Origin of the sequence: Bacillus cereus (assembly GCF_015071065.1) — a bacterium.
Taxonomy (GTDB): domain Bacteria; phylum Bacillota; class Bacilli; order Bacillales; family Bacillaceae_G; genus Bacillus_A; species Bacillus_A cereus_BA.
The window spans coordinates 1-56,206 of sequence record NZ_VOVA01000021.1; the positions used below are offsets into that span (position 1 = coordinate 1).

Below are 56,206 nucleotides of genomic sequence, written 5' to 3' on the forward strand. Positions count from 1 at the left end.
ATTTTTCGATGTCAACTAAGTTTTTCAATTTCTTTTTTGTCGTTTTCTGCGTTTCTGCATCAGCGACGTTTATTAATTTATCATATACTTACTCTTAACGTCAATACTTTTCAATAAAAAATTCTTTTTCTTACATAACGAATACATTCTTCCCTATTAGCAACTCTCCGAAATAAACAAAAAATGATTTTATACCTTTCTTCCATCGCCTTTTTTACAACGCTATGTATACGCTCATCTTCAAAATCAAATAAAAGTTCCTCTAACTCTCTCTTCAGTATGTATTCCATTTCTTTTTTCTCTTCCTTTGTCAACATAATCCCAAGCAAATTATCACCCCAATAACTCCTTACGTGTACCGATAAACGCCCCACTCATTTTCAATTATCAATACTGTATCATCAAAAAACAAAATTCTATCACTCATTATATCCACCACTTACGATATTAATCCCTTGTTCTCTTTTTTAAATTTAAAGCATATATGTAACTGAAAAGGATTGGACAAAGGGGCGTAATATTATGTTTTTCTTTTTTATTACGAGTAAAAGAACATTTAAACACATTAGCTTAATAGTCGTACTTTCCTTATTTACAGCATGGCTACTCTTTTTAAAAACATATTCACATGAATCTGCTTTTTCAACTGCTACTGGCCCTAAAGTGATTTACAAAGGGGACACTGCAAAAAAACAAGTTGCATTCACGTTTGACATTAGTTGGGGAGACCAAAAAGCTATTCCAATCCTTAACACACTCAAAGAAAGAGAAATTAAGAATGCAACCTTCTTCCTCTCTGCTGCATGGGCTGAAAGACACCCTGATATTGTCGAGCGCATCATGAAAGATGGACACGAGATTGGTAGTATGGGCTATAATTACACGTCCTACACTTCACTAGAAGCAAATGAAATACGAAGAGATCTTTTGCGGGCACAAGATGTTTTTACGAAGCTTGGCGTAAAACAAGTCAAGCTATTACGTCCACCTAGTGGAGACTTTAACAAAACAACCCTTAAAATAGCTGAATCACTCGGATACACTATTGTCCATTGGAGCAACAATTCAAATGACTGGAAAAATCCCGGCGTAAATAACATCGTTTCCACCGTCTCTAGCAATTTAAAAGGTGGGGATATCGTCTTATTACACGCTTCCGATTCTGCCCTCCAAACAAATAAAGCTTTACCACTACTCTTACAAAAATTAAAAAGTGATGGATATGAACAAACATCTGTATCGCAACTTATATCCAACACTAGTACAAAAAGTGAAGATATTAAGTAGTTCCTTTCCACACGGTTCTTCACACATAAAAGCTCTGCTATCTTTCGTTAAGATAGCAGAGCTTTTTTATCCTAGTATTTACAGACGATAAGAATCTGGCTAATTAAAAATCCACTCTCCTCATTAAGCTGACTTACTCTTTTGTCTAATTAAACGATGTAATACGAGTAACTGATATGCATTACATAATAGAAGTGGTATCACCATTAAATATAACCAATCTGTATCATTAATCCGGAGCGCTGGTACCCATTCAAGAATTGTTACAACAACCATAAAGAACAGAGCGGGAACAAATGCTTTTTTATTCGTTTCTTTACTCTTTATGTAAGCGACAATTGCCCCAAACACAAATAACATCCCAGCAACAAGTATGTTATTCCCTAATGAAACTTCCCCATTTGCAATAAGTACTGACCTTAAATAAACGAAATCAAACAATACAAACGCAATAAAGAAAAGTTGCACTGCATTCCATAAAGAAGATGACCGAAACATCCCTAATCCAAAACGATGGATCGTTAAATACGCAAAGAACCCCATTTGACTTATAACACTAAAAATAAATCCTACGCCCATCAACCATAAAGAAATTGCTAAAATCTCTTTTCCGTCGAAATTTTGAAAAAATTTAGCGTACTTGTCCCACTCTAAAACAAAACCAATAAAGACTGTGCTAATCCCACCAAGAAACAACGTCGTAAAAAATAGTCGTACCCACTTGCGGCTATTCACAACACATCCCCCATTATTCTTATATTTCTAATTAAATTGTATCAATGACAATTTCAAAAAGCTAGCCATGTTAATGTATAAATTCCTTAAAGAGATTTATATTAAAAAAAGAGAACTTTGCTGAAAGGAGCTCCAACTTATGAAACGGATGCTACTCGTTTTGATTTCTTCTTTTCTATTTATAGCACTAGTGGCATGTGCACAAGAAAAAGAAGCAAAATCCGAACTTGATTATGATCAAACAAAAAAAATGATTGTTGATATTTTAAAAACCGATCAAGGAAAAAAAGCGATCCAAGATGTATTAACTGATGAAAAAATGAAACAAGCACTCATACTAGATGAAACAGTAGTAAAGAAAACGATTGAAGATGCGATGGTATCTGAAAAAGGGCAACAATTCTGGGAAAAGCTCTTTAAAGACCCTGAGTTCTCATCGAAATTTGCTAAAAGTATGGGAAAAGAACAAACAAACTTAATGAAAACTTTACTAAAAGATCCTGAATACCAATCAGGTGTTATAGAGATTATGAAAAATCCTGAAGTAGAGAAAATTATGTTACAAACAATGAAGAGTAAAGAATATCGTCAATATTTACAGCAAGTACTAACCGAAACTGCCGAAAGTCCACTCTTCCAAGCTAAGATGATTGATATCATTAGTAAAGGTGTACAAAAAGCCGAAAAAGGTGGGTCTGATAAGAAAGGTGCAGGTGGTTCTCAAGATGGGAACAAAGAACAACAATAAAAATTATAGTAATGAGTGGACAATGTATATATTGTCCACTCATTACTACTTTATTTTTGTGTAACAGCTGTTTTATCAATAACTGTCTCAGCTATCGTACGATAAATAAGACCCGTTGTATGTGTATCTTCATATACTGACGGTGCAAAGTCCTCTTTATTCCAATCAGGTTGTTGAAGTGGAATTCTGCCAAGTACATCCGTTTGAAGTTCCGCAGCTAATTTATCTCCTCCACCTCTCCCAAACACATACTCTTTTTCACCAGTTGCTTTACTTTCAAAATACGCCATATTTTCAACAACACCAAGAATACTATGTTCTGTGCGTAAAGCCATGGCTCCAGCGCGCGCTGCTACAAATGCCGCTGTTGGATGCGGCGTTGTTACAATAATCTCTTTACAAGCCGGCAACATCGAATGTACATCTAGAGCAACATCACCCGTACCTGGTGGTAGATCCAATACTAAATAATCTAAATCACCCCATTCTACTTCTGTGAAAAAGTGATTTAACATTTTCCCAAGCATCGGCCCTCTCCAAATAACAGGTGCGTTATCTTCTACAAAGAATCCCATTGAGATTACTTTCACGCCTAGACGCTCCACTGGTATTATCTTATCGCCTCTTACGATTGGACGTTTTTCTATACCCATCATATCCGGTACACTAAAACCGTAAATATCCGCATCAATGATACCAACCTTTTTCCCTAAACGAGCTAAAGCAATTGCAAGGTTAACAGAAACAGTCGATTTCCCTACTCCACCTTTTCCACTTGCCACTGCTAAAAATGTTGTATTTGAGTTCGGCGATAATAAGGATTCACTTTTCTCTTCCTCTTGCGGTGGTGCAAACTGAGCTAATTCCTCTTCTGTAAATTCTGCAAAACGAAGTCCAACTGTTGCTGCTCCAAGTTCTTTTACTAACTTTACAATTCCAGACTGCAACTGCATTTGTTCCGCTGTACCTGTCTTTACAATTGCAATTTTAACACTTACATGTTCCTTCTCAGGCTTGACTGTTACCTCTTTAATTGCATTTGTTTCTTTTAACGTTTTATGTATAAACGGATCTACAATCCCTTCCAATGCTTCCACTACCTGCTCTTTTGTTACCATAATTAGCCCAGCCCCCTGTATGAAAAATAACGTAATGTTAATTAAATTTATCTCTCTTTATTTTTGAAATAAATGCGTTTACATTTCCAGTATAACATATTTTCGGAAAACTTCGTTAACGAGAGAAACTCGAAAAATCCTCCTTATTCTGGAGGATTTCCTTTTTCCGTAAAATAACGTAATATACCACGATATATTGCAGCCGCTACTTTTTGCTGGTATTTCTCCGAATTTAACATATATCTTTCATTCACATTCGATAAAAAGCCAGCCTCAATTAAAGCACCTGGTTTTTTGGCATACTTCAATAAATACACGTGAGGAATTGTTTTAGCAGAACGATTTGTATTTTCTAAGCTTGTTCTCAATTCAGCTTGTATAAATTTCGCAGCCCGTTCATTTTCAATCGAAGAACGGTAGTAGAACGTTTGTGCGCCCTTAGATCCGCTACTAGTTAGGGCATTTAAATGAATACTCGCAAAAAAATCTACATCAGGCTTATTAATGATCTCAACACGCTTTTTTAAATCCTCTGCTTTACGTCTACTATATGACTTTGTATCTTTATTAGCTAAATCATAATCTCCTTCACGCGTTAAAATAACTAAAGCACCTTGTTCTTGTAAATAATCTTGTACCTTTTTTGTAATCTCAAGCGTAATATCTTTTTCTACAATATCCTTTCCACCAACAGCCCCTCCGTCTGGCCCACCATGCCCAGCATCTAGTACAATCACTTTCCCTGATAAGGGTAAATTCCAAGCTCGCCACGATTTTGTAATTTGAAATTCTTGTTTAACTAAAAAAAACAAAACAACCGCAGCGAGCGCAAAAGAGATAATTCGAATTCTCTTCATACCTTTCCTCCTCCAGCTAGTCCCTCTAATTACTTATATGGGATAAGAGGAAAGTTTATGCTTGTCTTAGTGTAGCTTTAATCGATATCTTCTTTCGCCTTTTTCATACCCTTCCTGCCACCACAAGCCGATAAACTGCTGGCAAGATTCGAAAAGCAATTCCTCGTCTTGCAACTTAATTTCACGTATAGCCATACTCGTTAAAAATTGAAATAACGTTTCAGTTAATTGTTGTTCTTCTTCTAAAGCCCTATATTTCACATCAAAGAATGATTCACCATGATAACCAAATTTACTGTATCTCGCTCCTAATAAATAAGATTCTATCCCTAGTTCAATACAATAATCTTCATACTGACGATGAAGTTCTTGCATCTGAAAAGCATCACGAATATTTGAACGCAATGTTTTTAATGATAATTCTCGCAGCATCTTCCGCTCGTATTTTAACTGCTTTTCTTTTTGTTTTTCTTGTAAGCTGACAATGACATTCATAGTACTTATAAACCTCCCTAATACGTATTAGTCTAAACTTCTAAAGAAGAAGCATACGCAGGACGGTAGCACTAAAATATTCCAAGCTACAAAATTACAGAAGAAGAATTAAACATAAAAAAACCCCAACCAAAATGGTTGGGGTTTGAAGTTCGCAAAAATTAACGTTTTGAGAACTGAGGTGCACGACGTGCGCCTTTAAGACCGTATTTTTTACGCTCTTTCATACGTGCGTCACGAGTTAATAGACCTGCACGTTTTAATGTTAGACGGTATTCTGGGTCAGCTTTTAATAAAGCGCGAGAAATACCGTGACGAATAGCACCAGCTTGACCAGTGTATCCACCACCATTTACGTTTACAAGTACATTGTAGTTACCTAAAGTTTCTGTTGCAACTAGAGGTTGTTTCACTACTTCACGTAATGCAGCAAATGGGATATAGTTTTCAAAATCACGACCGTTAATGATAACGCGTCCTTCGCCTGGAACTAGGCGTACGCGCGCTACTGAACTCTTACGACGTCCAGTGCCATAGTATTGAACCTGTGCCAAAGTAAGCCCTCCTTTAATTAATTATCCGCGAAGTTCGTAAACTTCTGGTTTTTGTGCTTGGTGTGGATGCTCTGCTCCAGCATACACGTTTAATTTCTTAGACACTTGACGTCCTAAACGTCCTTTTGGAAGCATGCCTTTAATTGCAAGCTCTAACATTTGTACAGGGTAGTTTGTACGCATTTCTAGAGCTGTTCTTTGCTTAAGTCCACCTGGGTGGTTAGTGTGACGGTAGTAAATTTTATCGTTTAATTTATTACCTGTTAAATGAATTTTCTCAGCGTTAATAATAATTACATGATCACCCGTGTCAACGTGTGGTGTAAATGTAGGTTTGTTTTTACCACGTAAAATGGATGCTACTTCAGTAGATAGGCGACCTAAAGTTTGACCTTCAGCATCAACCACATACCATTTACGCTCAACTTCGTTAGCTTTTGCCATAAAAGTCGTACGCATGTGTTTCCCTCCTCGTTATCTTTTCCATAGAAAAAATCTATTGTTTATCTTAAACACGATTTCCTTCCGGGGCTAATCGTGGTTTTAGAAACAATACCATATGTTATGATATACTTTTGAGTTTCTAATGTCAAGCAAATGTTACACCAGGATTAGTTGTTATAGTTTACCTGCCATAAGTAAAGTCCATGCCCTGGAGCCATCTTTCCAGCAAACTGGCGATTTTGTTTCGCTAAAATCTCTGGAATGCTATCAGGATCAAGCTTTCCTTGCCCTATGCTAAGTAACGTACCAACAATAATTCTGACCATATTATATAAAAATCCATTACCTACAAAGCGAAAAATTAATTCATCATCTTGCTCAATTAATTCGATTTCATAAATTGTTCGCACTTTATCTTTTTTGTCAGTTTTTGCCGAACAAAAAGAAGTAAAGTCATGCGTTCCAATAAAATAAGGAATCGCTTTTCTTATAGAGTTTATTTCGAGCGGATATGGATATTGATATACATAATTTCTACGGAATACATCCGCAGTCTTTGATAATAATACACGATAGCGATATTCTTTTTTCTCGACACCGTAACGTGCATGAAATTCTTCTGTTTTCTTCTCTACCTGCCTGATAACAATATCATCCGGCAACATTGTATTTAAAGCATTACTCCATTGCCACTCTTCAAGAGACAAAGGTGTATCAAAGTGTATCACTTGTCCTTTGGCGTGAACGGTAGAATCCGTTCTGCCTGATGCCTGCACACGAACAAGTTCTCCTTTATGCAACTTCTGCAATGCTTTCTCTATTTCTTGTTGAACAGTACGATGCTGTGGTTGAATTTGGTAACCACAAAAATGAATGCCATCATATGCAACTGTACATTTTATTCTTTCCATTTCTCTATTCTCCATTACGACCGCACCCATGCCAAAATACAAGCTAAACAAAGTAAGCTTACAATTGTTACTGTATCACTTATTTTCCAGCGTAGTTGCCTAAATTTAGTACGTCCTTCGCCACTTTTATATCCACGAGCTTCCATCGCAATCGCTAAGTCCTCTGCACGCTTAAAAGCACTGATAAATAGTGGAACGAGTAGTGAGATAATAGCTTTCATTCTATCTTTTATCGGTCCCCCAGCAAAATCAATACCACGTGACGCCTGCGCTTTCATGATTTTACTCGTTTCATCCATTAAAGTGGGGATAAATCGAAGAGAAATTGACATCATTAATGCGATTTCATGAACAGGAACTTTCATACGCTTCAACGGCTTTAATAACGTCTCTAAACCATCTGTAATCTCAATTGGTGTCGTTGTTAACGTTAATAATGTCGTCATTAAAATAATAACGAAAAATCGTATAGAAATGTAGATTCCTTGCTCTAATCCTTTTTCATGTATCGAAAACCAACCAAGCTGGAATAGTACTTCCCCTTCTTTATTTGTAAAAATATGCAGGAAAAATGTAAAAAGAAAAATCCATAAAATTGGTTTTAAGCCCGAAAGTACATAACGAATCGGCACTTTTGCAAAAAATAAAGCAATGAGTGCATATAAAAATAAAAATCCATATGAAATCGCATTATTTGCTAAGAAAACAACAAATACATATAAAAAGACAATCAACAGCTTCGTACGAGGATCAAGTTGATGAATGAGTGACTGACCTGGAATATATCTCCCAATAATCAACTGCTGCATGATTCATGACCACCTTTTCGTAACACCTGTACAACTTCATGAGTAAGATCCTCTAAAGATAAGGTAGCCTTCGAAATTGAAATACCAAACTTCTCTTCAATTGCACGTTTATACTTTAAAGACATTGGAAGATCCACACCGATTTGTTCTAATTCATCAGCATGTGAAAATACTTCCTCTGCTCTTCCTTGCAAAAAGACCGTTCCTTTATGCATGACCACTATTTGATCTGCATACTTAGCGGCATCTTCCATATTATGGGTAACAAGAATGACTGTAAGCCCCTGTTCCTTATGCAAATTGTAAAACATCTCCATGAGCTCGTGCTGTCCTTTCGGATCAAGCCCTGCTGTAGGTTCATCTAATACAAGCACTTCGGGTTCCATCGCAAGTACGCCCGCTATTGCAACACGCCTCATTTGCCCACCGCTTAATTCAAACGGAGAACGTGCTAATAACTCTATGTCCAATCCAACAAGCTGGATTGCATCTTTCGCCTTTTGTTTTGCCTCTTCTTCAGATACACCAAAATTAGTAGGTCCAAAACAAATGTCCTTTTCAACTGTTTCTTCAAATAGTTGATGTTCTGGAAACTGAAAGACAACCCCTACTTTTTTTCGTAGCGGCTTAAGTTTCTTCTCTTTCTTCCCTGCTGAAATTAAATGTTCACCAATTTGAACCGTACCATTTGTCGGCTGCAATAAACCATTTAAATGTTGAATCATCGTCGACTTACCTGAACCAGTATGACCGATAATGGCATAATAGCCCCCACTTGGAAACGACACGTCTACATCATAAAGTGCACGTCTTTCAAATGGAGTTTTATATTGATAACGATGTTCTACTTTTTGGAATGTAATCTCCAAAGTTCGTTCACCAAGCTTTCCATTGTAAGATGCGTATTTTGCAAGTGAATTTCATTTCTTTTTAATAATTCTGCTATTTTCACCGAAAAAGGTACATCTAATCCAATCTCTTGGAGCATATGAGAGGATTTGAAAATTTGCTCTGGAGTACCTTCCTCTAATATTTCTCCCTTGTTCAAAATAATAATACGGTCTGACTGTGCCGCTTCTTCTAAATCGTGCGTAATCGATAACACCGTAATACCCTTTTGATTAACAAGTTGTCTGACCGTTTCTACTACTTCACGTCTCCCCTGAGGGTCTAACATTGAAGTTGCTTCATCTAGTATTAAAATAGATGGCTGAAGGGCTAAAACACCTGCTATTGCGACTCGCTGCTTTTGTCCACCAGATAACGAATGGGGTTCTTCATTTAAAAAATCTTCCATACGGACAAGTTGCAGAGCTTGTTCTAGTCTTTCTATCATCTGCTCCCTTGGCATTCCAATGTTCTCTAGGCCGAATACAACGTCATCTTGTACTGTCGTTCCAACAAATTGATTATCTGGATTTTGAAATACCATCCCAATTTGCTTTCGAACATCCCATACTGTTTCCTCTGATAAAATCATTGTATCATTTAAAGTAATTGTCCCTGATTTCGGTAAAAATAAGCCATTCAATAATTTTGCAAGTGTAGACTTCCCGGAACCATTCTGTCCAATAACAGATACCCATTCTCCTTCATATAAGGAAAACGAAACATCTTTTAATGCATAAGAGGCTGCCCCAGGATATTGAAATGATATATTTTCTGTCCGAAGTTTCTCTTTTTTCAATACAAGGCACCCTTTCATTCGCCAAGTTAGCCTATTTTTTTATACTTAAAAAAAAAGGGCCATGACCAGTTACTTGAAAAGAACTGTCCTGCCCTTTTAATCATCATTATACTAACTCGATAATTACCATTGGTGCTGCGTCTCCGCGACGTGGACCAATTTTTGCAATACGAGTGTATCCGCCTTGGCGCTCAGCATAGCGTGGAGCTACATCAGCGAATAATTTTTGAAGTGCATCTTGACCAGTCTCAGCGTTAGCAACTTCATTACGGATGAAAGCTGCTGCTTGACGACGAGCATGAAGATCTCCGCGTTTACCTAAAGTGATCATTTTTTCCACTACAGAACGAAGTTCTTTTGCACGAGTTTCTGTCGTTTGGATGCGCTCGTTGATAATTAAATCAGTAGTTAAATCACGTAACATAGCTTTACGTTGCGCACTTGTACGGCCTAATTTTCTGTATGCCATTCGTAGTTCCCTCCTTTGTTGATGGGTTTAAATCCTCAGTCGTCTTTACGTAAACCTAAACCTAATTCCTCAAGTTTATGTTTAACTTCTTCTAAGGATTTACGTCCTAAGTTACGAACTTTCATCATATCTTCTTCTGTTTTGTTCGCAAGCTCTTGTACAGTATTAATTCCTGCACGTTTTAGGCAATTATAAGAACGAACAGAAAGATCCAGTTCTTCAATAGTCATCTCTAGAACTTTTTCTTTTTGATCTTCTTCCTTCTCGACCATAATCTCAGCATTTTGTGCTTCGTCAGTTAAACCAACAAAGATATTTAAATGCTCAGTTAAGATTTTGGCACCTAAAGAGATAGCTTCTTTTGGCCCGATGCTTCCATCCGTCCATACATCAAGCGTAAGCTTATCATAATTAGCCACTTGTCCGACACGTGTCTTTTCCACTTGGTAAGTCACACGTGATACTGGAGTATAAATAGAATCAATAGGAATTACTCCTATTGGTTGATCTTCGCTTTTATTTGCAACAGCTGGCGTATACCCACGGCCACGCTTTGCAGTTAAACGCATGCGGAAATGCGCATTTTTTGCTAACGTTGCAATGTGTAAATCTGGATTTAAGATTTCAACATCACTATCGTGAGTAATATCAGCAGCTGTGACAATACCTTCGCCCTGTACATCGATTTCCAACGTCTTCTCTTCTTCAGAGTAGATTTTAAGAGCTAACTTTTTCAAGTTTAAGATCATCGTAGTAACATCCTCTACTACGCCCTCAACTGTTGAAAATTCGTGTAAAACGCCATCGATTTGGATAGCAGTTACAGCGGCACCAGGGAGTGAGGATAAAAGAATACGACGTAAGGAGTTACCCAAAGTAGTACCATATCCACGCTCAAGCGGTTCAATCACAAATTTGCCATACTTAGCATCTTCGTTAAGTTCAACCGTTTCGATTTTCGGTTTTTCGATTTCAATCATTAACTAAACCCTCCTTCAAAACGTCGAAACCCCGGTTAAACAAAGGAAGAACCTCTGTTTAACCGAAAGTCCCCCTTAGGCAGTTCCCGATTGTGCACAACAAGCGATGTTTCTGTACGAAATTTCTCGATAATGCATCATATCCATTATAGACAAAAGGGAAAATTCTATACAGAAAAATTACACACGACGACGTTTTGGTGGACGACATCCATTATGAGGAACTGGAGTAACATCTCTAATTGCTGTTACTTCTAGACCTGCCGCTTGAAGAGCACGAATTGCAGCTTCACGACCAGCACCAGGACCTTTAACAGTAACCTCTAAAGTTTTTAAACCATGCTCCATTGCAACTTTAGAAGCAGCTTCAGCAGCCATTTGCGCAGCGAATGGAGTAGATTTACGAGATCCACGGAAACCAAGTGCACCAGCACTAGACCAAGAAAGTGCGTTACCGTGAGTATCTGTAAGTGTTACGATTGTGTTGTTGAAAGTAGAACGAATATGAGCTATACCAGCTTCAATATTCTTTTTCACACGTTTTTTACGAGTGTTTGTTTTACGTGCCATTGTTAGTTCAACCTCCTTTACTTATTATTTCTTTTTATTTGCTACTGTACGACGTGGACCTTTACGTGTACGAGCATTATTTTTAGAGTTTTGACCACGAACTGGTAAACCACGACGGTGACGAAGACCACGGTAAGAACCGATCTCCATTAGACGTTTAATGTTAAGAGATACTTCACGACGAAGGTCTCCCTCAACTTTAATACGATCGATGATATCACGGATACGTCCTAATTCATCTTCCGATAAATCACGAACTCGTGTTTCCGAAGAAATACCAGCTTCTGTAAGAATTTTTTCAGCAGTTGGGCGACCAATGCCGAATACGTAAGTTAAAGAAATAACAACGCGCTTGTCACGAGGAATATCTACACCTGCGATACGTGCCATTCTGAATGCACCTCCTTCTGATTAACCTTGTTTTTGTTTATGTTTAGGGTTTTCACAAATAACCATTACTTTTCCACGTCTACGAATAACTTTACATTTTTCGCAGATTGGTTTAACTGACGGTCTTACTTTCATGTCTCGAACCTCCTTAAAGATTACGGAGTGCTATATTATTTAAAACGGTACGTAATACGACCACGATTTAAATCGTACGGAGATAATTCTACCGTAACTTTGTCTCCTGGTAAAATACGAATGAAGTTCATACGGATTTTACCAGAAACGTGAGCCAATACGACATGCCCATTCTCTAATTCTACTTTGAACATAGCATTTGGCAACGTTTCAAGAACGGTACCTTCGACTTCAATTACATCATCTTTAGCCATTCAATAGTTCTCCCTTCTTCAAATCAGTAACATTTTACACTGCTCTGAAATCCCGGAGAGCCAGCTACTTATAAAGTGGTAAGGATTTCGTATCCTGCTTCTGTAAGAGCAATCGTGTGCTCAAAGTGTGCACACCATTTACCATCTACCGTTACCACTGTCCAGTCATCAGATAGTGTTTTTACATATCGTCTTCCTTGATTCACCATCGGCTCAACACAGATGACCATTCCCGGCTTTAATCTAGGGCCTCTATTTGGTGGACCATAGTGCGGGATTTGAGGGTCCTCATGTAAGTCTTGCCCGATTCCGTGACCAACATACTCCCTAACGATCGAGAACCCATTCTCTTCCGCATGTGTTTGAACCGCATGCGAGATATTTGATAATCTTTCGCCTGGTTTTACTTGTTCTAGACCAAGATACAACGATTTTTCTGTGACATCAAGTAGCTTTTGAACAGATTCAGAAATGTTTCCAACTGGATACGTCCATGCAGAATCTCCATGGTACCCATTGTATTTCGCACCAATATCGATACTGATGATATCGCCCTCTTCGAGCTTACGCTTCCCTGGAATCCCGTGTACAAGCTCTTCATTTACAGAAGCACATATGCTCCCCGGAAATCCGTTGTATCCTTTAAAAGATGGCGTAGCACCATATTTTCGAATCGTCTTTTCCGCTATTTGGTCGAGCTCTTTCGTTGTAATTCCTGGAGTAATATGTTGCTTCAACTCTTGATGAGTTAAAGCAACGATCCTGCCAGCTTCTCGCATGATTTCTATCTCGCGAGGAGTTTTGCAGATGATCATTACGCTAAGCCTCCGATGAGAACATCGATATCAGCAAATACTTTATTGATACCTTGCTCACCATTAATGCTTTGTAAGTAGCCAAGCTCCTCGTAGAAATCAAGCAAAGGTTTTGTTTGCTTAATATTTACATCTAAACGATTTGCTACAGTTTCTTCATTGTCATCAGAGCGTTGATATAATTCGCCACCACATTTATCGCACACATCAGCTTTTGCTGGCGGATTGAATTCTAAGTGGTAAGTCGCACCGCACTCTTTACAAATGCGACGACCTGTAAGGCGTTTTAATAACAACCCTGAATCCACATTAATGTTTAAAACATAATCGATTTTTTTGCCAAGATCTTTCATAATCTCTTCAAGAGCTGATGCTTGTGCAACAGTTCGTGGGAAACCATCTAATAAGAATCCTTTAATACAGTCTTCTTGACTTAAACGTTCACGAACAATTCCGATTGTAACTTCATCTGGAACAAGCGCACCTTTATCAATAAAAGATTTTGCTTGTAAACCAAGTTCAGTTTCAGCCTTCATAGCTGCACGGAACATATCTCCCGTTGAGATGTGAGGGATGTTATACTTGGCAACAATCTGTTCGGCTTGTGTACCTTTACCAGCACCAGGAAGCCCCATTAAAATTAAGTTCATCCTTGTTCCCCCTCAGTACATGAGCATGTAGGGAAGATAATTCTTCCCACTTACTCACTGCTTGATAAACCCTTTGTAATGGCGTTTTACTAATTGGCTTTCTAGCTGCTTCATTGTTTCTAAAGCAACGCCGACAACGATTAACATACTCGTTCCGCCAATCTGTGCAGATGGAGGAAGATTTCCCAATTTCGTAAAGATAACTGGTAAGATTGCAATCGCTGCTAGGAAAATTGATCCCACAAAGGTCAAACGATACAAGATTTTTGTTAGATATTGTTCTGTATTCTTACCCGGACGAATACCTGGAACATATCCACCTTGCTTGTTTAGATTCTCTGACATTTGCTCTGGATTAACCTGAACAAATGCATAGAAGTATGTGAAGGCCACAATGAGCGCAACATATATGATCATTCCCACTGGGTGAGAATAGTTAAAGTTTGCAATAATCCACTGCGATACATCATGTTTCGGGAAGAACTGTGCAATAGTTGGGGGCGTAATTAAGAATGAAACAGCAAAAATGACTGGAATAACACCCGCACTATTTACCTTAAGTGGTAAATGAGTGTTTTGTGCTCCAGCATGATTCCCATTCCCTCCTGTTACACGCTTCGCGTATTGAATTGGGATCTTTCTAACAGCCTGTTGAATGAAAATAACACCAACAATAACTGCTAGCACAGCTAGTAAAATCAATGCAACTTTAACGATACTCATGAACAATTGATCTCCGATATTTTGAAACTGTTGTTGATACACTTGAGATATAACACTTGGGATCGCTGCGGCAATACCACCAAAGATAAGAATGGAAATACCATTACCTACACCTTTAGCAGTAATCTGTTCACCTAACCACATTAAAAATGCAGTACCAGCAGTCAGTACCGTAGCAATGTATAAATAAGTGCTCCAACCTGGATTCAAAATTAATTGCCCACCTACCATACCGTTAAAACCGATTGACATACCAAACCCCTGAATAAACGCAAGAACAATTGTAAAGTAACGCGTGAATTGCGTTAGTTTACGACGGCCCATTTCGCCTTGCTTCGACCATTCCGAAAATTTAGGAACAACATCCATCTGCAATAATTGCACGATGATGGATGCTGTAATATACGGCATGATTCCCATCGCGAAGATGGAGAAGTTCTTCAAGGCGCCACCGCCAAATGTATTTAGGATACCTAAGGCATTTAATTGATCTTGTGCTTTCAGTACGTCTCCATTTGTAAATGGCACTGGGATAAACGTGCCAATCCTGAATACGACTAACATCGCTAAAGTGAATAATATTTTACGTCTTATCTCAGCAACGCGCATAAAGTTGGAGATTGTACGAAACATTAGATCACCTCAACTGATCCGCCAGCTGCTTCAATTGCTTCTTTAGCACTTGAAGAGAACTTGTGCGCTTTAACAGTTAATTTTTTCTCTACTGCTCCGCTTGCAAGAATTTTAACACCGTCGTTTAATTTGCTGATAACGCCAGTTTCCAGCAATAATTCAGGTGTTACTTCTGTACCATCTTCAAAACGATTTAACGTTGATAAGTTTACAATAGTAAACTCTTTACGGTTAATGTTTGTGAAGCCGCGTTTTGGTAAACGACGGAATAGTGGAGTTTGACCACCTTCGAAGCCAAGACGAACACCGCCGCCAGAACGTGCGTTTTGTCCTTTATGACCTCTACCAGCAGTTTTACCGTTACCAGAACCGATACCACGACCGACACGGTTACGTACTTTACGAGAACCTTCTGCAGGTTTTAATTCATGAAGTTTCATTCCCAGGCACCTCCTTATATTAATGAGTTATCCTTAAGCTTCTTTTACAGTTATAAGGTGAGAAACTTTGTTGATCATACCAAGAATAGCAGGAGTTTCTTCCTTAACTACAGTTGAATTCAACTTTTTAAGACCTAAAGCTTCTACCGTCGCACGTTGATCTTGTGGACGACCAATTACACTACGAGTGAGGGTAATTTCTAACTTTTTCGCCATTTGTTTTCCCTCCTTAACCTAGTAGCTCTTCTACAGATTTACCGCGTAATTTTGCAACATCTTCAGCGCGCTTAAGTTCGCTTAATCCGTTCACAGTAGCGCGAATCATGTTGATTGGTGTGTTAGTACCAAGAGATTTCGAAAGAATATCTTGTACACCAGCTAATTCTAGTACCGCACGAACAGGTCCACCAGCAATAACACCAGTACCCTCAGCAGCAGGTTTTAAGAATACTTCACCAGCTCCAAAATGACCGTTGATTGTATGTGGAATTGTTGTACCAACTAATGGTACTGCGATTAGGTTTTTCTTAGCGTCTTCGATAGCTTTACGGATTGCGTCTGGTACCTCTTGTGCTTTACCAGTACCGAATCCAACATGACCGTTTTTATCGCCAACTACAACTAGTGCAGCAAAGCGGAAACGACGACCACCCTTAACAACTTTCGCGACACGATTTATCGTAACTACACGTTCTTCAAGTTCTAATTTACTTGGGTCAATGCGTTGCATCAATTTTCCCTCCTTTGACCATTAAAATTGTAATCCAGCCTCACGAGCAGCTTCAGCTAGAGCTTTAACACGGCCATGGTATAAGTAACCACCGCGATCAAATACTACTTCTTTAACGCCTTTCTCTACAGCACGCTTAGCAACTGATTCTCCAACTTTCGTAGCAGCTTCAGTATTGCTAGTACCGTTAAGAGCAAGGTCTTTATCAAGAGTAGATGCACTTACTAATGTTACACCATTTACATCATCAATAACTTGAGCGTAAATATGTTGGTTAGAACGGTACACGTTTAAACGTGGACGTTCTGCAGTACCAGTAAGTTTAGCACGTACACGTGCATGTCTTTTCTTACGAGTCGCATTTTTAGCAGCTTTAGTGATCATTCTTGTCACTCCTTTCTTTCACCTAACGGGTTTACTTAGCAGTTTTACCTTCTTTACGACGAACAACTTCGCCTTCGTAACGAATACCTTTACCTTTATATGGTTCAGGAGCACGTACAGCACGGATGTTAGCAGCAAATTCGCCAACACGTTGCTTGTCGATACCTTTAATTACGATTTTAGTTGGTACAGGTACTTCAACTTCAAGTCCTGCTTCTGGAGTCATTTCTACTGGATGAGAATAACCTACGCTTAAAACAAGTTTATCACCTTGTTTTTGAGCACGGTAACCAACACCGACTAATTCAAGTCCGCGTGCAAAACCTGTAGTTACACCTTCAACCATGTTTCCGATTAAAGCACGAGTTGTACCGTGTAATGCACGGTGTTCCTTCTGTTCAGATGGACGCTCAACTGTTAGTGTATTTTCTTCAATTTTGATAGACATATCAGTTTTGAAAGTACGAGTTAATTCACCTTTAGGGCCTTTTACTGTTACAGTATTGTCTTCTGCAACTGTAATAGTAACACCTGCAGGGATTTCAAGAATCTTTTTACCAATACGAGACATGTGGTCACACCTCCGTTCGTTTTAAATATATATTACCAAACGTATGCTACTACTTCTCCACCAGTTTGTAATTGACGAGCGTCTTTGTCCGTCATTACTCCCTTAGATGTAGAAACAAGAGCGATACCTAATCCGTTAAGTACACGAGGTACTTCATCAGCTTTTGCGTAAACGCGTAAGCCAGGTTTACTGATACGTTTTAATCCAGTGATTACACGTTCATTGTTTGCACCATATTTCAGGAAAATACGAAGGATACCTTGTTTGTTATCCCCGATGTATTCTACATCACGAATGAAACCTTCACGTTTTAAAAGATCAGCGATCTCTTTTTTGATTTTAGAAGCAGGAACCTCTAATTTCTCATGACGTACCATGTTCGCATTACGGATGCGAGTAAGCATGTCTGCAATTGGATCTGTCATCACCATGTGTTTTACCTCCTTCCCATTTGTGGGTTTTACCAACTAGCTTTTTTAACACCAGGAATTTGACCTTTATATGCAAGTTCACGGAAACAAATACGGCAAAGCTTAAATTTGCGGTATACAGAATGCGGACGACCGCAGCGTTCGCAACGTGTATACTCTTGTACTTTAAACTTAGGAGTACGCTTTTGTTTCGCGATCATAGATTTTTTAGCCACGTTTTCGCCTCCTCTACTTAGCGTTGGCTTCCATTATTTTTGGAATGGCATACCGAATTGTGTTAAAAGTTCACGAGCTTCTTCATCAGTTTTCGCTGTAGTAACGATTACGATGTCCATACCGCGGACTTTACTTACTTTATCATAATCAATCTCAGGGAAAATTAGTTGCTCTTTAACACCTAATGTGTAGTTCCCACGACCATCGAATGATTTCTTAGAAACACCACGGAAATCACGTACACGTGGTAAAGAAACTGATACTAATTTGTCGAAGAACTCATACATTTGTTGTCCGCGTAAAGTTACTTTCGCACCGATTGGCATACCTTCACGAAGACGGAAACCAGCGATTGATTTTTTAGCGCGAGTTACAACAGGTTTTTGACCTGCGATTTGCGTTAATTCTTCTACTGCATTGTCTAAAGCTTTTGAGTTAGATACCGCGTCACCAACACCAGTGTTGATTACGATCTTTTCGATTTTCGGTACTTCCATCACAGATTTATAGTTAAACTTGCTCATTAGAGCAGGAGTAATTTCCTTTTGGAACTTCTCTTTAAGGCGATTCAATGAAGTGACCTCCTTTCTTAAGAAAATTATTTATCTAATAATTCACCAGATTTTTTTGCAATACGAACTTTTTTACCATCTTCTACTTTGAAGCCTACGCGAGTAGGTTCGCCTGTTTTCGGATCTAATACCATAACATTAGAAACGTGAATAGGTGCTTCTTTCGTAATAATTCCACCTTGTGGATTTAATTGAGATGGCTTAGAGTGTTTTTTAACGATGTTTACACCCTCAACGATAACACGGTTTTGCTTTGGGAAAGCCACAAGGATAACGCCTTGTTTTCCTTTGTCTTTACCAGTGATTACCTGAACTTTATCACCTTTTTTTACATGCATCTTAATTCTGCACCTCCTTAGCAAGGCAATACCTTAAATTATAGAACTTCTGGAGCTAAAGAAACGATCTTCATGAAGTTGCTATCACGTAATTCACGAGCTACTGGTCCGAAGATACGAGTACCACGTGGGCTCTTATCGTCTTTGATGATAACCGCTGCGTTTTCATCAAATTTAATGTAAGAACCGTCCGGACGACGAGCTCCGCTCTTCGTACGTACCACTACTGCCTTAACAACGTCACCTTTTTTAACAACGCCACCTGGTGTTGCTTGTTTTACCGTAGCAACGATAATATCACCAATATAAGCATATTTACGACCAGAGCCGCCTAATACTTTAATTGTTAAAAGTTCGCGGGCACCAGAGTTGTCAGCAACTTTCAAACGAGATTCTTGTTGGATCATGTTATGAAACCTCCCTTCGGACTAAAAATTCCGATTCGTCTATTTAGATAACAACCGCTTCTTCAACGATTTCAACTAAACGGAAACGCTTAGTAGCAGAAAGCGGGCGAGTTTCCATGATTTTAACGATATCGCCAAGTTTCGCTTGGTTTTGCTCATCATGGGCTTTATACTTTTTAGAATACTTAACACGTTTTCCGTACAAGGAATGAGTTTTGTAAGTTTCAACTAAAACTGTAATCGTTTTGTCCATTTTGTCAGAAACAACACGACCAGTATAAACTTTGCGTTGGTTACGTTCGCTCACTATGCAAACCTCCCCTCAATTTATCGATTAATTCCGATCTCTCTTTCACAAACTACAGTTTTCATACGAGCAATCGCTTTACGTACTTCACGGATGCGAGTTGGATTCTCTAATTGTCCTGTAGCAAGTTGGAAGCGAAGATTAAACAACTCTTCCTTTAAAGCTTTAACTTTTGTTTCGATTTCGGCAGTGGTTAATTCACGAATATCATTAGTTTTCATTAGATTCACCACCATTTACTTCACGTTTTACGAATTTACATTTCACTGGTAATTTGTGAGCTGCAAGACGTAATGCTTCGCGTGCTACCTCTTCAGATACACCCGCAATTTCAAACATAATTTTCCCAGGTTTTACTACTGCTACCCAGCCTTCTGGTGCCCCTTTACCGGAACCCATACGTACTTCTAGAGGTTTTGCAGTGTAAGGTTTAGAAGGGAAAATTTTAATCCATACTTTACCGCCACGTTTCATGTGACGAGTCATTGCACGACGAGCAGCTTCGATTTGACGGTTTGTAATCCATGAAGCAGCTAGTGCTTGTAAACCGAATTCACCAAAAGCAATTTCAGTTCCACCTTTTGCACGACCACGCATTTTACCACGATGCTCTCTACGATATTTTACGCGTTTAGGCATTAACATATTATTTTCCTCCTTCCTCAGAAGCTTTCTTTTTTGTAGGAAGGACTTCTCCACGGTAGATCCATACTTTTACGCCTAATTTACCGTATGTTGTATCAGCTTCAACTGCTGCATAGTCAATATCAGCGCGAAGTGTATGAAGTGGAACAGTTCCTTCACTGTAAGATTCTGCACGAGCGATATCAGCTCCGCCAAGACGACCAGAAACCTGTGTTTTAATACCTTTTGCTCCTGCACGCATAGCACGTTGAATAACTTGCTTTTGTGCACGACGGAATGATACACGGTTTTCTAATTGACGAGCGATGTTTTCGCCTACTAATTTAGCGTTAAGATCAGCTCTCTTAACTTCTAAAATGTTAATGTGTACACGCTTGCCTGTTAATTGGTTAAGAGCTTTACGAAGCGCTTCAACTTCAGTACCACCTTTACCAATTACCATACCAGGTTTTGCAGTGTGAATTGTAACATTTACACGATTTGCTGCACGTTCGATTTCTACTTTAGCAACAGCAGAATCTTTTAAGCGTACAGTAATGTACTCACGGATTTTGATGTCTTCATGTAATAACGTAGCATAATCTTTCTCAGCGAACCAACGAGATTCCCAGTCGCGGATAATACCGACACGAAGACCAATTGGATTAACCTTCTGACCCATCGATTATCCCTCCTTCTTTTCTGATACCACAACTGTGATGTGGCTTGTGCGTTTGTTAATTTGGCTTGCACGACCCATTGCACGTGGACGGAAACGTTTCAACGTTGGACCTTCGTCAACGAAGACTTTTTCAACAACTAGGTTGTTAATATCCATCTCATAATTGTGCTCTGCATTTGCGATTGCAGATTTTAAAACTTTTTCTACAACTGGAGAAGCAGTTTTTGGTGTGTGGTTAAGGATAGCAATCGCTTCACCCACTTGCTTACCTCGGATTAAGTCTACTACTAAACGAACCTTACGAGGAGCAATACGAACTGTTCTCACTACTGCTTTAGCTTGCATTGAAGTGCCTCCTCTCATTATCTTCTAGTTTTCTTATCGTCAGCAAGGTGACCTTTATACGTACGAGTTGGTGCGAATTCACCTAACTTATGGCCAACCATATCCTCAGTGATGTACACAGGTACGTGTTTACGACCATCATATACAGCAATTGTATGTCCGATGAACTGAGGGAAGATAGTTGAACGGCGAGACCAAGTTTTAACAACTTGTTTTTGCTCAGATGCAACTAATTTTTCCATTTTGTTCATTAAGTGATCATCGACAAATGGTCCTTTTTTTAAGCTACGAGCCATTTTGGTGCCTCCCTTCGTGATTGGCGTACGGTTCTTGAAACGAACCGTACTACAATCCCATTATTTTTTACGACGACGAACGATAAATTTATCAGACGCTTTGTTTTTCTTACGAGTCTTGAATCCAAGAGTTGGTTTACCCCATGGAGACATTGGAGACTTACGTCCGATTGGAGAGCGTCCTTCACCACCACCGTGTGGGTGATCAACCGGGTTCATTACAGAACCACGAACTGTTGGGCGCTTACCTAACCAGCGAGAGCGACCTGCTTTACCGATTTTGATAAGTTCGTGTTGTTCGTTACCAACTTGACCGATTGAAGCGCGACAAGCAGATAATACTAAACGTGTTTCACCAGAAGTTAAACGTACAAGTACGTATTTCCCTTCTTTACCAAGTACTTGAGCAGACGTACCAGCAGAACGAACTAATTGTCCGCCACGACCAGGCTTAAGCTCGATATTATGAACAACAGTACCTACTGGAATGTTGATTAATGGTAATGCGTTACCGATTTTAATGTCAGCTTCAGGGCCAGACATAACTTCCATACCTACTTCTAAAGTTTTAGGAGCAAGAATGTAACGTTTTTCACCGTCAACGTAGTTAATTAATGCGATATTCGCAGAGCGGTTTGGATCATATTCGATCGTAGCAACGCGTCCTGGAATTCCATCTTTGTTACGCTTAAAGTCGATGATACGGTATTGACGCTTATGTCCGCCACCTTGATGACGTACAGTAATTTTACCTTGGTTATTACGACCAGCCTTTTTGCTTAAAGGAGCAAGTAAAGACTTTTCCGGTCTGTCAGTCGTGATTTCAGCGAAATCATTCGTAGTCATGTTACGACGACCGTTAGTAGTTGGATTATACTTTTTAATTCCCATCTCAATTTCCCTCCTTCTTTAGTAAGAATTAAACGCCTTGGAAGATTTCGATTTCTTTGCTGTCAGCAGTTAGCTTAACGATTGCTTTACGACGACGGCTAGTAAAACCAGCGTGACGACCAACGCGTTTTGCTTTCGGCTTGTAGTTCATGATATTTACTTTGTCTACATTAACACCAAAGATCGCTTCTATCGCGTCTTTAACTTCTGTTTTATTAGATTTAACGTCCACGTCGAACGTGTATTTTTTTTCAGCCATCATTTCCATAGAACGTTCAGTGATAACTGGGCGCTTAATGATATCACGAGGATCTCTCATTATGCAAGCACCTCCTCTACTTTTTCCACTGCCGCTTTTGTCATGATTAGCTTATCATGATGAAGCACATCTAGCACGTTTACGCCATCAGCAGTGATTACTGTTACTCCTGGGATATTGCGAGCAGATAACTCTACAGATTCGTTTGCATCAGCAGTTACGATAAGAGCTTTCTTCTCAACAGTTAATCCTTTAAGTACTGCTACCATGTCTTTTGTTTTTGGTGCATTTAACACTAGGTCTTCAAGAACTACAATGTTGTTCTCAACTACTTTAGTAGCTAATGCAGATTTGATTGCTAAACGACGAACCTTCTTAGGAAGTTTGTACGCATAGCTTCTTGGTGTAGGTCCGAATACCGTACCACCACCACGCCATTGAGGAGAGCGGATAGAACCTTGACGAGCACGTCCAGTTCCTTTTTGACGCCATGGTTTACGACCACCACCGCGAACTTCAGAGCGAGTTTTTACTTTGTGTGTACCTTGACGTAAAGATGCACGTTGCATCATTACAGCTTCAAATAGTACAGCTTCATTTGGTTCGATACCGAAAATAGCTTCAGCTAATTCGATTTCACCAACCTGTGAACCAGTTTGGTTATATACAGTAACTTTTGGCATTGGAATTCCTCCTTCCTATTGTGAATTATTTGCTAACCTTCACAGCGCCTTGAACAACTACAAGAGATTTCTTAGCACCTGGAACGTTACCTTTTACTAGTAATAAGTTGCGCTCAGTGTCAACTTGAACGATTTCTAAGTTTTGGATAGTAACTTGGTCTCCACCCATACGTCCAGCAAGTTTTTTGCCTTTGAATACACGGTTCGGAGCAACTGGCCCCATTGAACCTGGACGACGGTGATAGCGAGAACCATGAGACATAGGTCCGCGAGATTGTCCGTGGCGTTTAATAACACCTTGGAAACCTTTACCTTTAGAAATTCCTGTTACGTCAACGATTTCACCTGCAGCGAAAACTTCAACTTTTACCTCTTGACCAACCTCTAATCCGTCCACGTCTGCATCGCGGATTTCGCGAATGAAGCGCTTAGGAGTTGTAGATGCTTTAGCAGTGTGGCCTTGTTCAGGTTTGTTAGTTAACTTTTCACGTTTATCTTCAAATCCTAACTGAATTGCGTTGTAGCCATCAGTTTCAGTTGTTTTCTTTTGAAGAACAACGTTTGGATTAGCAGCGATTACCGTTACTGGGATTAACTCACCGTTCTCAGCAAATACTTGAGTCATACCGATCTTTCTTCCTAAGATTCCTTTGGTCATGAGTTACACCTCCTACATTTTTAAGTTATATAAATTATAATTTGATTTCGATATCTACACCAGATGGTAAGTCTAAACGCATTAATGAATCTACTGTTTGTGGAGTAGGACTCACGATGTCGATTAGACGTTTGTGCGTGCGCATTTCGAATTGTTCACGAGAATCTTTGTACTTATGAACAGCACGAAGAATTGTGTAAATAGTCTTCTCAGTTGGTAATGGGATCGGACCAGAAACTGTTGCCCCAGAACGCTTAGCTGTTTCTACAATTTTCTCAGCTGATTGATCAAGAATACGGTGATCATAAGCTTTTAAACGGATACGAATTTTTTCTTTTGCCATTATTTTCCCTCCTTCGTTCGCCTATTTCTAAAATAGACCTTCTCCATGGAAATTTCCCCACACCATGCCATGGCAAAGCGGCCGGGTGTGTCAGCAACCTTCCACTTCATCGCAGTCAAAGACCAACATTGTCTATTATACAATGTTATTCGTCTAGATGCAAGCATCTTTTTGTTTGCATCTGCTTTTCTCTACTTTTGCTATTATACATGGCACTTTAAAGAATATCAAGTTTTCATCTACTCTTATTTAACTTACAGTTTTTGGGTGTCACTTTCGTTTTATATACTATAGAAGAAACTCATTCAAAAATAGAAAATGCATCTCTTTCTTCTATAGTAATAAGCAATAAAAAAACTCAAGGGAGAATCCCTTGAGTTTTTAATAATCTAATTAAAGACTACTCAGCAACGATTGTAGCAACTACACCGTAACCTACTGTACGTCCACCTTCACGAATAGAGAATTTAGTTCCCTCTTCGATAGCGATTGGAGCGATAAGTTCGATAGTCATTTCGATGTTGTCACCAGGCATTACCATTTCAGTACCTTCTGGTAATTGGATGATACCAGTTACGTCAGTTGTACGGAAGTAGAACTGCGGACGGTAGTTAGCGAAGAATGGAGTGTGACGTCCACCTTCTTCTTTAGATAATACGAAAACCTCAGCTTTGAATTTAGCGTGTGCTTTTACAGAGCCAGTTTTAGCAAGAACTTGTCCACGTTGGATGTCTTCACGAGCAACCCCACGAAGTAGAGCACCGATGTTGTCTCCAGCTTGAGCTTGGTCAAGAAGCTTACGGAACATTTCTACACCAGTTACAGTTGTAGTAGCATTCTCTTCAGCAAGACCGATGATTTCTACTACGTCACCAACTTTAACGATTCCACGCTCAACACGACCAGTTGCAACTGTACCACGACCTGTGATAGAGAATACATCCTCGATAGGCATTAAGAATGGTTTGTCAGTTTCACGTTCTGGAGTTGGGATGTAAGCATCAACTTCAGCCATTAATTCGATGATTTTTTCTTCCCACTCAGCTTCTCCTTGAAGAGCTTTAAGAGCAGAACCTTTAATTACAGGAATATCGTCGCCTGGGAATCCGTATTCAGATAATAGGTCGCGAACTTCCATTTCAACTAATTCTAATAATTCTTCGTCGTCTACCATGTCGCATTTGTTTAAGAATACAACGATGTAAGGAACACCTACTTGACGAGAAAGAAGGATGTGCTCACGTGTTTGAGGCATTGGACCATCAGCAGCAGATACTACTAAGATACCGCCGTCCATTTGAGCAGCACCAGTGATCATGTTTTTAACATAGTCAGCATGACCTGGGCAGTCAACGTGTGCATAGTGACGAGTTTCAGTTTCGTACTCAACGTGTGCAGTTGAGATTGTGATTCCGCGCTCTCTTTCTTCTGGAGCAGCGTCGATTTGATCGTATCCGCGTGCTTCAGCACCACCAGCTTTTGCAAGAACTGTAGTGATCGCAGCAGTTAATGTAGTTTTACCATGGTCAACGTGGCCGATTGTACCGATGTTAACATGGGGTTTAGAACGTTCGAATTTAGCTTTAGCCATTCTAAATTCCTCCTTAGTTTATATAGGTTATTTTATATTTAGACTAGAAAGCGAGACATAAGCCTCACTTTCTAAGCTTACATAAGTAGTTATACTTGAACAATCGATAAAAATCAATTATTCACCTTTATTTTTTTTAATAATTTCTTCAGAAATAGACTTCGGTACTTCTTCATAATGATCAAATGTCATTGAGAATGTTCCGCGTCCTTGAGTGTTAGAACGTAATGCCGTTGCATAACCGAACATTTCAGAAAGTGGAACCATAGCGCGAACAACTTGTGCGTTACCGCGAGCTTCCATACCTTCTACACGTCCACGACGAGATGTTACGTCGCCCATAATGTCACCCATGTACTCTTCAGGAATTACAACTTCAACTTTCATCATTGGCTCAAGAATTACTGGGCTACATTTAGAAACCGCAGCTTTAAGCGCCATAGATGCAGCGATTTTGAACGCCATCTCAGATGAATCGACATCATGGTAAGATCCGTCAACTAACGCAGCTTTAATGTCAACTAGTGGATAACCAGCTAGTACACCATTTTTAAGTGAGTCTTCAAGACCCGCTCCAACAGCTGGGATGTATTCACGTGGAACTACACCACCGACAACCTTGTTTTGGAATTCGAATCCTTTACCTTCTTCATTAGGTTCAAACTCAATCCAAACGTGACCGAATTGTCCACGACCACCAGATTGACGAGCGAACTTACCTTCAACTTTCGCAGCAGCGCGGAAAGTCTCACGATACGCTACCTGAGGAGCACCAACGTTTGCTTCCACTTTGAATTCACGGCGCATACGGTCAACGATGATATCAAGGTGAAGTTCACCCATACCAGCGATGATTGTTTGGCCAGTTTCTTGGTCAGTGTGAGCACGGAATGTTGGATCTTCTTCAGAAAGCTTAGATAATGCTGTACCCATTTTATCTTGGTCAGCTTTAGATTTTGGTTCGATAGCTACAGAGATAACTGGCTCTGGGAATTCCATAGACTCAAGGATAACAAGGCTCTTCTCGTCACAAAGAGTATCACCAGTAGTAGTATCTTTTAAACCTACAGCAGCAGCGATATCACCAGCGTAAACTGTTGAAATCTCTTCACGGCTGTTAGCGTGCATTTGTAGGATACGACCTACACGCTCACGCTTACCTTTAGTTGAGTTTTTCACGTATGATCCAGAGTTTAACACACCAGAATACACACGGAAGAACGTTAACTTACCAACATAAGGGTCAGTCATGATTTTGAATGCTAGAGCTGCGAATGGTTCTTCATCGCTAGACTTACGCTCGATAGCTTCCTCCGTATCCGGAAGAGTACCTTTAATAGCAGGTACATCTAATGGAGATGGTAAGTAGTCGATAACTGCGTCTAACAGAATTTGAACACCTTTATTTTTGAATGCAGAACCACAGATTACTGGGAAGAATTCTACAGAAGTTGTAGCCTTACGGATACCAGCTTTAAGCTCTTCTACAGTGATTTCTTCACCTTCTAGGTACTTCATCATCATTTCTTCATCAAGCTCAGCTACCGCTTCAATAAGTTTTCCACGGTATTCTTCAGCTAATTCTTTGTGCTCTTCAGGAATTTCGACACGCTCGATGTCTGTTCCTAAATCGTTAGCGTACATGTAAGCACACTCTTCAACAAGGTCAATGATACCATTGAACTCATCTTCAGCACCGATTGGTAACTGAATTGGATGTGCGTTTGCTTGTAAACGATCGTGGATTGTTCCTACAGAGTATAAGAAATCTGCACCAATCTTATCCATTTTGTTAACGAATACGATACGAGGTACACCATAAGTAGTAGCCTGACGCCAAACAGTTTCTGTTTGTGGTTCTACACCAGATTGTGCATCAAGTACCGCTACTGCGCCATCAAGTACGCGTAAAGAACGTTCTACTTCTACTGTGAAATCTACGTGTCCTGGAGTGTCAATGATATTTACACGGTGACCTTTCCATTGTGCTGTAGTTGCAGCAGAAGTAATTGTGATACCACGTTCTTGCTCTTGCTCCATCCAGTCCATCTGAGATGCACCTTCATGAGTTTCACCGATTTTATGAATACGTCCTGTGTAATACAGAATACGCTCAGTTGCTGTTGTTTTACCAGCATCGATGTGAGCCATGATACCAATATTACGAGTGTTTTCTAAAGAGAACTCTCTAGTCATTTGGTGTCTTGCTCCTTCCATATATGGATTGGATTATTTTATTTTAAGTAGCAAAAAAGCCACTTTATATTGTTACATATGCCAGTGTCCAGTACCCTCATTATGTAAAACGAGCGCCCAACGAAAGGGAGAGGCATTCTCCCTCTCCACACTTCCATAAGCGACAAATAAAGCGGTTTATGCTTACATTTATTTTACGTTGAATCCTACCAACGGTAATGAGCAAATGCTTTGTTAGCTTCTGCCATTTTATGAGTGTCTTCACGTTTCTTAACAGCTGCACCAGCGTTGTTAGATGCATCTAAGATTTCGTAAGCTAGACGCTCTTCCATAGTTTTTTCACCACGAAGACGAGCATAGTTTACTAACCAGCGAAGACCTAAAGTTGTACGGCGTTCTGGACGAACCTCAACTGGAACTTGGTAGTTAGCACCACCAACACGACGAGCGCGTACTTCAAGAACAGGCATGATGTTCTTAAGAGCTTGCTCGAATACTTCCATTGGTTCTTTATCTGAACGTTCACGAACGATATCGAAAGCGTTATAAAGAATTGTTTGAGATTTACCTTTTTTACCGTCAACCATCATTTTGTTGATTAGGCGTGTTACAAGCTTAGAATTGTACATTGGATCTGGTAACACGTCACGTTTCGCAACAGGTCCTTTACGAGGCATATTGAGTTCCTCCTTTCATTATAAGTTTATTATTTTTTAGCAGGTTTTGGTCGCTTAGTACCATATTTAGAACGTCCTTGCATACGTTTGTCAACACCAGCTGTATCAAGCGCACCACGAACGATGTGGTAACGTACCCCTGGTAAATCCTTTACTCGACCACCGCGAATTAATACTACGCTATGCTCTTGTAGGTTATGACCGATACCTGGGATGTAAGCTGTAACTTCAATACCATTTGTTAAACGTACACGAGCGTATTTACGTAACGCTGAGTTCGGTTTCTTCGGAGTCATTGTACCAACACGAGTACACACACCACGTTTTTGAGGTGCAGAGATATCAGTTGATTTTTTCTTTAAAGAATTAAAACCTTTGTTTAACGCAGGTGATTTAGACTTCCATACTTTATCAGTACGACCATTTCTCACTAATTGGTTAATAGTAGGCATTTGATTATCCTCCCTTCGCATGTTTGTATGACCACATATCCAGGTGGTTCATTATTAGTTGAAAACAAAGTTTTTGCAAGGAAGAGCAAATGCTCTCTCCTCACAAAAACAGTTTTAACTTATTATTCCTATTGCTGAAGCTCCCACTTGAATCCCCGAAACTTTTCCAAGCTTACGAACTGATTCAACTTTGGTTATGGGTATGTTATGTTGCAAGGCAGTACGAATGATAACATGGGTTAACCGCACATCAGCATCTTCCGCAATAACAACTTCTTTAACTATACCATTTTTGATTGCTTCCAATGTTCGTTTATGACCAACGACTACATTTTCAGCATTTGACACTTTTTGATAAGACATATAAATATCCTCCAAAGCATCATTCAGGAGCAACCTTGATTATAGTAACATTTTGACTCATACAATGTCAACTAGGATTAGCTGTTTTTATACAAAATTTACGACGGAAAATTTTACTGTTCCACATAAACTTCATCGTTTTCTACATTCATGTTATCTTGTGTTGTTTTTACAAGATCCACTTTGCGATAACGATTCATACCTGTTCCAGCAGGAACAAGCTTACCGATAATAACATTTTCTTTCAATCCTAGAAGCTCATCGCGTTTGCCCTTAATTGCTGCATCTGTTAGAACACGAGTTGTTTCTTGGAACGATGCTGCAGATAAGAACGAATCAGTTTCAAGTGAAGCTTTAGTAATACCAAGTAGAACCGGTCTAGCTGTTGCTGGTTGTTTACCTTTCAGTAACACCTTCGCATTCGCATCAGTAAACTGATGGATATCTAGTAATGTTCCTGGTAATACATCTGTTTCACCCGCGTCACTTACACGAACTTTGCGTAGCATTTGACGTACCATTACTTCTACGTGTTTGTCACCAATTTCTACCCCTTGCATACGGTATACTTTTTGAACTTCACGTAATAAGTATTCTTGAACGGCTGTAATGTCCGTTACTTTTAGTAATTCTTTCGGATCAATAGAACCTTCTGTTAACTCTTTACCGTGGCTAATTGGCTGTCCTAGAGTTACTTTCAGACGAGCACCGTAAGGAATAGCATACGTACGAGCTTCAACTTCACCCTGTACAACTACTTCTTGGCGATCTTTAACATCGTTGATCGCTGCGATAACACCGTCGATTTCACTGATAACTGCCTGACCCTTCGGATTACGAGCTTCGAAGATCTCTTGGATACGAGGTAAACCTTGTGTGATATCATCTCCGGCAACCCCGCCCGTATGGAACGTACGCATCGTTAACTGTGTACCTGGCTCACCGATAGATTGAGCTGCGATAATACCTACCGCCTCTCCTACTTCTACGTCTGTACCAGTTGCTAAGTTACGACCGTAACACTTCTTACATACACCGTGGCGAGTATTACACGTAAACGCTGAACGAATGTTTACAGTTTCAACACCCGACTTTTCAACGATATGAGCAATATCTTCAGTAATTAATTGATTTTCAACAACTAATACTTCACCTGTTTCAGGATGTTTTACAGTTTTTCTTGCAAAACGTCCAACAAGACGATCATATAGTGACTCAATAACTTCATTACCCTCTTTAATCGCACCAATTAGTAAACCACGATCTGTTCCACAATCATCTTGACGAACAATTACATCTTGTGCAACGTCTACAAGACGACGTGTTAAGTAACCAGAATCGGCAGTTTTAAGTGCTGTATCGGCAAGACCTTTACGCGCACCATGCGTAGAGATGAAGTACTCAAGTACTGTTAAACCTTCACGGAAACTTGATTTGATCGGAAGCTCAATGATACGACCAGATGGATTGGCCATCAGACCACGCATACCAGCAAGCTGAGTAAAGTTCGATGCGTTACCACGGGCACCGGAATCACTCATCATGAAGATTGGGTTGCGTTTATTCAAGGATTTCATCAGTTTTCCTTGGATAACATCTTTTGCATTACTCCAAATAGAGATAACGCGATCATAACGTTCTTCTTCCGTGATTAAACCGCGACGGAATTGCTTAATTACATTATCTACTTTTGCTTGTGCTTCATGGAGAATTTCATCTTTTTCACCTAATACAAGAATGTCTGATACCCCAACTGTAATACCAGCTTTTGTAGAGTATTTAAATCCTAAGTTTTTCATACGGTCAAGCATACGAGATGTTTCCGTAATTTGGAAACGTTTGAATACTTCCGCAATAATGTTACCAAGGATTTTCTTGCTAAATGGTGCCACTTCTTCGCGACTAGCAATAATTTCTTTAATGTTCGCACCTTTTTCAACGAAATATTCCGCTGGTGTTTCTTTTTCAAGGTTTGAGTTTGTTGGTTCATTAATATAAGGGAACGACTCTGGTAAGATTTCGTTAAATATTAATTTACCAACTGTTGTTAATAGAAGCTTACTCTTTTGCTCTTCAGTAAACGTTACATTATTTACCGAACTCGCAGCAACTGCAACACGCGTGTGCAGATGTGCATATCCATTTTGGTATGCAAGTATTGCTTCGTTTGCATCTTTGAAGACCATACCTTCACCGATTGCACCCTCGCGCTCAAGTGTTAAGTAATAGTTACCTAATACCATATCCTGAGATGGAGTAACAACTGGTTTTCCGTCTTTTGGATTCAAGATGTTTTGTGCCGCTAACATAAGAATACGAGCTTCTGCTTGTGCTTCTGATGATAACGGAACGTGAACCGCCATTTGATCACCGTCAAAGTCCGCGTTGTATGCTGTACATACAAGTGGGTGAAGACGGATTGCACGACCTTCTACTAATGTAGGTTCAAACGCCTGGATACCAAGACGGTGAAGTGTTGGTGCGCGGTTTAGAAGTACTGGATGCTCTTTGATCACAGATTCTAAAACGTCCCAAACTTCAGGGTGTACACGCTCGATTTTACGTTTAGCACTCTTAATGTTGTGTGCTAATCCTTTTCCAACTAACTCTTTCATAACGAAAGGTTTAAACAATTCAAGCGCCATTTCTTTCGGCAATCCACATTGGTACATCTTTAAGTTCGGTCCTACAACGATTACAGAACGGCCAGAGTAGTCAACACGTTTACCTAATAAGTTTTGACGGAAACGTCCTTGTTTACCTTTAAGCATGTGAGATAGTGATTTTAATGGACGGTTACCTGGTCCAGTAACTGGACGGCCACGGCGACCATTATCGATTAATGCGTCTACAGCTTCTTGTAACATACGTTTTTCGTTTTGAACGATGATGCTTGGTGCACCTAAGTCCAATAGACGTTTTAAACGGTTGTTACGGTTAATTACACGACGATATAAGTCGTTTAAGTCAGAAGTAGCAAAACGTCCACCATCTAACTGTACCATCGGGCGTAGTTCTGGTGGGATAACTGGAAGAACTTCTAAGATCATCCAAGATGGGTGATTTCCAGAGTTACGGAATGCTTCTAATACTTCTAGACGTTTAATAGCACGAGTACGGCGTTGTCCTTGTGCTGTTTTTAATTCTTCTTTTAAGAAGTCTACTTCTTTATCTAAATCGATGTCTTGCAGTAGCTTTTTAATCGCTTCTGCACCCATAGCGGCTTGGAATGTGCTGCCATATCGATCACGATATGCACGGTATTCTTTTTCAGAAAGTAATTGCTTCTTATCAAGTGGTGTATCTCCACTTTCTGTTACAACATAAGAAGCGAAATAAATTACTTCTTCAAGCGCGCGAGGGGACATGTCTAAGACAAGTCCCATGCGGCTCGGGATACCTTTGAAATACCAAATATGAGATACAGGAGCAGCTAATTCGATATGACCCATACGTTCACGACGAACTTTTGCACGCGTTACTTCAACGCCACATCGATCACAAACTACACCTTTATAACGTACACGTTTATATTTTCCGCAATGACATTCCCAGTCCTTTTGTGGTCCGAAAATACGCTCACAGAACAAGCCATCTTTTTCAGGCTTTAACGTACGATAGTTAATTGTTTCTGGTTTCTTAACTTCACCGTATGACCAAGAACGAATCTTGTCAGGTGAAGCAAGTCCAATCTTCATATATTCAAAGTTATTTACATCTATCAAGGGGCCTACCTCCCTTTTAGTCTACAGGTTATCCCAATTATTCCTTAGTTGTCTCAACTTCAACATTCAATTTATCTGCTGATTGATGATCATCATCTTCCGTATCACGCATTTCAATTTCTGTATCGTTGATAGACATCATTTTAACGTCCATACCTAAACTTTGCAGTTCTTTAATCAATACTTTGAATGATTCAGGAACGCCTGGTTCTGGAACATTTTCACCTTTAACAATTGCTTCATACGTCTTAACACGTCCAATAACATCATCAGACTTCACTGTTAAGATTTCTTGAAGAGTATAAGCAGCACCATAAGCTTCAAGTGCCCAAACCTCCATCTCACCGAAACGCTGTCCACCGAACTGAGCTTTACCTCCAAGAGGTTGCTGCGTTACAAGTGAGTATGGTCCAGTAGAACGAGCATGAAGTTTATCGTCAACCATGTGCGCAAGTTTGATCATATACATGACACCAACAGATACGCGGTTATCGAATGGCTCACCAGTACGTCCGTCATACAGGATTGTTTTCGCGTCATTTGCCATACCAGCTTCTTCAATTGTGCCCCATACATCTTCCTCACGAGCACCATCGAATACCGGTGTTGCAATGTGAATACCAAGGTATCTTGCTGCCATACCAAGATGAAGCTCTAATACCTGACCGATATTCATACGAGATGGTACCCCTAATGGGTTTAACATGATATCGATTGGCGTACCATCTGGTAAGTAAGGCATATCTTCTTCCGGTAAAATACGGGAAATAACACCTTTGTTACCGTGACGACCGGCCATCTTGTCACCTTCAGAAATTTTACGTTTTTGAACGATATATGCACGTACAAGTTGATTCACGCCTGGTGGCAATTCATCGCCATCTTCACGGTTGAACACTTTTACGTCTAAGATAATACCGCCACCACCATGTGGTACACGTAGTGATGTATCACGTACTTCACGTGCTTTTTCACCGAAGATTGCATGTAATAGACGTTCTTCTGCCGTTAATTCTGTTACACCTTTTGGCGTTACTTTACCAACAAGTAGATCTCCATCTTTTACTTCAGCACCGACGCGAATAATACCGCGCTCGTCAAGATTACGAAGTGCATCTTCTCCAATATTCGGGATATCACGTGTAATTTCTTCTGGTCCAAGCTTCGTATCACGAGCTTCTGATTCATATTCTTCAATATGGATAGAAGTGTACACATCATCTTTTACAAGGCGCTCACTCATGATGATCGCATCCTCGTAGTTATAACCGTCCCATGTCATAAAGCCAACAAGCACGTTACGTCCAAGTGCTAGTTCACCTAGTTCCATAGAAGGACCATCCGCAAGGATTTCACCTCTTACAACTTGGTCTCCAACACTTACGATTGGACGTTGGTTGTAGCAAGTTCCTTGGTTAGAACGAATGAATTTTAACATTTTGTAGCGATCTAAGTCGCCTTTTACTGTTTGACCGTCAACTTCTACATAGCGGCGTACCCAAACTTCACGTGCTTCTACGCGCTCAACAACACCAGGATGTTTACAGATTACTGCAGCACCTGAGTCTTTTGCTGATACGTACTCCATACCTGTACCTACAATCGGTGATTCCGGATTCATTAACGGAACCGCCTGACGTTGCATGTTCGCTCCCATAAGTGCGCGGTTAGAGTCATCGTTTTCTAAGAACGGAATACAAGCTGTCGCTGCCGACACTACTTGTTTTGGAGATACATCCATGTAGTCGATGCGTTCTTTATTTGTGACAATATTTTCACCACGGAAACGAGCTACGATATCTTCATCAAGGAATTCCCCTTCTTCAGATAATTTCATATTCGCTTGGGCTACAACATAGTTATCTTCTTCATCTGCTGTTAAATAATCAACATGCCCTGTTACAAGACCAGTTTCTGGGTCAACACGACGGTATGGTGTTTCAATGAAACCAAACTCATTTACTTTCGCAAACGAAGATAATGAGTTGATCAAACCGATGTTTGGTCCCTCTGGTGTTTCGATTGGACACATACGACCATAGTGAGAGTAGTGAACGTCACGTACTTCAAAGCCTGCGCGCTCACGCGTTAAACCACCGGGTCCTAATGCAGATAGTCTTCGTTTGTGAGTTAACTCTGCTAATGGGTTTGTTTGATCCATGAACTGAGATAACTGAGAACTTCCGAAGAACTCTTTAATAGATGCAATAACCGGGCGAATGTTAATTAACGCTTGTGGTGTAATTGCATTTGTATCTTGAATCGACATTCTCTCACGAACAACACGTTCCATACGAGAAAGACCGATACGGAATTGGTTTTGTAGTAACTCTCCTACAGAACGCAGACGACGATTTCCTAAGTGGTCAATATCATCTGTATCCCCTACTTTATATAGCAAGTTAAAGAAGTAGCTAATAGAAGCAAGAATATCACCTGGTGTGATGTGTTTTATATCACGAGTAATATTTGCATTCCCAATTACGTTTATAGATCGTTCGCCTTCTGATTCTGGAGCATAAATCTTAATAGATTGCAGCTCAACATCGCCCGCTACCACTCCACCCATTGGTTTCGCTGTTTTGAATCCAATGTTTTTCTCTAAGTAAGGTAGAATGCGATCCAGTGTACGACGATCTAAGACTGTTCCTTCTGCCGCTAAAATTTCACCAGTTTCTGGATCCACCAGTGTTTCAGCTAAACGTTGGTTAAACAATCTGTTTTTAATGTGTAGCTTTTTGTTGATCTTATAGCGACCTACATTTGCTAAATCGTAGCGCTTCGGATCAAAGAAACGAGACACAAGTAAGCTCTTTGCATTTTCTACTGTTGGTGGTTCACCAGGACGTAGACGCTCATAAATTTCAAGCAATGCTTTCTCTGTGCTATCTGTGTTGTCTTTTTCTAACGTATTGCTTAAGTATTCGTTATCACCTAAAAGCTCGGTGATTTCTTGATCAGAGCCAAACCCTAATGCGCGTAACAAAACAGTTACTGGAAGTTTACGCGTACGGTCAATACGCACATATACAACATCCTTAGCATCTGTTTCATACTCTAACCAAGCTCCGCGGTTTGGAATTACAGTAGCAGTAAAACCACGTTTTCCGTTTTTATCCACTTTGCCACTATAGTATACGCTTGGAGAGCGAACTAACTGGGAAACGATAACACGTTCTGCACCGTTAATTACGAATGTTCCAGTCTCTGTCATGAGTGGGAAATCTCCCATGAACACATCTTGTTCTTTTACTTCACCAGTTTCCTTGTTGATTAGACGCACTTTTACACGAAGTGGTGCTGCATACGTCACATCACGCTCTTTGCATTCTTCTACAGAGTATTTAGGTTCACCTAAGCTGTAGTCGATAAATTCAAGCGATAGATTTCCCGTAAAGTCTTCGATCGGAGAAATGTCTTGGAACATTTCTCGCAAACCCTCATCAAGAAACCACTGATAAGAAGAGGTTTGAATTTCGATAAGATTTGGTAACTCTAATACTTCACTAATACGGGCATAACTTCTTCGTTGGCGGTGGCGTCCGTATTGAACTAGTTGACCTGTCAACTGCTTCACCCCTCAAATCATGAGTATTATAAACACACAAAAAAATTTGTGCAAAATCACAAATAAATACAACTACTGCTATTAGCGTAGTTTTTTTCTCTTAAAGATAGATACGTTGAGTCTTTCTACCTGCTCAAAAAAGAAAAATGGCTTCTATAAGAAAACCATCATTCTGTTTCATAATCTGCTGATTTTACTATCTTTTCCAAGAGAAACAAAAATATACATCTTTCTCAACGCAGAAAATCATATATTGGCATTGTATAATGTTAACATAGCCAAAAATAACCGTCAACGCTTTTTTGATTTTATGATATAATATCCTTTTTTCTTTTCTACAACTTCAACTTCAGAAAATACTTCTTCTAGTTTTTTCAGCGCAGATAGCGCACCTTGTTTCTTTTGAATAACAATCCACAATTCTCCACCTGAAACTAAATACTCCACAGCCTTTTCTAAAATCTCATGCACGATATCTTTACCAGCACGAATTGGAGGATTAGATAGAATAGCAGCATACTTGCCATCTACATTTTCATAGACACTACTTTGCAAAATACGTATATTTTCAATTCTGTTATTAGCGGCATTTTCTTTTGCAAGTCCCAATGCCCTTTCATTCACATCCACCATGTGAATTTCACGATCTTGAAACTCTTTCGCTAATGACAAACCGATTGGACCGTACCCACATCCTACGTCTAATACATTACCTTGAACATCCGGCATTTGAAACGCTTCAATTAAAAGACGAGAACCAAAGTCCACTTCGTTTTTCGAGAACACCCCATGGTCAGATAAAAAAGTAAATCGAGATTCACGAAGTGTAAATTCCCATCGTTTACGATCACTTTTACTAGAAGGGTCGTTAGAAAAATAATGGTCTGCCATATGGCCACCTCTTTTCTTTACAGTTAAAAAAAAAGCTCGCATGAGAGCGAGCTTTTTTTAAAGCACCAAAAGTTAATTACTTAACTTCTACAGCAGCGCCAACTTCTTCAAGTTTAGCTTTCATTTCTTCAGCTTCCTCTTTAGTAACGCCTTCTTTGATTGCTTTTGGAGTGTTGTCAACTAATTCTTTAGCTTCTTTTAAGCCAAGACCAGTGATTTCACGTACAGCTTTGATAACTTTGATTTTTTGAGCGCCAGCACTTGCAAGTACTACGTCAAATTCAGTTTGCTCAGCAGCAGCTTCACCAGCGCCACCAGCTACAGCTACAGGAGCAGCAGCAGTTACGCCGAATTCTTCCTCGATAGCTTTTACTAAGTCGTTAAGTTCTAATACAGTCATAGATTTAACTGCTTCAATGATTTGTTCTTTAGTCATTGTAAATATCCTCCCTTAAATAGGTTTGTATTGTTTTATAGATAACAAGTAATTATCTTTTAAAAAATTAAGCGCCTTGCTCTTCCTTTTGATCTGCAACTGCTTTAGTAGCAAGTGCAAGGTTACGGATTGGAGCTTGAAGAACGCTAAGAAGCATAGAAAGTAAGCCTTCACGTGATGGAAGAGTAGCGATTGCTTCAACCTCATCAAGTGTTACAAGTTTACCTTCGATTACGCCCGCTTTAATTTCTAAAGCTTCATGATTTTTAGCGAAGTCGTTTAATACTTTCGCAGGAGCAACTACATCCTCATTACTGAACGCGATTGCGTTTGGTCCTGTTAAGAATTCGTTTAACTCAGCCATTTCAGCAGACTCTGCAGCACGACGAGTTAAAGAGTTTTTGTAAACTTTGAACTCAACGCCAGCTTCACGTAAGTTTTTACGTAATTCTGTTGCTTCAGAAACTGTTAAACCACGGTAGTCAACAACGATTGTAGATTTACTCGCGCGAAGTTTTTCAGCGATTTCAGTTACAACTTGTTGTTTAGTTTCGATTACTTTGCTCATGTTATTACACCTCCTGTAGATTATATAGAAGATGTACCGAAAGTGCACTAAAAACCTCCATGCCCAACTTGTAGACATGGAGGCATATAGTCACAGAAAAAAGATTCCGCTTCGTATATTAACACCTAGGTAGGGAATTAAGTCGAATCGACTCCTACTGTCTACGGTACACTATTTAAATTCACAACATAAATGATTATATTAAAACTTCTTTATGAAGTCAACTTCCAATTTTTACGCAAGTGTAGAAACGTCTACGCGTACGCCAGGTCCCATTGTAGAAGCAACAGTTGCGTTCTTCATGTAAGTACCTTTTGCAGCAGCTGGCTTAGCTTTTTGTAGCGTGTCAGCAATTGTTTTGAAGTTTTCTACTAATTTAGCATCTTCGAAAGATACTTTACCAATTGGAACGTGGATGTTACCAGCTTTATCAACGCGGTATTCAACTTTACCAGCTTTGATTTCGTTAACAGCTTTAGTTACATCGAAAGTAACTGTTCCAGTTTTAGGGTTTGGCATTAAACCTTTAGGTCCTAATACGCGACCAAGTTTACCAACTTCACCCATCATGTCAGGAGTTGCTACTACTACATCGAAACCGAACCAACCTTGTTGGATTTTACCGATGTAATCAGCATCGCCTACGAAGTCAGCGCCAGCAGCTTCAGCTTCTTTTGCTTTTTCGCCTTTAGCGAATACTAATACACGTTGTACTTTACCAGTACCGTGTGGAAGAACAACTGCACCACGAATTTGTTGGTCAGCTTTCTTAGGGTCAACACCTAAACGGAATGCAGCTTCTACAGTTGCATCAAATTTAGCTGTGTTTGTTTTCTTTACTAATTCTACTGCTTCTGTTGCAGAGTAAGCAGATGCACGATCAACAAGCTTTGCAGCTTCTACGTACTTTTTACCTCTTTTAGCCATGTTTGTTTCCTCCTTGAATGTGGTTTTAGCGGAATAACCTCCCACGTTTACGCCTTCATTCCGGGAACCCCCGAGGATGTGCGCCCATCCATTTATTTAAAAACGATAATCATTTACGATAATAAAGGTTGCGAATTGGAATTCCAGACCCGCAACCTTTTTACAAAAAACAAATCGAATTAGTCTTCGATAACGATGCCCATACTGCGCGCAGTACCTTCAACCATACGCATTGCAGCTTCTACGCTAGCAGCGTTTAGGTCAGGCATTTTAGTTTCAGCGATTTCGCGTACTTTATCACGCTTAACAGTTGCCACTTTATTACGGTTTGGTTCACCAGAACCAGACTCAATACCAGCTACTTTCTTAAGAAGAACAGCAGCAGGAGGAGTTTTAGTAATGAAAGTGAATGAACGGTCCTCAAATACCGTAATTTCAACAGGGATGATAAGACCAGCTTGATCAGCTGTACGAGCGTTAAACTCTTTACAGAAGCCCATGATGTTAACACCTGCTTGTCCTAATGCTGGACCAACCGGTGGAGCTGGATTAGCTTTACCTGCAGGAATCTGAAGTTTTACTATTTTAATTACCTTTTTAGCCACGAGACACACCTCCTTAAGTCCGTGATGTGGTCAATTGGGCAGTGATTTGCCCTCCCACTTCATAATTTTATCATAATGATAAAATCTTTTTCAAAAAACGTCTCCGTTACCGAAGACGTACTGACTTAAAAGATATTATCACTTTTTACAATTCATTTCAAGTTTCATTTTATAATTTTTCAATTTGATGGAAATCAAGTTCAACCGGAGTCTCGCGACCAAACATGTCTACAAGCACGCTAACTTTTTTCTTTTCCACATCAATTTCTTCAATCGCACCTGTATAATCCGCGAATGGCCCTTCATTTACACGTACTGTTTCATGAAGTTCAAATTCGAAATCAACCACTTCATTGTCCATTCCCATATGCTTCATGATGCTAACAACTTCCTCTTCTAATAGAGGTGAAGGTTTAGATCCAGAACCAGAAGAACCGACAAAACCTGTTACACCCGGTGTATTACGAACAACATACCAAGAGTCGTCAGTCATGATTAGTTCTACTATTACGTAACCTGGGAACACTTTTCTTTTCGTTATTTTTTCTTTACCATTTTTCATTTCTACTTCTACTTCTTCCGGGACAACAACACGGAAAATTTTATCTTGCATACCCATTGATTCTACACGTTTCTCTAGGTTTGCCTTTACTTTATTTTCATATCCAGAATAAGTATGGACAACATACCAACTTTTTTCCATTCATTTAGGACGAGCGTCCTTCCCTCCCTGACGTACATTTTTTTGCGCAAATGAAAAAACCCGTTCACCGGGCTTTTACACAGTTCTTATAAATAACATTATATCATGGATAAGTGCTTCTTATTCAAGAATTAACCAAGAATTAACCGAATTAAAGAAGAAATGCCCATATCAACTACTGCGAAGAAAATCGCAAAGAACACAACTGTCGCGATAACAGTCGTTGTTGATCGGAGTAATTCATCTTTTTTAGGCCAACTTACTTTTTTCATTTCGCGACCTACATCGCCGAAAAAGTTCGTTAAACGCATCTACGGGACCTCCAGTGTATTATTTATTTTGTTTCTTTGTGAACTGTATGCTTATTGCATGTTTTACAAAACTTCTTTATCTCAAGTCGCTCTACTGAGCTCGTATCTTTCATCGTAGAGTAGTTTCGATTTTTACACTCTTCACATGAGAGTACAACTTTTTTCCTCATTAGTTACACCAACCTTGTAACATTATGTCCCTAAAAATGTATCATACAACAAAAGATAATGTCAATGTCATGACTTTCACTCTCTTCGCAAAAAGAAAACAGGTGAATTATTTTACACCTGCGGTACTCGCTATGAATTTAAAGTTGTACTCTCTCTCATCTCCATATATCTTTCTAATTTCCTTTTCACACGCTGCAATGCGTTATCAATAGATTTCACATGCCTGTTTAACTGTTCTGAAATTTCTTGATAGGAACGACCATCTAAGTATAAAGAGAGTACTTTTCTTTCTAAATCGCTTAATAATTCAGATATTTTTGATTCTATGTCTGTATATTCTTCCTGGCTTATAATCATCTCTTCTGGATCAGTTACCTTCGATTCCGAAATAACATCTAATAGTGTTCGATCAGATTCTTCATCGTAAATTGGCTTGTCTAAAGACACATACGAATTTAACGGAATATGTTTTTGCCTTGTTGCTGTTTTAATAGCGGTAATAATTTGTCGAGTGATACACAGCTCAGCAAATGCTTTGAACGAAGACAGCTTGTCCCCTTTATAATCACGAATGGCTTTAAACAATCCAATCATACCTTCTTGAACAATATCTTCTCGATCGGCACCCACTAAGAAATAAGATCTTGATTTCGCGCGAACAAAGTTCTTATATTTGTGAATTAAATATTCTAGAGCATCAGTATTACCTTTTCGAACTAACTCAACGATTGCCTCATCCTCTAAATCACGAAATGTAACGTCGCCTACACTTACGAAGCCTGCTTCCACCTTGATCCCTCCGACCGCTATATATTTAGCAATATTATACAGTAAAAAGATAAAGAGCGTCAATGCTTCAACGCTCTCCTCTCCTTAATTTTTCTAATTTTTCTGTAATATCTTCACTAAATATCTTTCGCATGGCGGGTTGCTTTTCTTTCGTGTCTTTTGTACGCCTTCTTACTTGTTGCTTCATTGCTTGCACTTCTAACTCTAATTCACGCGCAGATTTTCGAAGTGCACCTTGCGCAAATATAATCCATTGCTCCGTATAATCCGAAGTTGCAACGTATATTTGTGTATTTATATTTCTAAGCTCAATCGCAAGTTGTTCTATCTTTTCATCTGCAGTTTGATTCTTTCTCGTGAATATTACTTCCACCCGCGATTGTTTCATCTTTTTTTCAATACCATAGACTGTATAGGCATCAAAGACAATCATTACCTTTGTGCCTGTATAGCCTTGATAATCCGCCATCTTATCAATAAGCGCGTCTCTTGATGATTGTAAATCTACATCCCGCAGTTTCTTCAAGTCTCCCCAAGCCCCGATAATGTTGTAACCGTCAACGATTAAAATATCGTCCATTTTTTATTTACCGATTTCGTGACGTTTACGATATACCTCATACATTAACAAACTTGCGGCTACTGAAGCATTTAAGGATGTAACTTTACCAACCATCGGTAAAGTAATTAGGAAATCACACTTTTCACCAATAATACGACTCATACCTTTTCCTTCACTACCAATTACTAGTCCGATTGGCATATTACCATCTAAATTACGGTAATCTGTTTTCCCTTTGGCATCTGTACCAGCAATCCAAAGTCCGCGTTCTTTTAATTCATCAATTGTACGCGATAAATTTGTTACACGTGCAACAGGAATATATTCAATTGCCCCAGTCGACGCTTTCGCAACTGACGCTGTAAGTCCCACCGCTCTTCTTTTTGGAATAATAACCCCATGAGCCCCTGTTGCATCCGCAGTACGCATAATAGAACCTAAGTTATGCGGGTCCTCAATTTCATCTAAAATTAAGAAGAACGGATCTTCATTACGTTTTTCTGCTAATTTAAACAAATCCTCTAACTCAGCATATTGATATGCAGCTACTTGAGCAATTACACCTTGATGATTTCCCTCAACCAATTGATCTAATTTCTTCTTTGGTGCGTGTTGCAAAATAACCTTATTCTCTTTTGCTAATGCTAGTACAATCTGCACTTGCCCTTTGGCAGCACCTTCCGCTACCAAAATTTTATTAATATCTCGCCCCGCTCTTAAAGCTTCAATTACAGGGTTACGTCCGATAATATATTCACTACTCATGATGATGTGCTCCCTTCTTTTTCTTCCAAAACGTCAATCGCCTTATATACAATCTCGTCCAATCTTTCACGATTATTCAACAAGTGATGATAACCGATTAGTGCTTCAAAGGCTGTACTGTGTCGATATGTTTGTACATCTGTATTTTTTGGAACAGTACCCGAATTCGCATTACGCCCTCTTCTTAATACCGCCTCTTCCTCTTCTGTCAAAAATGCCGTCTCTAATAAATGATAAACAACTTTCGCCTGTGCTTTTGCCGAAACAAAGCCCGTCCCTAAGCGATGTAATTGATTTGGACGAACTTTCCCTTTTTGAAGGAGGTGATAGCGGATATATTGTTCATATACCGCATCACCCATATACGCTAACGCTAAGCTGTTCAATTGCTTTGCATCAATCATGCTTATCCTCTTTTCCATCTTGTACCTTGAGCGGTATCTTCTAAAATAATATTACGTCCTTTTAAATCATCGCGAATTTGATCAGATAATGCGAAGTCACGATTTTGACGAGCTTCAATACGCTTTTGGATTAGTGCTTCAATTTCTTCATCAAGCAACTCTTCTTGCACTAATTCTAATCCTAAAATACTAAATAATGTTTCAAGTTGTTTTACATACGCTTCAATTACAACTTTAGAAGTATGTTCTTCTAACAAATATTGATTTGCGTGATTTGCTACGTTATATAATTCAGTAATCGCATTAGCCGTATTAAAATCATCATCCATCGCTTCTTCGAATGCAACCTGGAACTTTTCCATTTCAGCCAACCATTTTTCATTATGGTCCGTTAAATCCGTACTACTTTCCACACGATGCTTTAAGTTACCGTAAGCTGTTTTAATTCTTTCTAATCCATTATTAGTACTTTGCAATAAATCTTCGCTAAAGTTAATTGGGTGACGGTAATGTACCGATAGCATAAAGAACCTGATTAACTGTGGATCATATTGTTTAATGATATCGTGAACTAAAATGAAGTTTCCAAGCGACTTAGACATCTTCTCGTTATTAATATTAATATATCCATTATGCATCCAATAACGTGCAAATGTTTTTCCTGTCAACGCCTCAGACTGCGCAATTTCATTTTCATGATGAGGAAATGCTAAATCTTGACCACCAGCATGAATATCAATTGTATCCCCTAAATATTTACGCGCCATTGCTGAGCATTCAATATGCCACCCTGGGCGTCCTTCTCCCCAAGGACTTTCCCAGAAGATTTCTCCTTCTTTCGCAGCTTTCCATAAAGCAAAGTCAAGAGGGTCTTGTTTCTTTTCTCCTACTTCAATACGTGCACCGTGACGTAAGTCTGCAATCGGTTGATGTGATAATTTACCGTAACCTTCGAACTCTTTCGTTTTAAAGTACACATCGCCTTCTGATTCATATGCATACCCTTTATTCACAAGTTCTTGAATAAATTCAATAATGATATCCATATTTTCCGTTACGCGTGGATGAACCGTTGCATGTTTGCAACCTAGTGCGGTTACATCTTCAAAGTAAGCTTCAACAAAACGATCTGCAATTGTTGGCACATCTTCACCTAATTCGTTTGCCGCCTTAATTAATTTATCATCCACGTCAGTAAAGTTAGATACATACTGCACATCATATCCTTTATATTCTAAGTAACGGCGTACTGTATCAAATACCATAGGTGGTCTTGCATTCCCAATGTGAATGTAGTTATACACTGTAGGTCCGCACACATACATCTTCACCTTATTTTTTTCTAATGGCATAAACTCTTCTTTTTGACGCGTTAACGTATTATAAATGTGAATAGTCACTTTTATCCTTCCTTTCTACCTTTACTTCGAGTTGCTTTCTCAATTTATCAAGTTCTGCTTCCATAACCTTTAATTTATCAAAAATCGGATCCGGAAGATCAGAATGATTTAATTCTTGACCAATCTTTACTCCATTTTGAATAACGACTCGGCCAGGTATACCTACAACTGTAGAATGCGCAGGAACTTCCTTTAACACGACAGATCCTGCTCCAATTTTAGAATTCTCTCCAATAGTAATAGAACCTAGTACTTTAGCACCTGTTGCAATTAAGACATTATCCTGAATTGTAGGGTGCCTCTTTCCTTTTTCTTTACCTGTACCACCTAATGTGACACCTTGATAAATTGTTACGTTTTCGCCAATTTCACACGTTTCTCCAATTACAACCCCCATTCCATGATCAATGAAAAAACGACGACCAATAGTTGCTCCTGGATGAATCTCAATGCCAGTAAAAAAACGACTAACTTGTGAAATCCAACGTGCCATAAAGAAAAAATTCCTTTTATAAAAAGCATGTGCAATTCGATGGGCCCAAACTGCATGTAATCCAGAGTAAGTTAAAATGACTTCGAAATAACTTCGTGCCGCTGGATCCTGTTCAAAAACGACTTCAATATCTTCCCGAAGCCTCTTAAACATCGATGTTCCCTCCCCTTTATGGGCTGCTTTTTTCGAGTGAACTAACTCCCCACTTCCTCCTAAATCTTTATGCAAGGGGATAAAACTTATACTCACACCCATTTACATGGTATAAAAAAAAGACGCCTCTGTCATATAGACAGAGACGCCTTATAAGCGCGGTTCCACTCTGTTTAGGCTAAAGAAGCCTCAAACTCATCCATGATAACGGTTTACACCGCTTCTGTTTACTTTGCGCCCTAAGACGTTCCGCGAAATACTTCGCTGTTCAACAGAAGACTCGAAGGGGCATTTCAAAAATCCGCTTATAAACCACTTCCAGCCTAAGGGTGGTTCTCTCTGTAAAAAGCCTGATTTTCTACTTCTCCTTCTCGTCGCTTTTCCTTATTAGATTTTAGATATACTTATTATATTGCTAAACCTAAAAAATGTTAACCAATTACTTTTTGAATACGATTTAAAACTTTTTCTTTTCCAAGAAGAGCAATAGCGTTAGGAAGCTCTGGGCCATGTGTTTGTCCAGTAGTAGCAACACGGATTGGCATAAATAGGTTTTTACCTTTATGTCCTGTTTCCTTTTGAACTGCTTTAATAGCCGCCTTAACTGCCGCTGGCTCCATTGCTTCTAAAGCTTCTAATTGATCGGCAAATGTACGAAGTACTTCAGGTACTTGTTCACCCTTCAATACTTCTTGTCCCTCTTCTTCATGATCAACATGATCTTTAAAGAACATCTCAGAAAGCTCTACAATTTCAGCTCCAAAGCTCATTTGGTCATGATATAAAGCAATTACATCACGAACCCAAGCTTGTTCTTGTTCGCTTAAGTTTTCACCCACACGGCCCGCTTTAACTAAATGCGGTAAGCTTAGTTCAACAACCGTATCTAAATCTTGTTTTTTCATATATTGGTTGTTCATCCATTTTAGTTTTTGAGAATCAAATAATGCAGGTGATTTTGATAAACGAGCTGCATCAAACATTTTGATAAACTCATCTTGAGAGAAGATTTCTTCTTCACCTACTGGTGACCAACCTAGTAATGCAATAAAGTTAAAGATTGCTTCTGGAAGATATCCAAGCTCTTTATATTGCTCAATAAATTGAATAATAGATTCGTCACGCTTACTTAGCTTTTTACGGCTTTCGTTTACAATTAAAGTCATATGACCGAACTTCGGGATATCCCAACCGAAAGCTTCATAAATCATCATTTGTTTTGGCGTGTTTGAAATATGATCATCACCACGAAGCACGTGTGTAATCTCCATTAAGTGATCATCCACCGCTACCGCAAAGTTATAAGTTGGAATTCCATCTTTTTTCACGATAACGAAATCACCAAAATCATTTGAATGGAATGCAACTTCATCTTTTACGATATCTTTAAACGTGTAGTCGCTATCAGCTGGCACACGGAAGCGAATACTTGGAATACGGCCTTCAGCCTCAAATCCTTTAATTTGCTCCTCAGTTAAATCACGATGATTTCCTGCATAACGCGGTGTTTCACCACGAGCGATTTGACCTTCACGCTCTGCCTCTAGCTCTTCTTCTGTCATATAACATTTGTAAGCTAAATCACGCTCTAATAAATCTTCATATAATTTTTTATAAATATCTAAACGCTCTGTTTGACGATATGGTCCAAATTCACCACCAACATCAACACCTTCATCCCAGTCCATACCGAGCCATTTCAAGTATTTTAATTGGCTTTCTTCTCCACCAGCAACATTACGTTTCACATCAGTATCTTCAATACGAATAATAAACTTACCATCTTGATGACGAGCAAATAAATAATTAAATAATGCCGTACGCGCATTTCCGATATGTAAGTGTCCTGTTGGACTTGGCGCATAGCGCACTCTCACTTGCTTTTCCATAGTTGGTACACCTTCCAATCTTAATGTCAACACATTCTATAATTGTACACCAAAAAAACGTGATTATCCATCTTACGAATTAAAAACCACTATTTTTTCTGTAATAAAACAACCGCTTGAGAAGCAATCCCTTCTTCTCTACCTGTAAATCCTAATTTTTCTGTTGTTGTTGCCTTTACATTAATGTTATCAATAGACGTTTCTAATAATTCACTAATGCGTTTACGCATGCTTTCAATATGCGGTGCCATTTTTGGCTTTTGGGCAATAATTGTACAATCTAGGTTCCCTAGCTCATAACCTTGTTCACGCACAAATTCCCAAACCTTTTGTAACAATACAGCTGAATCCGCATCTTTAAAGGCAGGATCTGTATCAGGAAAATGCTTTCCAATATCCCCTGCTGCAATTGCTCCTAGACATGCGTCAGCAATCGTATGTAACAATACATCTGCATCCGAGTGACCGATTAATCCTTTTTCATGAGGAATTGTAATTCCGCCGATAATTAACGGTCTACCTTCCGCAAATTCATGTACATCAAAACCTTGTCCAATTCGAAACATTCTTTACATCCTCCTCAATCTAAACTACTTTATGAATTCTATATTATATTGCTATCCCTATAAAGAAAAGCTCGGCAACTGCCGAGCTTTTCTTTACTATAATACCATCACTTCTATTTCTTCTGAACATGAAGGAAACTTTCAGCAATTAGTAAATCCTCTGGAGTCGTCACTTTAATATTATAGTAACTCCCCTCTACTACTCCTACTTGCTTCCCGACACGTTCTACAAGACTTGCATCATCTGTACCAAGAAAACAACTTTGCTTTGCACTTCTATGAGCTTCTAATAAAAGAGGAACAGAAAATCCTTGCGGTGTTTGAACCGCTTTAAGCTGAGAACGTTCTACCGTTTCAACAACAACACCCTGTTCTACTTTCTTAATGGTATCCTTCACTGGCACCGCACAAATGGAGGCACCATATTTCTCTGCTGCAGTTAATACATCTTGCATCATCTTATTCGTTACGAACGGGCGTGCACCATCGTGTACGAGAACATACTCCACTCCGCTCACATGATAAAGCGCATTATATACGCTATCTTGTCTTTCAGCCCCGCCTTGAATAAATTGCACCTGTTTTTCAACCGGGTACTTCTGCATTAACTCCTCAAAATATGGACGTTCCTCTTCGTTAATTGCCATAATAATACGTTTACACGCTTTATCTTTTTCAAAAGCACGTAATGTATGTACAATAATCGGTACTTCATTTATAAGTAAGAACAACTTATTTTTGCCAGCACCCATTCGTTTTCCTTGACCCGCCGCTGGAATAATTAATGTATACATATTAATAATCCTCTACTTATAATGCTTTTTCTAATAATTTACGTTTTGCGAAAATCATACGACCAGCCGATGTTTGCAACACACTTGTAACAAGTACATTAAGTTGCGAACCAACATATTCTCTACCATCTTCTACTACAATCATCGTGCCATCATCTAAGTATGCAACACCTTGATTTTGCTCTTTACCATCTTTTACAACATAAACACTTAGTTCTTCGCCAGGGAGTACGACTGGTTTAATCGCATTTGCTAAATCATTAATGTTTAACACCGTTACTCCTTGTAATTCAGAAACTTTGTTTAAGTTGAAGTCATTTGTTACAACAGTTCCACCAGTGACTTTCGCTAACTTTACAAGCTTGCTATCCACTTCTTGGATATCTTCAAAATCGCCTTCATAAATTTCTACCGGAATTGGCATCTCTTTTTGAATACGATTCAAAATGTCTAATCCTCTGCGACCACGATTACGCTTTAACGCATCAGAAGAATCGGCAATATGCTGAAGCTCTTCTAATACGAATTGTGGAATCACAATTGTTCCTTCTAAAAACTTCGTTTGGCAAATATCTGCAATACGTCCATCAATAATTACACTCGTATCGAGAATTTTCCAATGAGCCGTAGATTTTTCTACCTCTACCTCTTCGTTCTCACTATTGTTTTTCTTTTTACCTCCGCGCTGGGGTAATGTAAATAATCCTAACAATTCATTTCTCTTTTTAAACCCTACTTGGAATCCTAAATAACCAAGTAAAAGTGTAAAGAACACTTGTAATACTGTACTAATGACTGGAATCGTGAATTCACGAATTGGTATCAAAATTAAATATGCAACAATAAGACCAGAGATCAACCCTAATGTACCAAATAAAACATCTGCTACCGGTGCCTTAACAAGGGCCTCTTCGATATGCTTAATAAGTTGGACAATATAATCTACAAGCCAAAATGTTGTTAAAAATAAAATAATTGCACCAATAATTGCACGAACATAAGACCCTTCCAACCAAGGAACAGCGCCGATGTCCATTACATTAATAACTTTTGGAATTAAGAAAATCCCTAATGCTCCCCCGATCACTAAAAAGAAGAGCTGTACAATCCGTTTTAACATCTAACCACCTCCTACTCATTATTAACCATTGTTTCGCTAATCAAAACGCCGAATGCAAAAGCGGATGTGTTTTTTTGTAAATAGTTTTATTTACCAATATACCATATCATATAACAAAAATGTTCTAGTGTCGTTATATTATGGAATCAATGTAATATTCTTAATTGTGTCTACTCATATAGAGATGCTCTTGAATTCTTTTTAGTCCCTCTCGTATTTTCTTCGCCCTAACTTCTCCAATTCCTTCCACATCATCCAATTCATTAATAGTTGCACGACAAACACCTTGTAGCGTTTTAAATCGATTAATTAAATTTTCAATGATAAGTGGTGGAACACGAGAAATTTTGCTTGCGATTCGGTATCCCCTCGGTGTCACGCTTTCTTCTAAGCTCGTTTGCCCTGGATAGCCAAGCAATTTAACTAAATCGCTATCCTCTAAAAGCTGTGTATTTGCAAGATCTTGTAACTTTTTCAAAATTTGATGGTGATCCTGCGTTTTTTCTTGATAATAATCCTTAATTAATAACGCTGCCTCTGCTTCTAAGTCGGCTAGTAATTCTGTAAGTTGTAAACGAATTAACCTTCCTTCCGTTCCTAACTCATGAATGTAGCTCAATATTTCATTTTTAATACGCAGTACCATTTCAACACTATGTAAAACGTGAACTACCTCGGACATTGTAACGACCTCTTCAAATTCTAGAATGCCCAAATTCGTAATCCCATCATTCCATACAGCTTTATATTTTTCTAACGTTTGAATAGCTTGATTTGCCTTTGTTAAAATTACACCTATATCTTTTAGTGTATAACGTAAGTTCCCTTGATAGAGTGTAATTACGTTACGTCTTTGTGAAATAGCCACAACAAGGCTAGCCGTCTGTTTTGCTACACGCTCTGCCGTTCGGTGACGCATACCTGTTTCAATAGAATCAATGGATGGATCTGGAACTAATTGTGCATTTGCAATTAAAATTTTGCTCCCAGTTTCATTTAAAATAAGTGCCCCATCCATTTTTGCTAATTCATATAAACTAGCCGGTGAGAATGCACAATTAATGTGAAATCCTCCATCAACAATACTTTTAATCTGCTCATTATACCCAAGAACAATTAGCCCTCCAGTTTGCGCACGAAGTACGTTATCTATCCCTTCGCGTAGTGGTGTTCCCGGGGCAACGAGCTGTAGAATGTTAATCATACTTTTGACACGTTGCTTGTTTTCCTCCATAGCCTAGCCTCCTAACGTCAAACGAAGCGCTTCTCCTAAATTAGAAACACCTACCACCTCAATCCCATCTGGAATTGTCCATCCTCCCAAATTTTTTCTAGGAATAATAGCACGTTGAAATCCTAATTTCGCTGCTTCTTGTACACGTTGTTCAATTCTTGATACTCTTCTTATTTCTCCAGTTAGGCCTACTTCTCCTATTACCGCATCGGTTGGTGCAGTAGCTTTATCCCTGAAACTTGAAGCAATACTTAAGGCGACAGCTAAATCGATTGCTGGTTCATCTAATTTCAAGCCACCCGCGACTTTTAAATATGCGTCTTGATTTTGCAACAATAAACCTGTTCTTTTTTCTAGCACTGCCATAATAAGTGAAACGCGGTTATGATCAATTCCCGTCGCCATTCTTCGAGGATTTCCAAAACTAGTAGGGGAGATTAATGCTTGTATTTCTACTAAAACCGGTCTTGTTCCTTCCATTGAAGCAACCACTGTGGATCCTGCAACTCCAACTGGACGTTCCTCAAGGAAAATTTCAGAAGGATTTAGTACTTCTGCAAGACCTAGTTCCTTCATTTCAAAGATACCCATTTCATTTGTGGAACCAAAACGGTTCTTCACAGCTCGCAAAATACGATATGTATGGTGACGATCTCCTTCAAAGTAAAGAACTGCATCAACCATATGTTCTAGCATACGTGGTCCTGCAATTGCCCCTTCTTTTGTCACATGTCCGACGATAAAAATAGGAATCCCTTTCGTCTTTGCAAGTTTCATTAATTCCGCTGTACATTCACGTACTTGCGCTACACTTCCTGGGGCTGACGTCACTTCAGGTAAATGTATCGTCTGAATGGAGTCAATAACAACAAAAGCTGGATTCATCTCTTCAATGTGCGCTGCAATTCGCTGTAAATCAGTCTCTGCTACAACAAATAGATTACTACCCTTTACATGCAAACGATCTGCACGAAGTTTAATCTGCTTCGCTGACTCCTCACCTGATATGTATAATACATCATATGAAGAATCTGCTAATTGCGATGAAATTTGTAATAACAATGTTGATTTCCCAATCCCAGGGTCCCCACCAATAAGTACTAAAGATCCATCTACAATCCCGCCACCAAGTACACGGTTAAACTCTTGAAATTTCGTTTCAATACGCGCCTCAGACTTTGTTTCTACTTCTGTTAAGCGTCTTGGTTTTGTTACTTCTGATTGAATTGCATTGACATAATTAAGGCGTCTTGATGATACAACTGGTTCCATCTCTTCAACAAGCGTATTCCATTGACCACATCCAGGACATTTCCCCATATATTTTGGCGACTGATAACCACATTCTTGACATGTAAATTTTGTTTTCTTTTTAGCCATATCTTTTATAGTTCACTTCACTTTCATCTACAAACGTTTATCCTTCTCGTACAAGAAAGAGGGCTATCGCGTAGCCCTCTTTGTTTGTCTATACTTATTTTACCTTTTCCGCACTATGAATGACAAATGATTCTCCTTCTACATCAAAGATAACTTTTTGTCCTTTCTCAATAGCACCTTTTAACAGTTCTTCTGATAGTCTATCTTCTACATGTTTTTGAATTGCTCTACGAAGCGGACGAGCACCGTACTCTCGATCAAATCCTTTATCAGCAATTGCTGAAATAGCTCCTTCTGTTAAGTGCAATTCAATCTCTTGTTCTTTTAAGCGCTTCACTAACTGATTCACCATAAGAGTTACAATTTCTTGAATATGTTTTTTCTCAAGCATATGGAACACGATAATTTCATCAATACGGTTTAAGAATTCTGGACGAAATGCTTTTTTCAATTCATCCATTACTTTACCTTTCATATCTGAATAATCGCGGCTCTCATCTTGTACGTTAAATCCAAGATGTTTATTACGTTTTAATGCGTCTGCACCAACATTAGACGTCATAATAACAATTGTATTACGGAAATCAACTGTACGTCCTTTAGAATCTGTTAAACGGCCATCTTCTAATACTTGTAGTAAAATATTAAACACATCAGGATGAGCTTTCTCTACTTCATCTAATAAGACAACTGAATATGGCTTACGACGAACTTTCTCTGTTAATTGTCCACCTTCTTCATATCCAACATATCCTGGAGGGGATCCAACTAAACGAGAAGTAGAATGCTTTTCCATGTACTCAGACATATCGATGCGGATCATTGCATCCTCATCACCGAACATAGATTCCGCTAATGCCCTCGCTAGTTCTGTTTTCCCTACACCAGTCGGTCCTAGGAAAATAAATGAGCCAATTGGACGTTTCGGATCTTTTAATCCCGCTCTCGCACGACGAACAGCTTTTGCCACAGCTACAACTGCTTCATCCTGCCCAATTAAACGATCATGTAAAATTGATTCCAAGTTTAATAATTTATCTGTCTCTGTTTGTGCAAGTTTAGAAACTGGAATACGTGTCCATGTGGAAACGACATTTGCAATATCTTCTACTGTTACTTCTGAGTTTTCTTGTCCTTGTTTCTCTTTCCACTGACGCTTTGTATCTTCTAACTTTTCACGTAAACGTTGTTCCATATCACGTAAGGAAGCAGCTTTTTCAAATTCTTGGCTTTGTACAGCTGCATCTTTTTCTTTTCTAATTTCCTCAAGCTTCACTTCAAGCTCTTTTAAGTTTGGCGGTGTTGTATAAGAACGTAAGCGCACTTTTGATGCAGCCTCATCAATTAAATCGATTGCTTTATCAGGTAAAAAACGGTCTGTAATGTAACGATCTGAAAGTTTTACAGCCGCATCGATTGCATCATCTGTAATAGATACACGGTGATGCGCCTCATAACGGTCACGTAAACCTTTTAAAATTTGAACTGATTCTTCTAAGTTTGGTTCATCAACATGAATTGGTTGGAAACGTCTTTCTAATGCCGCATCCTTTTCAATATATTTACGATATTCGTCTAAAGTTGTTGCACCAATACATTGTAATTCACCACGTGCTAAAGATGGTTTTAAAATATTCGATGCATCAATTGCACCTTCCGCTCCTCCTGCACCAATTAACGTATGAAGCTCATCAATAAATAGAATGATATTACCAGCTTGGCGAATCTCATCCATCACTTTCTTTAAACGATCCTCAAATTCACCACGATATTTTGTTCCAGCAACAACTGTACCCATATCTAATGTCATAACACGCTTATCTCTTAAAGTTTCAGGAACTTCATTATTTACAATTTGCTGTGCTAATCCTTCCGCAATTGCTGTCTTACCTACACCAGGTTCTCCAATTAATACTGGATTGTTTTTTGTTCTACGGCTTAACACTTCAATTACACGTTGAATTTCTTTACTACGTCCAATAACAGGATCTAAACGATTTTCACGTGCAACAACTGTTAAATCGCGTGCTAGGCTGTCAAGTGTAGGTGTATTCGCATTTGTTGATGAACCACCTTGGTGACCTGAACTAGCTTCATTACTTCCAAGGAGTTGTAACACTTGTTGTCTTGCTTTATTTAGGCTTACACCTAAATTATTTAAAACACGTGCTGCTACACCTTCACCTTCACGGATTAAACCAAGTAAAATATGTTCTGTTCCAACGTAGGAATGGCCCAATTTACGAGCTTCGTCCATAGACAACTCAATAACTTTTTTAGCACGAGGTGTGTAGTGTACTGTTTGAGAAGCTTCGGTTCCACGTCCAATTAGTGCTTCTACCTCTTTTTGAACTTTCTCTGGACTTAATCCAAGAGCAACTAACGCTTTTGCTGCAATTCCTTCACCTTCGCGTACAAGCCCAAGTAAAATATGTTCTGTTCCAATATTATTATGCCCAATGCGAATTGCTTCCTCTTGAGATAAAGCTAATACTTTCTGTGCTCGTTCTGTAAATCTTCCAAACATCATAGAAATCGCCTCCTACTTGCGCTTAATTTTGTTCAATTCGTAATCGCTCACGGATTAAGGTTGCTCTTCGATAATCTCTTTCTTCTGGTCCTAGAGGTCCTCCTGCATATTGTTGCAAAATGCCTGGCTGAGTAAGAACCATTAACTCAGTTAAAATATTTCTCGATATACCTTGTATATATCCTAAGTCAATACCAAGTCGTAGATCTGATAAGCAAGTGGCTGCCTCCGCAGATTGAATTAAACGACTGTTAGCTAGTATTCCGTAAGAGCGATATACTTTATCTTCAAGCTCAATACTTGAATTTTGTACAATTAATTCTCTAGCCATTTTTTCTTGTTGCATAATTTGTTGAATAACACTCTTTAAATCTGCAATAATATCTTCTTCTGATTTCCCTAGTGTCATTTGATTTGACACTTGAAATATATTACCTAACGCTTCGCTACCTTCACCGTATATTCCTCTTACTACTAACCCTAATTTTTGAATTACTTGTAT

72 protein-coding genes and 2 other annotated features (1 of these 74 cut by a window edge) are annotated in these 56,206 nt (G+C 39.1%); of the genes, 2 read left to right on the forward strand and 70 right to left on the reverse strand.

The features are described from left to right. Positions 1 to 110 precede the first annotated feature (110 nt). Positions 111 to 329, reverse strand: coding sequence for a hypothetical protein (locus FT637_RS25910; protein WP_002139933.1), 219 nt, complete (start codon positions 327 to 329; stop codon positions 111 to 113). 193 nt (positions 330 to 522) lie between these two features. Here FT637_RS25910 and pdaB point away from each other — a divergent pair, with 193 nt between their 5' ends. Further along, on the forward strand, positions 523 to 1,287 hold the full coding sequence (gene pdaB / locus FT637_RS25915) for a polysaccharide deacetylase family sporulation protein PdaB (protein ID WP_193648743.1): 765 nt from the start codon (positions 523 to 525) through the stop codon (positions 1,285 to 1,287). A gap of 123 nt (positions 1,288 to 1,410) precedes the next feature. Here pdaB and kbaA read toward each other — a convergent pair whose 3' ends face one another. Next, complete coding sequence (kbaA, locus tag FT637_RS25920; protein WP_193648744.1) at positions 1,411 to 2,022, reverse strand: KinB signaling pathway activation protein KbaA; 612 nt, start codon at positions 2,020 to 2,022, stop codon at positions 1,411 to 1,413. A 139-nt stretch (positions 2,023 to 2,161) separates the two neighbouring features. Between kbaA and gerD the strand changes: the two genes are divergently transcribed. After that, on the forward strand, positions 2,162 to 2,770 hold the full coding sequence (gerD, locus tag FT637_RS25925) for a spore germination lipoprotein GerD (protein ID WP_193648745.1): 609 nt from the start codon (positions 2,162 to 2,164) through the stop codon (positions 2,768 to 2,770). Positions 2,771 to 2,820: 50 nt separating this feature from the next. Here the strand turns inward: gerD and FT637_RS25930 are convergent, their stop codons facing one another. The 68 genes from FT637_RS25930 to FT637_RS26265 form a co-directional block, all read right to left on the reverse strand. Beyond that, positions 2,821 to 3,888 (reverse strand): P-loop NTPase, encoded by a 1,068-nt coding sequence (locus tag FT637_RS25930; protein ID WP_193648746.1) that lies wholly within the window; start codon positions 3,886 to 3,888, stop codon positions 2,821 to 2,823. 143 nt (positions 3,889 to 4,031) lie between these two features. Continuing rightward, positions 4,032 to 4,745 carry an N-acetylmuramoyl-L-alanine amidase CwlD gene (gene cwlD / locus FT637_RS25935; protein ID WP_002113331.1) on the reverse strand — a complete coding sequence of 238 codons (714 nt, stop codon included), beginning with the start codon at positions 4,743 to 4,745 and terminating at the stop codon, positions 4,032 to 4,034. 66 nt (positions 4,746 to 4,811) lie between these two features. Then, the gene (locus FT637_RS25940) at positions 4,812 to 5,240 is read right to left on the reverse strand and encodes a DUF2521 family protein (protein WP_193648747.1); all 429 of its coding nucleotides are present in this window, start codon (positions 5,238 to 5,240) and stop codon (positions 4,812 to 4,814) included. A 161-nt stretch (positions 5,241 to 5,401) separates the two neighbouring features. Next, positions 5,402 to 5,794: a 30S ribosomal protein S9 gene (rpsI, locus tag FT637_RS25945; RefSeq protein WP_002009728.1), complete on the reverse strand. Its 393-nt coding sequence runs from the start codon at positions 5,792 to 5,794 to the stop codon at positions 5,402 to 5,404. Between the two features lie 21 nt (positions 5,795 to 5,815). Then, positions 5,816 to 6,253, reverse strand: a complete 438-nt coding sequence (rplM, locus tag FT637_RS25950) for a 50S ribosomal protein L13 (RefSeq protein ID WP_001260795.1) — start codon at positions 6,251 to 6,253, stop codon at positions 5,816 to 5,818. A 152-nt stretch (positions 6,254 to 6,405) separates the two neighbouring features. Continuing rightward, positions 6,406 to 7,149 (reverse strand): tRNA pseudouridine(38-40) synthase TruA, encoded by a 744-nt coding sequence (truA, locus tag FT637_RS25955; protein WP_193648748.1) that lies wholly within the window; start codon positions 7,147 to 7,149, stop codon positions 6,406 to 6,408. Between the two features lie 14 nt (positions 7,150 to 7,163). Beyond that, complete coding sequence (locus FT637_RS25960) at positions 7,164 to 7,958, reverse strand: energy-coupling factor transporter transmembrane component T family protein (RefSeq protein WP_105587636.1); 795 nt, start codon at positions 7,956 to 7,958, stop codon at positions 7,164 to 7,166. Beyond that, complete coding sequence (locus tag FT637_RS25965; protein ID WP_002113327.1) at positions 7,946 to 8,827, reverse strand: energy-coupling factor ABC transporter ATP-binding protein; 882 nt, start codon at positions 8,825 to 8,827, stop codon at positions 7,946 to 7,948. Before FT637_RS25965 ends, FT637_RS25960 begins: the two co-directional genes overlap by 13 nt. Beyond that, positions 8,803 to 9,645 carry an energy-coupling factor ABC transporter ATP-binding protein gene (locus FT637_RS25970; protein WP_193648749.1) on the reverse strand — a complete coding sequence of 281 codons (843 nt, stop codon included), beginning with the start codon at positions 9,643 to 9,645 and terminating at the stop codon, positions 8,803 to 8,805. The genes FT637_RS25965 and FT637_RS25970 overlap by 25 nt, the downstream gene beginning before the upstream one ends. 106 nt (positions 9,646 to 9,751) lie before the next feature. Further along, positions 9,752 to 10,114 (reverse strand): 50S ribosomal protein L17, encoded by a 363-nt coding sequence (gene rplQ / locus FT637_RS25975; protein WP_002091542.1) that lies wholly within the window; start codon positions 10,112 to 10,114, stop codon positions 9,752 to 9,754. A gap of 35 nt (positions 10,115 to 10,149) precedes the next feature. Next, entirely contained in the window at positions 10,150 to 11,094 is a 945-nt protein-coding gene (locus tag FT637_RS25980; RefSeq protein WP_002091540.1) for a DNA-directed RNA polymerase subunit alpha, read from the reverse strand. 180 nt (positions 11,095 to 11,274) lie between these two features. Continuing rightward, positions 11,275 to 11,664 carry a 30S ribosomal protein S11 gene (rpsK, locus tag FT637_RS25985; protein WP_002009745.1) on the reverse strand — a complete coding sequence of 130 codons (390 nt, stop codon included), beginning with the start codon at positions 11,662 to 11,664 and terminating at the stop codon, positions 11,275 to 11,277. A 24-nt stretch (positions 11,665 to 11,688) separates the two neighbouring features. Continuing rightward, positions 11,689 to 12,054, reverse strand: a complete 366-nt coding sequence (gene rpsM / locus FT637_RS25990) for a 30S ribosomal protein S13 (RefSeq protein WP_193648750.1) — start codon at positions 12,052 to 12,054, stop codon at positions 11,689 to 11,691. 21 nt (positions 12,055 to 12,075) lie between these two features. Next, positions 12,076 to 12,189 carry a 50S ribosomal protein L36 gene (gene rpmJ / locus FT637_RS25995; RefSeq protein ID WP_000868344.1) on the reverse strand — a complete coding sequence of 38 codons (114 nt, stop codon included), beginning with the start codon at positions 12,187 to 12,189 and terminating at the stop codon, positions 12,076 to 12,078. Positions 12,190 to 12,224: 35 nt separating this feature from the next. Then, positions 12,225 to 12,443 (reverse strand): translation initiation factor IF-1, encoded by a 219-nt coding sequence (gene infA, locus FT637_RS26000; RefSeq protein WP_001029884.1) that lies wholly within the window; start codon positions 12,441 to 12,443, stop codon positions 12,225 to 12,227. A 68-nt stretch (positions 12,444 to 12,511) separates the two neighbouring features. Continuing rightward, positions 12,512 to 13,258: a type I methionyl aminopeptidase gene (gene map, locus FT637_RS26005; RefSeq protein ID WP_000582542.1), complete on the reverse strand. Its 747-nt coding sequence runs from the start codon at positions 13,256 to 13,258 to the stop codon at positions 12,512 to 12,514. Further along, the gene (locus FT637_RS26010; RefSeq protein WP_002175430.1) at positions 13,258 to 13,908 is read right to left on the reverse strand and encodes an adenylate kinase; all 651 of its coding nucleotides are present in this window, start codon (positions 13,906 to 13,908) and stop codon (positions 13,258 to 13,260) included. Before FT637_RS26010 ends, map begins: the two co-directional genes overlap by 1 nt. A 54-nt stretch (positions 13,909 to 13,962) precedes the next feature. Then, positions 13,963 to 15,264, reverse strand: a complete 1,302-nt coding sequence (gene secY, locus FT637_RS26015) for a preprotein translocase subunit SecY (RefSeq protein WP_002124688.1) — start codon at positions 15,262 to 15,264, stop codon at positions 13,963 to 13,965. Continuing rightward, positions 15,264 to 15,704, reverse strand: coding sequence for a 50S ribosomal protein L15 (gene rplO / locus FT637_RS26020; RefSeq protein ID WP_002009754.1), 441 nt, complete (start codon positions 15,702 to 15,704; stop codon positions 15,264 to 15,266). Before rplO ends, secY begins: the two co-directional genes overlap by 1 nt. A gap of 33 nt (positions 15,705 to 15,737) precedes the next feature. Continuing rightward, entirely contained in the window at positions 15,738 to 15,920 is a 183-nt protein-coding gene (gene rpmD, locus FT637_RS26025) for a 50S ribosomal protein L30 (RefSeq protein WP_001085231.1), read from the reverse strand. Between the two features lie 13 nt (positions 15,921 to 15,933). Beyond that, complete coding sequence (rpsE, locus tag FT637_RS26030; RefSeq protein ID WP_002063426.1) at positions 15,934 to 16,434, reverse strand: 30S ribosomal protein S5; 501 nt, start codon at positions 16,432 to 16,434, stop codon at positions 15,934 to 15,936. A 21-nt stretch (positions 16,435 to 16,455) separates the two neighbouring features. Then, positions 16,456 to 16,818, reverse strand: coding sequence for a 50S ribosomal protein L18 (gene rplR, locus FT637_RS26035; RefSeq protein WP_002009761.1), 363 nt, complete (start codon positions 16,816 to 16,818; stop codon positions 16,456 to 16,458). Between the two features lie 31 nt (positions 16,819 to 16,849). Then, positions 16,850 to 17,389 carry a 50S ribosomal protein L6 gene (gene rplF / locus FT637_RS26040; RefSeq protein ID WP_002063425.1) on the reverse strand — a complete coding sequence of 180 codons (540 nt, stop codon included), beginning with the start codon at positions 17,387 to 17,389 and terminating at the stop codon, positions 16,850 to 16,852. 32 nt (positions 17,390 to 17,421) lie between these two features. Beyond that, positions 17,422 to 17,820 carry a 30S ribosomal protein S8 gene (rpsH, locus tag FT637_RS26045; protein WP_002091529.1) on the reverse strand — a complete coding sequence of 133 codons (399 nt, stop codon included), beginning with the start codon at positions 17,818 to 17,820 and terminating at the stop codon, positions 17,422 to 17,424. Between the two features lie 29 nt (positions 17,821 to 17,849). Then, positions 17,850 to 18,035, reverse strand: a complete 186-nt coding sequence (gene rpsN / locus FT637_RS26050; RefSeq protein WP_001085700.1) for a 30S ribosomal protein S14 — start codon at positions 18,033 to 18,035, stop codon at positions 17,850 to 17,852. 33 nt (positions 18,036 to 18,068) lie between these two features. Then, the gene (gene rplE / locus FT637_RS26055) at positions 18,069 to 18,608 is read right to left on the reverse strand and encodes a 50S ribosomal protein L5 (protein ID WP_002091528.1); all 540 of its coding nucleotides are present in this window, start codon (positions 18,606 to 18,608) and stop codon (positions 18,069 to 18,071) included. A 26-nt stretch (positions 18,609 to 18,634) separates the two neighbouring features. After that, positions 18,635 to 18,946: a 50S ribosomal protein L24 gene (rplX, locus tag FT637_RS26060; protein ID WP_000558201.1), complete on the reverse strand. Its 312-nt coding sequence runs from the start codon at positions 18,944 to 18,946 to the stop codon at positions 18,635 to 18,637. 38 nt (positions 18,947 to 18,984) lie between these two features. Next, a complete protein-coding gene (gene rplN / locus FT637_RS26065) occupies positions 18,985 to 19,353 on the reverse strand; it encodes a 50S ribosomal protein L14 (protein ID WP_002063420.1) in 369 nt (122 codons plus the stop codon). Positions 19,354 to 19,396: 43 nt separating this feature from the next. Beyond that, positions 19,397 to 19,660 carry a 30S ribosomal protein S17 gene (gene rpsQ / locus FT637_RS26070; protein WP_002091526.1) on the reverse strand — a complete coding sequence of 88 codons (264 nt, stop codon included), beginning with the start codon at positions 19,658 to 19,660 and terminating at the stop codon, positions 19,397 to 19,399. Positions 19,661 to 19,680: 20 nt separating this feature from the next. Then, complete coding sequence (gene rpmC, locus FT637_RS26075; protein WP_002091523.1) at positions 19,681 to 19,881, reverse strand: 50S ribosomal protein L29; 201 nt, start codon at positions 19,879 to 19,881, stop codon at positions 19,681 to 19,683. After that, positions 19,871 to 20,305 carry a 50S ribosomal protein L16 gene (gene rplP, locus FT637_RS26080; RefSeq protein WP_002159603.1) on the reverse strand — a complete coding sequence of 145 codons (435 nt, stop codon included), beginning with the start codon at positions 20,303 to 20,305 and terminating at the stop codon, positions 19,871 to 19,873. The genes rpmC and rplP overlap by 11 nt, the downstream gene beginning before the upstream one ends. Before the next feature lies 1 nt (position 20,306). Then, positions 20,307 to 20,966, reverse strand: a complete 660-nt coding sequence (rpsC, locus tag FT637_RS26085; RefSeq protein ID WP_002009771.1) for a 30S ribosomal protein S3 — start codon at positions 20,964 to 20,966, stop codon at positions 20,307 to 20,309. A 3-nt stretch (positions 20,967 to 20,969) separates the two neighbouring features. Next, complete coding sequence (rplV, locus tag FT637_RS26090) at positions 20,970 to 21,311, reverse strand: 50S ribosomal protein L22 (RefSeq protein ID WP_002009773.1); 342 nt, start codon at positions 21,309 to 21,311, stop codon at positions 20,970 to 20,972. Between the two features lie 17 nt (positions 21,312 to 21,328). Next, positions 21,329 to 21,607 carry a 30S ribosomal protein S19 gene (gene rpsS / locus FT637_RS26095; RefSeq protein WP_000124452.1) on the reverse strand — a complete coding sequence of 93 codons (279 nt, stop codon included), beginning with the start codon at positions 21,605 to 21,607 and terminating at the stop codon, positions 21,329 to 21,331. 60 nt (positions 21,608 to 21,667) lie between these two features. Continuing rightward, positions 21,668 to 22,498, reverse strand: coding sequence for a 50S ribosomal protein L2 (gene rplB, locus FT637_RS26100; RefSeq protein ID WP_193648751.1), 831 nt, complete (start codon positions 22,496 to 22,498; stop codon positions 21,668 to 21,670). A 28-nt stretch (positions 22,499 to 22,526) separates the two neighbouring features. After that, on the reverse strand, positions 22,527 to 22,817 hold the full coding sequence (gene rplW / locus FT637_RS26105; RefSeq protein ID WP_001205557.1) for a 50S ribosomal protein L23: 291 nt from the start codon (positions 22,815 to 22,817) through the stop codon (positions 22,527 to 22,529). Next, on the reverse strand, positions 22,817 to 23,440 hold the full coding sequence (gene rplD / locus FT637_RS26110) for a 50S ribosomal protein L4 (protein WP_001127261.1): 624 nt from the start codon (positions 23,438 to 23,440) through the stop codon (positions 22,817 to 22,819). Before rplD ends, rplW begins: the two co-directional genes overlap by 1 nt. A 25-nt stretch (positions 23,441 to 23,465) precedes the next feature. Further along, positions 23,466 to 24,098: a 50S ribosomal protein L3 gene (gene rplC / locus FT637_RS26115; protein WP_000160209.1), complete on the reverse strand. Its 633-nt coding sequence runs from the start codon at positions 24,096 to 24,098 to the stop codon at positions 23,466 to 23,468. A 34-nt stretch (positions 24,099 to 24,132) separates the two neighbouring features. Continuing rightward, positions 24,133 to 24,441: a 30S ribosomal protein S10 gene (gene rpsJ / locus FT637_RS26120; protein WP_001040595.1), complete on the reverse strand. Its 309-nt coding sequence runs from the start codon at positions 24,439 to 24,441 to the stop codon at positions 24,133 to 24,135. A gap of 400 nt (positions 24,442 to 24,841) precedes the next feature. Further along, complete coding sequence (gene tuf, locus FT637_RS26125) at positions 24,842 to 26,032, reverse strand: elongation factor Tu (protein ID WP_002091518.1); 1,191 nt, start codon at positions 26,030 to 26,032, stop codon at positions 24,842 to 24,844. A gap of 117 nt (positions 26,033 to 26,149) precedes the next feature. Beyond that, positions 26,150 to 28,228, reverse strand: coding sequence for an elongation factor G (fusA, locus tag FT637_RS26130; RefSeq protein WP_193648752.1), 2,079 nt, complete (start codon positions 28,226 to 28,228; stop codon positions 26,150 to 26,152). A 206-nt stretch (positions 28,229 to 28,434) separates the two neighbouring features. Then, positions 28,435 to 28,905 carry a 30S ribosomal protein S7 gene (rpsG, locus tag FT637_RS26135; protein ID WP_002091511.1) on the reverse strand — a complete coding sequence of 157 codons (471 nt, stop codon included), beginning with the start codon at positions 28,903 to 28,905 and terminating at the stop codon, positions 28,435 to 28,437. A 29-nt stretch (positions 28,906 to 28,934) separates the two neighbouring features. Then, the gene (rpsL, locus tag FT637_RS26140) at positions 28,935 to 29,357 is read right to left on the reverse strand and encodes a 30S ribosomal protein S12 (protein WP_001142341.1); all 423 of its coding nucleotides are present in this window, start codon (positions 29,355 to 29,357) and stop codon (positions 28,935 to 28,937) included. Between the two features lie 114 nt (positions 29,358 to 29,471). Then, entirely contained in the window at positions 29,472 to 29,720 is a 249-nt protein-coding gene (locus FT637_RS26145) for a 50S ribosomal protein L7ae-like protein (RefSeq protein ID WP_000121833.1), read from the reverse strand. 113 nt (positions 29,721 to 29,833) lie between these two features. After that, on the reverse strand, positions 29,834 to 33,445 hold the full coding sequence (gene rpoC, locus FT637_RS26150; protein ID WP_193648753.1) for a DNA-directed RNA polymerase subunit beta': 3,612 nt from the start codon (positions 33,443 to 33,445) through the stop codon (positions 29,834 to 29,836). 37 nt (positions 33,446 to 33,482) lie between these two features. Beyond that, positions 33,483 to 37,013 (reverse strand): DNA-directed RNA polymerase subunit beta, encoded by a 3,531-nt coding sequence (gene rpoB / locus FT637_RS26155; protein WP_193648754.1) that lies wholly within the window; start codon positions 37,011 to 37,013, stop codon positions 33,483 to 33,485. Positions 37,014 to 37,304: 291 nt separating this feature from the next. Then, positions 37,305 to 37,904, reverse strand: a complete 600-nt coding sequence (locus FT637_RS26160) for a class I SAM-dependent methyltransferase (protein WP_193648755.1) — start codon at positions 37,902 to 37,904, stop codon at positions 37,305 to 37,307. Positions 37,905 to 37,980: 76 nt separating this feature from the next. Beyond that, positions 37,981 to 38,340, reverse strand: a complete 360-nt coding sequence (rplL, locus tag FT637_RS26165; protein ID WP_002009788.1) for a 50S ribosomal protein L7/L12 — start codon at positions 38,338 to 38,340, stop codon at positions 37,981 to 37,983. A 67-nt stretch (positions 38,341 to 38,407) separates the two neighbouring features. Beyond that, positions 38,408 to 38,908, reverse strand: a complete 501-nt coding sequence (rplJ, locus tag FT637_RS26170; protein ID WP_002091506.1) for a 50S ribosomal protein L10 — start codon at positions 38,906 to 38,908, stop codon at positions 38,408 to 38,410. A 39-nt stretch (positions 38,909 to 38,947) separates the two neighbouring features. Next, positions 38,948 to 39,093 (reverse strand) — a sequence feature (ribosomal protein L10 leader region). 49 nt (positions 39,094 to 39,142) lie between these two features. Continuing rightward, complete coding sequence (gene rplA / locus FT637_RS26175) at positions 39,143 to 39,835, reverse strand: 50S ribosomal protein L1 (protein ID WP_105587627.1); 693 nt, start codon at positions 39,833 to 39,835, stop codon at positions 39,143 to 39,145. Positions 39,836 to 40,014: 179 nt separating this feature from the next. Further along, positions 40,015 to 40,440 carry a 50S ribosomal protein L11 gene (gene rplK, locus FT637_RS26180; RefSeq protein ID WP_002159610.1) on the reverse strand — a complete coding sequence of 142 codons (426 nt, stop codon included), beginning with the start codon at positions 40,438 to 40,440 and terminating at the stop codon, positions 40,015 to 40,017. Between the two features lie 169 nt (positions 40,441 to 40,609). Further along, complete coding sequence (gene nusG, locus FT637_RS26185; protein ID WP_193648756.1) at positions 40,610 to 41,143, reverse strand: transcription termination/antitermination protein NusG; 534 nt, start codon at positions 41,141 to 41,143, stop codon at positions 40,610 to 40,612. A 131-nt stretch (positions 41,144 to 41,274) separates the two neighbouring features. Beyond that, positions 41,275 to 41,454, reverse strand: coding sequence for a preprotein translocase subunit SecE (gene secE / locus FT637_RS26190; RefSeq protein ID WP_002009797.1), 180 nt, complete (start codon positions 41,452 to 41,454; stop codon positions 41,275 to 41,277). Between the two features lie 23 nt (positions 41,455 to 41,477). Continuing rightward, positions 41,478 to 41,624, reverse strand: a complete 147-nt coding sequence (rpmG, locus tag FT637_RS26195) for a 50S ribosomal protein L33 (protein ID WP_012260172.1) — start codon at positions 41,622 to 41,624, stop codon at positions 41,478 to 41,480. Positions 41,625 to 41,754: 130 nt separating this feature from the next. Next, a complete protein-coding gene (locus FT637_RS26200) occupies positions 41,755 to 42,414 on the reverse strand; it encodes an RNA polymerase sporulation sigma factor SigH (protein ID WP_002009799.1) in 660 nt (219 codons plus the stop codon). Between the two features lie 67 nt (positions 42,415 to 42,481). Continuing rightward, complete coding sequence (locus FT637_RS26205) at positions 42,482 to 42,994, reverse strand: NYN domain-containing protein (RefSeq protein ID WP_193648757.1); 513 nt, start codon at positions 42,992 to 42,994, stop codon at positions 42,482 to 42,484. 3 nt (positions 42,995 to 42,997) lie between these two features. Beyond that, complete coding sequence (gene rlmB, locus FT637_RS26210) at positions 42,998 to 43,741, reverse strand: 23S rRNA (guanosine(2251)-2'-O)-methyltransferase RlmB (RefSeq protein WP_002091503.1); 744 nt, start codon at positions 43,739 to 43,741, stop codon at positions 42,998 to 43,000. Next, complete coding sequence (locus tag FT637_RS26215; RefSeq protein ID WP_002204579.1) at positions 43,738 to 44,145, reverse strand: Mini-ribonuclease 3; 408 nt, start codon at positions 44,143 to 44,145, stop codon at positions 43,738 to 43,740. Before FT637_RS26215 ends, rlmB begins: the two co-directional genes overlap by 4 nt. A 2-nt stretch (positions 44,146 to 44,147) precedes the next feature. Then, positions 44,148 to 45,545 carry a cysteine--tRNA ligase gene (gene cysS / locus FT637_RS26220; RefSeq protein ID WP_193648758.1) on the reverse strand — a complete coding sequence of 466 codons (1,398 nt, stop codon included), beginning with the start codon at positions 45,543 to 45,545 and terminating at the stop codon, positions 44,148 to 44,150. Beyond that, a complete protein-coding gene (cysE, locus tag FT637_RS26225; RefSeq protein WP_193648759.1) occupies positions 45,526 to 46,191 on the reverse strand; it encodes a serine O-acetyltransferase in 666 nt (221 codons plus the stop codon). Before cysE ends, cysS begins: the two co-directional genes overlap by 20 nt. A 138-nt stretch (positions 46,192 to 46,329) precedes the next feature. Continuing rightward, positions 46,330 to 46,575, reverse strand: a binding site (T-box leader). Between the two features lie 47 nt (positions 46,576 to 46,622). Then, positions 46,623 to 48,080: a glutamate--tRNA ligase gene (gltX, locus tag FT637_RS26230; RefSeq protein WP_002113298.1), complete on the reverse strand. Its 1,458-nt coding sequence runs from the start codon at positions 48,078 to 48,080 to the stop codon at positions 46,623 to 46,625. An 89-nt stretch (positions 48,081 to 48,169) separates the two neighbouring features. Next, on the reverse strand, positions 48,170 to 48,646 hold the full coding sequence (gene ispF, locus FT637_RS26235) for a 2-C-methyl-D-erythritol 2,4-cyclodiphosphate synthase (protein ID WP_000488386.1): 477 nt from the start codon (positions 48,644 to 48,646) through the stop codon (positions 48,170 to 48,172). Between the two features lie 113 nt (positions 48,647 to 48,759). Then, positions 48,760 to 49,440 (reverse strand): 2-C-methyl-D-erythritol 4-phosphate cytidylyltransferase, encoded by a 681-nt coding sequence (ispD, locus tag FT637_RS26240; RefSeq protein WP_193648760.1) that lies wholly within the window; start codon positions 49,438 to 49,440, stop codon positions 48,760 to 48,762. A gap of 16 nt (positions 49,441 to 49,456) precedes the next feature. Next, entirely contained in the window at positions 49,457 to 50,560 is a 1,104-nt protein-coding gene (locus FT637_RS26245; RefSeq protein ID WP_002115284.1) for a PIN/TRAM domain-containing protein, read from the reverse strand. 160 nt (positions 50,561 to 50,720) lie between these two features. Further along, positions 50,721 to 51,794 (reverse strand): DNA integrity scanning diadenylate cyclase DisA, encoded by a 1,074-nt coding sequence (gene disA, locus FT637_RS26250; RefSeq protein WP_070140523.1) that lies wholly within the window; start codon positions 51,792 to 51,794, stop codon positions 50,721 to 50,723. A gap of 3 nt (positions 51,795 to 51,797) precedes the next feature. Beyond that, positions 51,798 to 53,174: a DNA repair protein RadA gene (gene radA / locus FT637_RS26255; RefSeq protein WP_193648761.1), complete on the reverse strand. Its 1,377-nt coding sequence runs from the start codon at positions 53,172 to 53,174 to the stop codon at positions 51,798 to 51,800. 94 nt (positions 53,175 to 53,268) lie between these two features. Further along, a complete protein-coding gene (gene clpC / locus FT637_RS26260; protein ID WP_193648762.1) occupies positions 53,269 to 55,704 on the reverse strand; it encodes an ATP-dependent protease ATP-binding subunit ClpC in 2,436 nt (811 codons plus the stop codon). A gap of 22 nt (positions 55,705 to 55,726) precedes the next feature. Continuing rightward, positions 55,727 to 56,206, reverse strand: the final stretch of a protein-coding gene (locus FT637_RS26265; protein ID WP_193648763.1) for a protein arginine kinase. The gene runs 585 nt beyond the window's last position; 480 of the gene's 1,065 nt are visible here — the last part of the coding sequence; its start codon lies beyond the right edge, outside the window; its stop codon occupies positions 55,727 to 55,729.

Excerpts from the sequence above, each read along its gene's own strand:
- pdaB (WP_193648743.1), top strand. The coding sequence starts at position 523 with ATGTTTTTCTTTTTTATTACGAGTAAAAGAACATTTAAACACATTAGC.
- gerD (WP_193648745.1), top strand. The coding sequence starts at position 2,162 with ATGAAACGGATGCTACTCGTTTTGATTTCTTCTTTTCTATTTATAGCA.
- FT637_RS25930 (WP_193648746.1), bottom strand. The coding sequence starts at position 3,888 with ATGGTAACAAAAGAGCAGGTAGTGGAAGCATTGGAAGGGATTGTAGAT.
- cwlD (WP_002113331.1), bottom strand. The coding sequence starts at position 4,745 with ATGAAGAGAATTCGAATTATCTCTTTTGCGCTCGCTGCGGTTGTTTTG.
- FT637_RS25940 (WP_193648747.1), bottom strand. The coding sequence starts at position 5,240 with ATGAATGTCATTGTCAGCTTACAAGAAAAACAAAAAGAAAAGCAGTTA.
- rplM (WP_001260795.1), bottom strand. The coding sequence starts at position 6,253 with ATGCGTACGACTTTTATGGCAAAAGCTAACGAAGTTGAGCGTAAATGG.
- truA (WP_193648748.1), bottom strand. The coding sequence starts at position 7,149 with ATGGAAAGAATAAAATGTACAGTTGCATATGATGGCATTCATTTTTGT.
- FT637_RS25960 (WP_105587636.1), bottom strand. The coding sequence starts at position 7,958 with ATGCAGCAGTTGATTATTGGGAGATATATTCCAGGTCAGTCACTCATT.
- rplQ (WP_002091542.1), bottom strand. The coding sequence starts at position 10,114 with ATGGCATACAGAAAATTAGGCCGTACAAGTGCGCAACGTAAAGCTATG.
- FT637_RS25980 (WP_002091540.1), bottom strand. The coding sequence starts at position 11,094 with ATGATTGAAATCGAAAAACCGAAAATCGAAACGGTTGAACTTAACGAA.
- rpsK (WP_002009745.1), bottom strand. The coding sequence starts at position 11,664 with ATGGCACGTAAAACAAACACTCGTAAAAAACGTGTGAAAAAGAATATT.
- rpsM (WP_193648750.1), bottom strand. The coding sequence starts at position 12,054 with ATGGCACGTATCGCAGGTGTAGATATTCCTCGTGACAAGCGCGTTGTT.
- rpmJ (WP_000868344.1), bottom strand. The coding sequence starts at position 12,189 with ATGAAAGTAAGACCGTCAGTTAAACCAATCTGCGAAAAATGTAAAGTT.
- infA (WP_001029884.1), bottom strand. The coding sequence starts at position 12,443 with ATGGCTAAAGATGATGTAATTGAAGTCGAAGGTACCGTTCTTGAAACG.
- map (WP_000582542.1), bottom strand. The coding sequence starts at position 13,258 with ATGATCATCTGCAAAACTCCTCGCGAGATAGAAATCATGCGAGAAGCT.
- FT637_RS26010 (WP_002175430.1), bottom strand. The coding sequence starts at position 13,908 with ATGAACTTAATTTTAATGGGGCTTCCTGGTGCTGGTAAAGGTACACAA.
- secY (WP_002124688.1), bottom strand. The coding sequence starts at position 15,264 with ATGTTTCGTACAATCTCCAACTTTATGCGCGTTGCTGAGATAAGACGT.
- rplO (WP_002009754.1), bottom strand. The coding sequence starts at position 15,704 with ATGAAACTTCATGAATTAAAACCTGCAGAAGGTTCTCGTAAAGTACGT.
- rpmD (WP_001085231.1), bottom strand. The coding sequence starts at position 15,920 with ATGGCGAAAAAGTTAGAAATTACCCTCACTCGTAGTGTAATTGGTCGT.
- rpsE (WP_002063426.1), bottom strand. The coding sequence starts at position 16,434 with ATGCAACGCATTGACCCAAGTAAATTAGAACTTGAAGAACGTGTAGTT.
- rplR (WP_002009761.1), bottom strand. The coding sequence starts at position 16,818 with ATGATCACTAAAGCTGCTAAAAATGCGACTCGTAAGAAAAGACATGCA.
- rplF (WP_002063425.1), bottom strand. The coding sequence starts at position 17,389 with ATGTCTCGTATTGGTAAAAAGATTCTTGAAATCCCTGCAGGTGTTACT.
- rpsH (WP_002091529.1), bottom strand. The coding sequence starts at position 17,820 with ATGGTGATGACAGATCCAATTGCAGACATGCTTACTCGCATCCGTAAT.
- rplX (WP_000558201.1), bottom strand. The coding sequence starts at position 18,946 with ATGCATGTAAAAAAAGGTGATAAAGTTCAGGTAATCACTGGTAAAGAC.
- rplN (WP_002063420.1), bottom strand. The coding sequence starts at position 19,353 with ATGATCCAACAAGAATCTCGTTTGAAAGTTGCTGACAACTCTGGTGCC.
- rpmC (WP_002091523.1), bottom strand. The coding sequence starts at position 19,881 with ATGAAAACTAATGATATTCGTGAATTAACCACTGCCGAAATCGAAACA.
- rplP (WP_002159603.1), bottom strand. The coding sequence starts at position 20,305 with ATGTTAATGCCTAAACGCGTAAAATATCGTAGAGAGCATCGTGGTAAA.
- rpsC (WP_002009771.1), bottom strand. The coding sequence starts at position 20,966 with ATGGGTCAGAAGGTTAATCCAATTGGTCTTCGTGTCGGTATTATCCGC.
- rplV (WP_002009773.1), bottom strand. The coding sequence starts at position 21,311 with ATGCAAGCTAAAGCAGTAGTGAGAACAGTTCGTATTGCTCCTCGTAAG.
- rpsS (WP_000124452.1), bottom strand. The coding sequence starts at position 21,607 with ATGGCTCGTAGCTTAAAAAAAGGACCATTTGTCGATGATCACTTAATG.
- rplB (WP_193648751.1), bottom strand. The coding sequence starts at position 22,498 with ATGGGAATTAAAAAGTATAATCCAACTACTAACGGTCGTCGTAACATG.
- rplW (WP_001205557.1), bottom strand. The coding sequence starts at position 22,817 with ATGAGAGATCCTCGTGATATCATTAAGCGCCCAGTTATCACTGAACGT.
- rplD (WP_001127261.1), bottom strand. The coding sequence starts at position 23,440 with ATGCCAAAAGTTACTGTATATAACCAAACTGGTTCACAGGTTGGTGAA.
- rplC (WP_000160209.1), bottom strand. The coding sequence starts at position 24,098 with ATGACCAAAGGAATCTTAGGAAGAAAGATCGGTATGACTCAAGTATTT.
- rpsJ (WP_001040595.1), bottom strand. The coding sequence starts at position 24,441 with ATGGCAAAAGAAAAAATTCGTATCCGTTTAAAAGCTTATGATCACCGT.
- tuf (WP_002091518.1), bottom strand. The coding sequence starts at position 26,032 with ATGGCTAAAGCTAAATTCGAACGTTCTAAACCCCATGTTAACATCGGT.
- fusA (WP_193648752.1), bottom strand. The coding sequence starts at position 28,228 with ATGACTAGAGAGTTCTCTTTAGAAAACACTCGTAATATTGGTATCATG.
- rpsG (WP_002091511.1), bottom strand. The coding sequence starts at position 28,905 with ATGCCTCGTAAAGGACCTGTTGCGAAACGTGACGTGTTACCAGATCCA.
- rpsL (WP_001142341.1), bottom strand. The coding sequence starts at position 29,357 with ATGCCTACTATTAACCAATTAGTGAGAAATGGTCGTACTGATAAAGTA.
- FT637_RS26145 (WP_000121833.1), bottom strand. The coding sequence starts at position 29,720 with ATGTCTTATCAAAAAGTGTCAAATGCTGAAAATGTAGTCGTTGGTCAT.
- FT637_RS26160 (WP_193648755.1), bottom strand. The coding sequence starts at position 37,904 with ATGGCAGACCATTATTTTTCTAACGACCCTTCTAGTAAAAGTGATCGT.
- rplL (WP_002009788.1), bottom strand. The coding sequence starts at position 38,340 with ATGACTAAAGAACAAATCATTGAAGCAGTTAAATCTATGACTGTATTA.
- rplJ (WP_002091506.1), bottom strand. The coding sequence starts at position 38,908 with ATGAGCAAAGTAATCGAAACTAAACAACAAGTTGTAACTGAAATCGCT.
- rplA (WP_105587627.1), bottom strand. The coding sequence starts at position 39,835 with ATGGCTAAAAGAGGTAAAAAGTACGTAGAAGCTGCAAAGCTTGTTGAT.
- nusG (WP_193648756.1), bottom strand. The coding sequence starts at position 41,143 with ATGGAAAAAAGTTGGTATGTTGTCCATACTTATTCTGGATATGAAAAT.
- secE (WP_002009797.1), bottom strand. The coding sequence starts at position 41,454 with ATGCGTTTAACGAACTTTTTCGGCGATGTAGGTCGCGAAATGAAAAAA.
- rpmG (WP_012260172.1), bottom strand. The coding sequence starts at position 41,624 with ATGAGGAAAAAAGTTGTACTCTCATGTGAAGAGTGTAAAAATCGAAAC.
- FT637_RS26205 (WP_193648757.1), bottom strand. The coding sequence starts at position 42,994 with ATGGACGATATTTTAATCGTTGACGGTTACAACATTATCGGGGCTTGG.
- rlmB (WP_002091503.1), bottom strand. The coding sequence starts at position 43,741 with ATGAGTAGTGAATATATTATCGGACGTAACCCTGTAATTGAAGCTTTA.
- FT637_RS26215 (WP_002204579.1), bottom strand. The coding sequence starts at position 44,145 with ATGATTGATGCAAAGCAATTGAACAGCTTAGCGTTAGCGTATATGGGT.
- cysE (WP_193648759.1), bottom strand. The coding sequence starts at position 46,191 with ATGTTTAAGAGGCTTCGGGAAGATATTGAAGTCGTTTTTGAACAGGAT.
- gltX (WP_002113298.1), bottom strand. The coding sequence starts at position 48,080 with ATGGAAAAGCAAGTGAGAGTGCGCTATGCGCCAAGTCCAACAGGACAC.
- ispF (WP_000488386.1), bottom strand. The coding sequence starts at position 48,646 with ATGTTTCGAATTGGACAAGGTTTTGATGTACATGAATTTGCGGAAGGT.
- ispD (WP_193648760.1), bottom strand. The coding sequence starts at position 49,440 with ATGTATACATTAATTATTCCAGCGGCGGGTCAAGGAAAACGAATGGGT.
- FT637_RS26245 (WP_002115284.1), bottom strand. The coding sequence starts at position 50,560 with ATGTTAAAACGGATTGTACAGCTCTTCTTTTTAGTGATCGGGGGAGCA.
- disA (WP_070140523.1), bottom strand. The coding sequence starts at position 51,794 with ATGGAGGAAAACAAGCAACGTGTCAAAAGTATGATTAACATTCTACAG.
- radA (WP_193648761.1), bottom strand. The coding sequence starts at position 53,174 with ATGGCTAAAAAGAAAACAAAATTTACATGTCAAGAATGTGGTTATCAG.
- clpC (WP_193648762.1), bottom strand. The coding sequence starts at position 55,704 with ATGATGTTTGGAAGATTTACAGAACGAGCACAGAAAGTATTAGCTTTA.